We start from the raw sequence: 57,671 nt of genomic DNA, 5'->3' as shown, positions 1-57,671 counted from the left end.
GGCTCAGGTTGGCCACACACGGCCGGTTTATTGGTACGGAAGATGCCCGCTTTCTCGAATCCAATGACTTCAATGTCATCCCCCAGCCAGTCAACATGATCGATGGCTAGGCTGGTAATAACCGAAACATCGTGGTCGACAACATTGGTGGCATCTAAACGCCCACCCAGACCAACTTCAAGGATCACAACATCGACATGGTTATCGAGAAATAGCCAAAGCGCGGAAAGCGTGCCGAACTCGAACAGACTGAGGCTTGTTTCACCGCGAAGTGCTTCAATAGCGGCGAACGCTTCAGAATGACGCTCATCATCAAGCTCTTTTCCGTTAATACGAACACGCTCGTTGTAACGAATCAGGTGCGGTGAACTGTACACGCCTGTTTTGTAGCCTGCTTTCAGCAATATTGATTCAATGATGGCACAGGTCGAGCCTTTACCGTTTGTCCCCGCGACCGTGATCACGGTCGGAGCAGGCTTGGTAAGCTGGCCTTTTTGTGCCACCGCTGACACGCGGTCTAGTCCCAAATCAATCGCACTGGTGTGCAGTGCTTCTAAATACGCCAGCCACTCCGAAAGTGGTGCGTTTGCGTTGGGTGAAATATGTTCTGACATCAGTAATCTACTACAGCTAGTAATACATCAATCATATCAGCTAAAAGACAAAGAGCGCCATAAGGCGCTCTTTTTAGACGTGAAGGTTTGAAGCTGTGCTGCGATAGCGTACTTCTGCCTTAATACCATTTACTGTTCGGTATTTTCATCAACCGGTTCAGCCTCGACAACCTCACCTTCCAATGGCTTGTCAACAGACACGACCAATGGGGATTCATGGCCAGTCATTTTAGCGAGCATACCACCGATGCGTTGACGCATTTCGCGGCGGTCAACAATCATGTCGATAGCACCGTGCTCAAGCAAAAACTCACTACGCTGGAAACCTTCAGGAAGTTTTTCACGCACGGTTTGCTCAATTACACGTTGACCCGCGAAACCGATAAGCGCTTTTGGCTCACCAATGTTCACGTCGCCTAGCATCGCGAAACTTGCCGTCACACCACCGAACGTTGGGTCAGTCAGTACAGAGATAAACGGTAAACCTTCTTTCGAAAGACGCTCAAGGGCTGCACTGGTTTTTGCCATTTGCATAAGAGACATCAATGCTTCTTGCATGCGCGCGCCGCCACTGGCAGAGAAACACACAAGACCACATTTGTCTTCAATTGCCTGCTCAACCGCACGAACAAATCGCGCGCCAACAACAGCGCCCATTGAACCGCCCATGAACGAGAACTCAAACGCACAGCTCACCACTGGCATACCCAGTAGCTCGCCTTTCATCACGATCAATGCGTCTTTCTCACCGCTCGACTTCTGCGCAGCAGAAATACGGTCTTTGTATTTTTTAGAATCGCGGAATTTCAGCAAATCTTTAGGTTCAAGATCGGATGCCAACTCAACGCGGTTACCTTCATCTAGGAAGGTTTCAAGGCGACGACGGCCGCTCATACGCATGTGGTGGTCACACTTAGGACACACCTGAAGGTTGCGCTCTAGTTCAGCGTGGTAAAGCACCTGTTCGCAAGATGAACATTTGGTCCATACCCCTTCAGGAATGGACGCCTTTCTTGAAGAACCGATGTTGCTTTTTGTAAGAATTTTTTCAAGCCAGCTCATGAACGACCTTTTCATTTGGAGCACTTGCCTGCGTTGCGTCCCTATAGCATTTGAAAGTGCTGAATGACGAGGGCAGGTATTAGCGGCAAGTGGCCTAGATTTCTACGAATTCAACCAAGAATTAAAACACAACTTGTTAAGACTTTGGACAAAAAACTGGTACTACCTATTTTTTGTCTAGTCTTTCTCACACAGTGAACGCATCGTATTATTTCTACCACTTTGTGTGATTCAAGCTGATCTGGCGTAACTCTTCACGAATTACGTCAATTTTTCAGTGAATTACGTGACATTAAAAACAAGGTGCGCATCGGCACACCTTATAAAACAATCACTTTGAGTCAGGAAGAAACAGCGGGCCCGCTGGAGAACTAGGCAGAGCATACTCGGCGGGATAGTCCACTTCAACCAAGTACAGCCCTTCTGCTTTTGCCGTTGCGGCAGCAAGGTTGCGATCTTTTGCTTCCAATAGCCATTTAACCCATTCAGGTTTTTGCTCTTTCAAGCCAACAGCAATCAAACTTCCTGTGATATTTCGCACCATATGATGCACGAAAGCATTCGCCTTGATATCTATGATCACGAATGCGCCTTGTCGAGTCACATTTAAGTGATGAATATTTCGCCAAGGTGAATTGGATTGGCACTGGGCAGCGCGGAAAGACGTAAAATCATTCTCGCCCAGCAGGTATTGCCCCGCTTCATGCATCAGTGTTTCATCAAGATCACCATGATAGTGACTCACACCATGTCGCAATATTCCGGGGCGCAATGCGTTATTAAAAATAATGTAACGGTAGCGGCGTGCTGTTGCCGTGAAACGTGCGTGAAATTCGTCAGGCACCTCTTTTGCCCAACGCACCGCAATGCTGTCAGGAAGGTGCGTATTCACGCCCATTGTCCATGCGCGCATGGGTCTGTCGCAATTTACATCAAAGTGCACCACTTGACCTGTACCATGCACACCCGCATCGGTTCGACCTGCGCATTGCACTTCGATCGGCTCATTGGCGATTTTCGACAGGGCTTTTTCCAAATGCTCTTGCACACTGGGCACCTCACGCTGTCGCTGCCAGCCGAAGTACTGCGCACCATCATATTCCACACCCAGGGCAATTCTCATTCTTTCTGTCTCTGCGTTACTGATTTATCAATTTCAAGCTGCGCATTATACCCAAACCCACCCAATATGCAGCGACAATGACCGATTGACGAAGATCAGTGAAAAAACGAACGCCTATTTAAGATGCAAAAACGGCAGGGTTACCTGCCGTTTGTTTATTCAATCGTCGCCAAATGGATAGATTTAATTCAAATTCTCAATCATCTGTTGGGCTTCAGCTTTCAATGCAGCATCATCACCTCTCATCACTTTCTCAAGCAATTGAAGTGCGCCATCCACATCGTTCATCTCCAAGTATGCTTTGGCAAGATCCATGTTTGTGGCAGCCTCTCCGCTACTGTCAACGTCTGAAGGTTCAATATCACCCAACACATCTGGGAAGTCATCTAAGCCGACATTGAGGTCCATAGGGACAGTATCGGGGTCTTCCTGTGGCGAGCCATCGTCTTTCATGAGCTCTTCAATGCTGATGTAAGCATCGTCCGATGAAGATTCTTCAATCAGCTCACTTTCGGCGTCTTCCAGCAACCCTTCAAGGTCGCCATCCAAATCCATGTCTTTGACATCATCGCCAAGGATTTCAGGTTGCTCAGACCAATCTTCCGTTTCAAGTTCAGGCTCCGGCTCCATTTCGGCTTGCCAGATGTCGCTCTCATCATCTGGGAAAGACAGATCGTCAGCATCGAAGCTTGTTTCATCTTCCGTTTCTAACGTGTCTAAATCATTGCCCGTCTCGAAACCAGTAAATGCCGCGGAGTCACCATCGTCCATCGACTCAGAGAGTAAGGCATCCATGTTCAAGCCGGCGACCTGATGCGCATCATCTTCAAGCGAAGAAAGCTCGTCCATCTCCATAGCCAGAGATTGCGGCGCGCTCGGCTGCGAAAATTCACTGCGGCTATTCGGTGGAACAGCTTCGTCCAGCTCTCTTTGCTCTTCTAGCGCGGCACCTAACGCATCGTCTTCATCAAACTCACCCAGATCATCAATGCTGATCGCGTCAACAGGCGGGAAGGCTAAGGTGTGATTTTCTGTCGCACCGAAATCAGATTCACCCAAGTCAGCATCACCTGTGTCAGAAGGTGTCGGTGCGCTGTCTTCCTCGCCAACGTTACTTTCACTCTCTGCCACGGCATCATCACCACGCAGGGCTTGTTCGATAAGTGAAGAGGTTGGTACATCCAAATCGTCATTGGATGAAGGTACGTCGAACTCAGCAGCGGCATCTTCTTCCGTGTACTCGGGCAATGACGATAAATCGAACGCATCATCTGAGGCATCTTGCTCTGCATCAGATGGAGAGGCGTCAGGTGTTATGGATTCACGCTCAGCGCTTGGCGCTTCCGCCTCACTGTCAGCCAGTGCCGCTTCTTCGTCATACTCAGGGAAATCAGAAAGATCTAACGGCGCATCATTATCTGCATCGGTATCTACATCGTCATTTTCGGTATCAGCGACGGGTGCATCCAAAAGCTCGGCATTACCGTCTGATTCAGCAGCAGGGTCAGCGTTTTCAGCTGGTTGCATTTCATCAGCGCCATCGACGTCATCAAGCAAGCTATCCAGTAGCGCTAAATCGTCGTCTGAGGCATCAAGCTCTGCCTCCAGTTCAGCAGACTCATTTGCTGCGGTTAGATCTGCGATATCCTCTTCATCGAAACGAATGGTGTCTTCAGAGTCAGAGGACGTGTCTTCGTCCATGCTCTGTTCAAGCACATCATCAAGCAGATCCATCTCGGTCTCAGACGCTTCTGGAACAACCTCATCAGACTCAATCTCATCAGAAACCAGCGCGTCTAATTCGTCGATATCAATGGCGGATGTATCAGTATCTTCTTCCGTCGCGGCGTCTTCTGAAACTGCATCCAGCAATGCTGACAGCTCATCGTCCGATTCATCGCTTTCCAATTCGCTTGATTCTTCCAACACATCAAGCGCTGACAAGGTGTCAGCATCTAACGCCTCTTCAGACTTTTTTTCGTCGATATCCTCTGGTGTTGTGTCGTCATCAGCAACAGGGTCCATCAACCCATCGATATCTAACGGATCATCAAACGAGGAAAGGTCGTCAGCTGACGCATCATCCGCCTCAGAAGGCGTCGAGAGTAAGTCTTCGTCATCAAGAGACAGGAGGTCATCACCGTCTTCTGGCAGCGCGTCTAGAACGGCACTCTCGTCATCGAGATCATCGTCGTCTAAAAGCTCATCCAGCAAAACATCGGTTTCGCCTAAATCAACGTCTTCATCGTCAGCGGTTTCACTCAGCACGTCATCAAGAAGGTCATCCGCATCTACCGATTCATCAAGCAGTGCGGTTTCATCCAATGGATCTTCGTCATCGTCGCCGTTGAGGAATTCATCAAGCAACGCATCAGACTCTGAAATGTCGACATCATCCCTATCTGAAGGGATTGATAGATCGTCACTGTCATCAATCTCATCGGAGACGATTGCCTCGCCGTTTTCGTCAACGTCATCAACCAACTCATCAAGCAAGGTCTCTGTTTCACCGAGAATATCATCGATATCATCTTGGCCTGATGGTTCAGTCGCATTCAAAATATCGTCGATGTCATCTTGGCCCGCTGCCTCATTGGCGCTGAAAATGTCATCGATATCGTCTTGGCCAGCAGCTTCGTTGGCACTGAAAATATCGTCGATATCGTCTTGGCCAGCTGCTTCATTGGCACTGAAAATATCGTCGATATCATCTTGGCCTGACGCTTCATCCGAACTTGAAGAATCGTCATCCGACAGGTCAATGTCTTGAGACAAATCCACCTCAGGTTCATCTTCAAGCACCTTGTCGAATAAGGCGTCGTTGAGATCGTCATCGCTCACGATGTCGTCTGAGCTACTTGCTGTGTCTTCAGCGTTTTCTTCAGCACCAGCGTCGCCAGATTGCTCGGCGTTCAGCAACGCATCGATATCATCCACATCACCGTCATCACCGCCAGACAGTGATTGTTCCCATGCCGCCGCGAGGGCTTCATCTGGGCTAAGTTCTTTTTCTTCGTTATCGGCCATTTCATCGAGCGCACGCTCCATGTCTTCAAGGCCGATAGCGTCGTCGCTGCTTGCGGCAACGTTAAGTTCAGAGCTCGCATCGAAGTCATCATCGAGAGAGATGTCTGAACCTGCTTCAAATTCATCGTCAATCGATACACCAGATTCTTCAGGCTCTTCGGACAGTTCGAGAGAATCAGACAAATTGATGTCGTCCAATTCAGAATCAAACATACTGTCATCGCCGAAGAGATCATCCGCATCGGTGTCATCCGTGACTTCAAGCTCATCGTCTTCAAGCACTAATTCATCAGTGTCGTCTTCTACTTCGGGTACCATGATGACATTCATGTCGTCCGGTACGTCGCCGTCTAAGCCCTCTGGCTCATCAACGTCATCATTTTTACGTCGACGCATGATGATGAAGGCGGCCGCACCGATCACGAGAAGAGCAGGAATGATGGCAACCGTTGCTAGCATTAACGGGCTATTCATGAGCGTTTCAAGGAATGAAGGCTCTTTGGTCTCCATTTGCGCTTGACGCACACGCTGAACCTCTAAGAACTCTTTGATTTCACCCGTAAGTTCTTGGTCAACGGTCATTTGTTCTTTTAGCGCAGACAATTCGTTTTGCACTTCTGCCAAACGGATTTTGAGGATGTGGTTACTTTCAACCAACTTACCCATCTGCATATCAGATTCATTGATCTGATCTTGCATGCCCGCCATGTCCGGCTTCGGTGGCGTCATTTTCTCGCCAGCATCAGCCATTTTCTCAGGCATAGCACCTTCGGTGTCAGCCATCGCCTCTTTAGGCTTGGCATCCTCCATCATCGGTTTTTTATCTTCTGCCATTGCCGTTTCTGGTGCTGGCGTTGGCGCAACCGTTGGTGTTACTGGGGCTTTTGGTTTTGGCGCAGGCACTTGCTCGCTCAACGGACGGCGATCTACCGTGCGCTGTGCTTCTTTTCTCGCCTGATCAATTTGAAGACGTTGTGCCACGTCGTCAGTGCTCTCACGACGGATCTCGGCCAAAGAAGGCATTACCAAAGTGCTGCCCGGCATTAACCCATGAATATTGGCATCTTCAAAAGCGGAAGGGTTAAGACGGAAAATGGCACCAATGGTTTGGTACACACTGACAGACTGGTTTGGCTGGTAACGAGAAGCAATGGACCACAGTGTGTCGCTATCGCGAGTTGGGCCCACGGCACTGCGACCTCGTGTCGACGGCGTTGCCGCACGAGACAATGGTTCAGACGTTGCTTGAGGTTGAGCCTCTTCTTGAGGACCAATGATGCGAATCGCCGATTGCACAGAAAACGTCGTAATGACGCTCAGCAACAAAGACGTAACGGCAAGCGTTTTGCCGAGACGACGGCTGATAGATGATGAAAAAAGGCTTCGCTTCATAACGTTATTAAAATCTGCGTCAGACACTGCCCGCATTCCTCTATGGCAGAAAAAATAGGCTTGATGGTTATTTCCCTAACTATATCGGAAGCCCAGCTGAAAACTGTAGTGAGAAGAGATAAAACTGTGTTTTGTGATCAAACAACCGGCAGCAGATCACTGGTGCCGGTTGTTTTTGCTTGAGTTTGCCCGTGCAAGGAATCGCACTGGCAGTTCAAATTAGAGGTAATCGCGAACCAAAACTTCGGCGATTTGAACACTGTTTGTTGCGGCGCCTTTACGCACGTTATCAGCAACAATCCATAGGTTCAGACCATTTGGATGGCTGATGTCATTGCGAACGCGGCCCACCATGACATGATCTTTGCCCGTCGCGTCTTTCACTTGCGTTGGGTAGTCTTCATTGGCAAACACTTCAATGCCTTCCGCGCGAGACAAAAGATCCATCGCCTCGGTAGCATCAAGTGGTTGCTGACATTCAATGTGTACCGCTTCTGCGTGACCATAGAAAACGGGTACGCGCACACACGTTGGGTTCACTGCAACGTTTTCGTCACCCAAAATCTTCTGGGTTTCCCACACCATTTTCATTTCTTCTTTGGTGTAGCCGTTGTCCATGAATGCATCAATGTGCGGTAAACAGTTAAACGCGATTTGCTTTTTATACAGGCTTGGCTCTGCATCTTGGCTGTTCAGTAGCTTAACGGTTTGACCCGCTAACTCATCCACGCCTTTCTTGCCTGAACCAGACACTGATTGGTATGTCGCGACGTTAATGCGCTCAATACCCGCAACATCATAAATCGGTTTCAACGCCACCAGCATTTGAATCGTCGAACAGTTAGGGTTCGCGATAATGTTGCGGTTGCGGAAATCAGCAATGGCCTCAGGGTTCACTTCTGGCACAACCAGCGGAACATCGTATTCGTAACGGAAGCGTGACGTATTATCGATAACAACGACGCCTTCGTCTGCCGCCATTGGTGCATAGCGATCTGACAGTTCTGCACCCGCAGAAAACAATGCGATCTGCACCTGACTCCAATCGAAGTCTTCTACATTACGAACCAAGTGGCTTTTGTTATTAAAGCGAATGGTTTCACCGGCGCTGCGCTCACTTGCTAGCAAGTAAAGATTACGCACAGGGAATTTACGCTCTTCCAACACCTCAATAATGGTGCGGCCTACAGCGCCAGTTGCACCCAATATAGCGACGTCGTATGCAACATCAAATTCTTCTGTCATGTTCATTCCTCTACGGTAAAACCTAATTTAGCGAGCGACTCTACCCCAAACGCGGTATAGCCCGCTACTGTAATCGCACTGTACTCACGTCTGTCCCAATAATTCTTCCGCAAGCGGTCAAAGCTTGCGCGCTGCGCAGCAACATCAGCCATCGCACGACGAAAATCACTGTCATCTCGGCGAATATCATAAACCAGTTGGCAAAGCGCCATCAGATCAGCGGCATCCCACTTTTTGCTCAGCTTAACATGTGGAATCGGGGCGATGGGTAACAACGATGCGGCTTCGACGCGTTCTTCTTGATTGCCCAGGAACTCGCAGTAAGCGTTGTAAATCATGGTCGTGCCGCGCGCTTTACCTTCTAACCCATACCCCGCGACATGCGGCGTTGCAAATGCAAGCAGAGGCAACAGTTCCAGGTCAACTTCAGGTTCAAATTCGAACACATCCAGCACTGCGGTCAGCCTGTCGGCTTTCAACGCTGCCTTCAGCGCGTCGTTATCAACAACGGGGCCACGTGCCGCATTGATCAAAATGCTGTTTGGCTTTAACGATGCCAACGCTTTTTCACCAATCAGATGATACGTTGGGTGCTCGCCATTACGTGTGATTGGCGTGTGTGTGGTAATAACATCGCATTCAGCCAATAAGGTTTCCAGCGAGTGGAATTCACGCGTATCGCCTTCCGCTTCTTTCAGCGGATCACAGAGAAGATAGGGAATATTCAGGGCGGCGAGGCAGTTTGATAAGTAACTGCCTACTTGGCCTGCACCGACGATACCAACTTTACGATCGGTAAGTGCAAAACCCTGCTGTTGGCTTAACACGAGAAGCGCACTGATCACGTATTCAGCAACCCCGACCTTGTTACAGCCCGGCGCAGCGGTGAAATAGATCCCGCGATCGGCAAGAAGGTCAGTATTGACATGGTCAGTGCCTGCCGTTGCTGTCCCCACAAAGCGGAGACGATTGGCTTTTTCTAACAGCGCTTCATCAACATTGGTGACCGAGCGGATCATCAAAGCATCAATATCAACCAAATCATCCGCGGTTAAGGTACGTCCCGCCTTGGCCGTCACTGTGCCAAGCTTGCTAAACAGTTCTGCCGCATAAGGCATGTTTTCATCAATCAGAATATTCACGTGGTCTTCTCTTGCTCCGTGCTATTTGCGGGTATTGTGACGGTTTTTGCTGAGACTTAAAACGAAAAAACCCGGCCGTAGCCGGGTAAAATCCAGGATCTGAAAGGTAGAGACCGGCTCTCATCGGTCAAAACCCGCGTCTGTTGTAGGCCGTAAAGCCAACGTCCCGGAAATTCGTCAGGAAAGCGAAATCACTTAACCTTCGTATTTTTTAATCACCAACGTCGCGTTGGTGCCACCGAAGCCAAAGCTGTTAGACATGACTGTCTTCAACTCTTGCTCGCGCATTTCCGTCACGATATCCAAACCTTCAGCAGCTGGATCCAGGTTGTCGATGTTAATGCTTGGCGCAACAAAGCCATTATCAAGCATGATCGTTGAGTAAATCGCTTCGTGAACACCGGCCGCACCCAACGCGTGACCAGTCATCGCTTTGGTTGCTGAAATTGCAGGGCTGTTGTGACCAAAGACTTCTTGGATCGCGCCGAGTTCTTTCACATCACCCACAGGGGTAGATGTACCGTGTGTGTTGATGTAGTCGATTTGGTCAACGTCTTGCATTGCCATCTTCATACAACGGATTGCACCTTCGCCTGACGGAGCGACCATGTCGTAGCCATCAGAGGTTGCACCGTAGCCAACGATTTCACCGTAGATCTTCGCACCGCGCGCTAACGCATGCTCAAGCTCTTCGATGACCATCATGCCGCCACCACCAGAGATAACGAAACCATCACGATCTGCGTCATAGGTACGAGATGCATGCGCTGGGTTGTCATTGTACTTGGTCGACAATGCGCCCATCGCATCAAACATCATGGTCAAAGACCAATCTAGCTCTTCACCACCACCTGCAAAAACAACGTCTTGCTTGCCCAGTTGAATCAATTCAACCGCGTGGCCAATACAGTGCGCAGATGTCGCACAAGCAGAGCTCATGGTGTAGTTCACACCACGGATTTTGAACGGTGTTGCCAAACAAGCAGAAACAGTCGAAGACATGGTACGAGGCACCATGTAAGGACCGACACGTTTCACGCCTTTTTCACGTAACGTGTCTGTTGCTGCTACTTGGTTAATGGAAGATGCGCCACCAGAGCCTGCAACTAGACCTGTGCGATCATTTGAAACTTGGTCTTCAGTAAGACCAGCATCTTCAATAGCTTGTTCCATTGAGAGATAGGCGAAGCCCGCAGCATCACCCATAAAACGAAATTTCTTGCGATCAATATGATCCACTGGATTCAGCTTCAAATCGCCCCAAACATTACTGCGTAGTTTCATGTCTGCGAACTGCTGGGAAAAACTAATCCCTGATTTACCTGCCTTCAATGACTCCAGCACTTCTTTAACGTTGTTACCGATGCTGGAAACAATTCCCATACCTGTAATTACGGCTCGTTTCATCATTTGTTCCTACACTTCAAGTTCGCACCGATGATAGCGGTTTTAAAGTTACAAAGTGGTCAGCTTTCATCATACCTGTGCTGCACCACGTTTGACGTTCATGTTAAACGTGCATGCTACAGCATAAATGTCTGGCAACTAACATGTATTCATTTCCGTTCGAAACCGAACCATGCTCGCATCTTCCGTTGTCCACTGACGATTTTCTCCACTGCACACAGTGCCTGACGCCTCCAATTTTCCTAAATCTGTATCTTCACCACGCTTGGGGGTAGAATTCGCGCCCAGACACTGATGACAAACATGAAGGTTAACCTGTGACCCACCCTCGTATTGAACACGCCCAAATTCATTGGAATGACGCGGGCACGCCCGTATCAGACAACTTTGATGATGTTTACTTCTCCAATGCCAATGGTTTGGAAGAAACACGGTATGTTTTCCTTCAACGAAACCAGTTGCCAGCCCGTTGGGAAGGAACGGATAAAGACCGTTTCGTCATCGCTGAAACCGGGTTCGGCACAGGGTTAAATTTCCTCGCGGTGTGGCAATGGTTTGAGCAGTTCATCGCAGAAAACCCAGATGCCCAGACCAATCAGCTGCATTTCATCAGTTTCGAAAAATTCCCCGTGTCCAAACACGATTTGGAAAAAGCCCATGCTGCTTGGCCTGAATTAGCCAGCTATGCAAAAGCACTGCGTCAGTATTACCCTGCTGCTGTGCCTGGCTGCCATCGCATCATTCTTGCGGAAGGCATGATCACGCTCGATTTATGGTTCGGCGACATCAAAGACTGTATGCCACAAGTGTGGACATCTGATGACGGCATTGTGGATTGCTGGTTCCTTGATGGGTTTGCCCCAAGCAAGAACCCAGAGATGTGGAGCCAAGACCTGTTTAATGGCATGGCGCGGCTGGCTAAACAAGATTGTACGGTTGCTACCTTCACGGCGGCAGGCTTTGTGCGTCGCGGCCTAATTGATGCTGGCTTTGCCATGAAAAAAGCAAAAGGGTTTGGCACCAAGCGTGACATGCTCGTAGGTTCTGTTCAGGAGCGTAACCAAACGGGTCTTCAAGCACCTTGGTTTAAACGCCTCACTCCGCCACAAGATACGCCATCAGACATCGCCATCATTGGCGGTGGCGTGGCGAGTGCAACACTGGCATTGTCGTTGGTTCGTCGCGGCAAGCAGGTCACGCTCTATTGCGAGCATGATAAGCCAGGGCTTGCAGCTTCCGGCAACCGTCAGGGCGCGGTCTATCCTTTGCTGAACGGCAATGATGATGCCCTCCCTCGTTTCTTTGCCCCTGCTTTTTTGTTCTCCCGTCAATTCGTTGAACAAGCAGCAGAGACAGTGGCCTTTGATCATGATTGGTGTGGCGTCACCCAACTCGGTTGGGATGAGAAAAGCGCGGACAAACTGGCAAAAATGTTCAAAGGCGGATTCCCAGAGACCTTGATCACCGCTCTAAGCAAAGAAGAAACCGCGGCGCTCACCAATGTTGAAACCGATCATGCTGGGGTGAGTTACCCCCTTGGTGGCTGGTTATGTCCACAGCAGCTTACTCAAGGGCTTATTGCTAAGGCAGAAGCCACAGGTTTACTGACCTGCCATTTCAACAGTGAAATCACAGCACTGTCGCACGATGGCGCAACGTGGCAATTAACCGCAGAAGAAGGGTCGTTCGCCCACCAAACCGTGGTGATCGCCAACGGGCACAAATTCACGCAATTTGAACAAACTGCGGCTATCCCGGCGTACTCAGTCCGTGGACAAGTTAGCCACATCAATACCACGCCAACCCTTAAAGGGCTGAAAACCGTATTGTGTTACGACGGCTACCTAACCCCCGTTAACCCGAAAAACGACACGCACTGCATTGGCGCGAGTTACGGGCGAAATGATGCCTCTCAAGACTTCAAAATGGATGACCAAGCCGACAACAAACAGCGTTTGGTAAATTGCATTTCTGCTGACTGGCCGAATGAGATTGATACGAACCACGGTGCAGGCCGCGTCGGTGTGCGTTGTGCGAGTCGCGATCATTTACCGTTTGTTGGCGACGTGTGTGATTATGAACGCCTTGCAGCGCAATACAGCAACCTGCGTGATAACAAAGACACCGCTGCAGATGTGCCCGTGTATCCAAACCTTTATAGTATGTTGGCGTTGGGTTCTCGTGGATTAACATCCGCGCCTATCGTGGGCGAATTGATGGCGTCTCAGCTTTGCGGGCATCCGCTTCCTTTGCCTCAGGACGTGCTGAATGCGCTTCATCCCGGCCGCATGTGGGTACGAAAACTGCTAAAAGGGAAAGCGCTATAACGCGCACTTAGCGCTATCGTTGCTAACAACACGTCGTTAATGCCTATATCGCAGACACAAAAAAGGCGCGTAAAGCGCCTTTTTTATTGAGTATTGTGCGGATTCGGCTTTGGCCGATAACGCGTTTAGCTCGCTTTCTTTTGCAATGATGACCACAAGTTAGCCACCAGCACTTGGTCGCTTGGCGTCAATTCATTGGCATTGTCTTTCAAGCTGCCATCAACGCGAACCTTCAAGGTATCCAAGTCTTCAATCCCTTCTTGCTCACAGTCAGCAGCTGCAAGAGAAATATGACCACGCAGATAACCACTGGCGAACAGCTCATCGTCTGTCGCGGTTTCTACCATGGCATCAATCAGGTCGAGGATTTTTTCTTCGTATTCTTGGATCATAAGGTCTCTCAGGCGTCAAAATCGGATGCGGTCAAAGGAGGCTGATTATAAAACGTTCTCAGTGCGTCTGAATAGGTCTTTGCACGCGATGGCATGCCATCACGCAAATACACCAGCACTTGCTCGCGCACTTTTTCGGTAAACCCAGCGCGGTCTGATTCAGCACCACTGAGGTTATCGCAGCTAACTTGAAAACGAAAACCACAACTTGCGGAAAGGATCCATTCAACCGCTTGCGGCTTCACTTCCACTTTCTCGAACTCTGCTTGTGTTGCTTCATCGCGGCCATCAGGGTGATACCAATAACCATAATCTTCCAACAAACGTCGCTCATCACCCGCAATGCACCAATGCGCCACTTCATGCATCGCCGAGGCGTAGAAACCACGTGCAAAAATGATGCGATGTCTTGGGTGTTCGGCATCTGCTGGGTAATAAATAGGCTCATCACCACCGAGTAATAATTCAGTGTTGAAGGTATCAATAAACGTTTGATTAAAAACGTGGATTAGGTCGTTATAGTCGTGTTGCATCGTGATAAATGTGAACAATCAGTTACAGCAAATTAAGTCGGGCGGCATTGTACCTGCCAAAACAGGTCTTGTCGTTGCAATAATGGCGTGAAGTGCCCAATTAACGCACGATAAGCATGAATCTAATTCATGTGTGAGTTCACAGCTTTTCATTGGATTGTGAAAAACGTCACATCTACAATCGCGCCATATTCTCCTTTAAACGCATCTTATTGAATAAGCATCATGTTGTTATCTACGTTGTACATTGTCGGGATCACCGCTGAAGCCATGACAGGCGCACTGTCTGCAGGCCGCAGAAATATGGATTGGTTTGGCGTGATGTTGGTTGCAAGCGCGACCGCGATCGGCGGCGGCACCATACGCGACATCTTATTGGGACACTATCCATTAGGTTGGGTCGCTAACCCGCATTACCTCGTCATCGTTTGTGTCGCAGGTATCGTCACCACGTGGCTTGCCTCATGGGTTGCACGCAACCACAAACTGTTCGTTTGGCTTGATTCTCTCGGCTTAATTGCGTTTAGCATTATTGGTTGTCGCGTCGGCATGGACATGGGCTTGTCCCCGTTGATCTGTGTCGTTTCCGCAGTGGTTACCGGTGTATTTGGTGGTTTGCTCCGAGACCTTATTTGTCGCCAGCAACCTATGGTGTTGCACAAAGAGCTTTATGCGTCGGTCGCATTTCTCGCTGGCTGGGTATACTGGGCGCTTATCACGCACGGCGGACAATTTGGCATCAGCGAAAACATCGCAACCTTGTCGACCCTGATCTTGGGTTTCGCCTTCCGCATGGCAGCGGTGAAATTCAGTTGGCGCTTGCCGGTCTTTAGCTTTGCGGAAGAAGAGCCAAAGGTTCTAGGAAAAGAAGGGCCTAGGTCCTAGAAAAAGCGAACAATACGAAAAGGGCTAGCAGTTTTACACTGCCAGCCCTTTTCGTTTTAGACAGCCCCCAAGAGTCTCGCACCTGGGGCCTTTCTGTTAGATTTTAGGGGTTGTGGTTGTCACACCCGAGTTTTGAGCACGGTGGCGAAGCAAGTGATCCATCAACACGATGGCAACCATGGCTTCTGCAATCGGCACAGCACGAATGCCCACACAAGGGTCGTGACGTCCACGGGTAATCACATCCACGGTTTCACCATCCACATTGATGGTTTCACCCGGAATGGTAATGCTCGACGTTGGTTTTAACGCGAGGTGCGCAACGATGTCTTGGCCAGAAGAAATCCCGCCCAATACGCCACCCGAGTGATTCGTTTTAAAGCCTTCAGGCGTCAACGCATCACGGTGCTCGCTGCCACGTTGGTTAACAACATCAAAGCCATCACCCACTTCAACGCCTTTCACCGCATTAATCCCCATTAACGCATAAGCAATATCTGCGTCGAGGCGGTCGAACACTGGCTCACCTAAACCAACAGGCACGTTATTCGCAACAACCGTCAGTTTCGCACCAATGGAATCGCCTTCTTTTTTAAGCTGGCGAATCAGCTCGTCTAGCGCATCTAATTTATTCACATCAGGGCAAAAGAACGGGTTTTGTTCCACTTGATCCCAATCAACCTGTTCAACTTTTACATCACCCATTTGGGACAGGTAGCAACGCACTTCAATGCCGTATTCTTGCTTGAGGTATTTCTTTGCAATTGCACCCGCAGCAACGCGCATCGCGGTTTCGCGTGCAGACGAACGACCACCACCACGGTAATCACGAACACCGTATTTTTGGTGATATGTGTAATCAGCGTGGCCTGGACGGAAACGGTCTTTGATTTTTGAGTAATCTTGCGAGCGCTGATCGGTATTTTCGATGATCATGCCAATCGACGTACCCGTCGTTTGGCCTTCAAAAACACCAGAAAGGAATTTCACTTCGTCGGCTTCGCGACGCTGTGTTGTGTACTTCGACGTGCCTGGGCGGCGACGGTCTAGGTCAACTTGAAGATCGGCTTCTGTAATTTCAAGCCCTGGCGGACAACCATCCACAATACAGCCCAACGCCAATCCATGACTTTCACCAAAGGTGGTTACCCTAAAAACTTGACCAATTGTATTGCCTGCCATTACTTCCTCTGTCTTCTTACTGACTGCATGTGTTTCGTCATTCCTGCATAGCAGTTAATGAAACATAACCGCGCACCAGAAGCAAAAGCTTTTTATCGCCATCGCGGCCAACTCGCCGTCTAAAAGGCATCGTTTGATGAAATGTCGATAAAGTGGCACATAAAAACAAAAAAGGCTGAAACCTGTTGTTTTCAGCCTTTTTGTCTACATGCGGTCAACGCCGTTTGCATCAATCTTTATAGATAGCAAACTCGTCTGCAACGCTCACCAAATCTTGGTAAGTCATCATGAACACACCATGACCGCCGTTCTCAAATTCTAGCCAAGTCAACGGCAATTCTGGATATTGCGCATCAACGTGGATCATCGAGTTACCTACTTCACAGATCAGCACACCCTGCTCGGTTAGGTAATCTGGTGCATTCGCGATAATGCGGCGCATCAGTTTCAAACCATCGCTACCTGCCGCCAAACCCAGTTCAGGCTCGTGGCGGAACTCTTCTGGCAACGTACTCATGTCTTCTTCGTCCACATACGGAGGATTAGACACGATAAGATCGTATTTATCTTTTGGTAAATCGCGGAACAAATCAGAGCGCAGTGGGAAGACTTGCTGCTCCATACCATGATCTTGAATGTTGATTTCAGCCACCGCCAGCGCATCTGTTGAGATATCGACCAAATCCACTTCGGCTTCCGGGAAGGCGTATGCACACGCAATACCGATACAGCCGCTACCGGTGCACAAATCCATGATGCGTGTTGGTTCAACAGACAACATTGGCTCAAAACGGTTTTCAATCAGCTCACCGATTGGCGAACGAGGCACAAGAACGCGCTCATCCACAAAGAACTCGAGGCCGAAGAAATAGGCTTTGTTGGTTAAGTAAGCCACTGGCGTACGCTCGTTAATACGGCGAACGACACGCTCAACAATGCGATGACGCTCACTGGTCGTGAGGCGTGAATGGCGTGTTTCTGCAGGTACATCAATAGGCAGGTAAAGGGTTGGCAACACCAGTTGCACTGCTTCATCCCATGCGTTGTCCGTTCCGTGACCGTAAAACAATCCTGCCGCGTTAAAGCGACTTACCGTCCAACGTAGCATGTCTTGCAGCGTACGTAGTTCGTTGACAACTTCATCAACAATAATCTTGTCCAAAATGGCCTCCACTAGCCTATATCGCCTTCACCCACCACAAGCCCGCGTTGTGTGTTGAGGCAATTCCAAATCCGACAGCGAGACATTGCGCACTTTTCGGGTACAATGCGCCTATCGATATTTGGAATTGATTTATGAGTAAGAAAACCCCGATCTCAGACGACGATTTTTCGGCGTTCCGCGATGCGGTGAAAGGCGTTAAAAAACTGCAGCAGGATACCATAAACCCGCCAAGACGCCAGACAGCCGCGCAATCTAAAGCGAAGCTTTCCGAATCTTCCGCACGTGACCATTCGTTTTATTTTTCTGACGAATTTGAACCGTTGCTGAAAGAGGAAGGCCCAACGCAATACGCGCGTTTCGGGGTCTCCAAATATGAAGTGAAGCGCCTTCGTCGCGGCGTCTATGTGCCCGACATGTTCTTAGACCTTCACGGAATGACCCAACTGGAAGCCAAACGCGAACTCGGTGCGCTGATTGCAGCCTGTATAAAAGATGGTGTGAGCTGTGCGTGTGTCATGCACGGCATTGGCAAACACATTCTCAAGCAGAAAACACCGCTTTGGCTGGCACAACACCCTGATGTATTAGCATTTCATCAAGCCCCTTTAGAATTTGGTGGTGCTGGCGCATTGTTAGTGTTGATTGAAATTCCTGAGCGCTAACGCTAACTGACGTAGCGTCCAAGCGACATCCCACAGTAAAAAACAGAGATAAAAAAAACGCCCAATCGGGCGTTTTTTTGTCAATGCGTTTATTGCCTATTCTGACGACAGACTAAGCCTTCATCACTTGTGATGGCGTTTTTAGCCACAACACATCACTTTTGTCGGTCTCAGCATCATATTCCACGCAAGAGATCGACGAGGTAGGAAACATCGGTGGCTGCATGCCAGGTGACCACTCCGCAGTTAAATAGCCCACCAGCGGTAAGTGAGACACCACCAACACGGATTCCGGTTTATCCACCGCAATCAACGCGCGTAAGTATGCTGCAACGTCTTCACTGTCACCGTATGGCGTGATGCCTTCATCAGTCAACACCTTGGTTGCCGCAGGCAAAAGCGTTTCACACGCTTGCCATGTTTGCTGTGCGCGAATGTACGGGCTAACGAGCACGACATCTAACGTGCCTGATGACAACTGGCCTGCAAGCCATTTCGCCATGGCTGCGGACTGGTGCTCCCCCAACTCGGTGAGCTGACGTTCTTCATCACTGGCAGCGAAGGCATGAGCCTCGCCATGGCGCATAATGTAAATGTGCATATTCATACTGCTGGTTTCTGCAATTTCGTTAATGCTATCAGTCTCTACGGCATTCGGGAACGATAAAGCGCACAGATGTTTGCCTCAATGTACTTCGCTGGTCATAATTAAGACCTTGCCCCTACCAGTGAAGGTGCCTTGTGCAAATAAGTCCCAACGATCATCGTGCTTACCGACACATCACCCTCGACAATAAATTACGGATATTATTGATCGAAGATGTGCAGGCACCACGCAGCGCTGCTGCCCTAACCGTGAATGTTGGACACTTCTGCGATCCCGTTGATCGCGAAGGCCTGGCACACTTTCTTGAACACATGCTGTTTCTGGGAACAGAGCGTTATCCCGTTGTTGGTGAGTTTCAATCCTTCATTAGCCGCCACGGTGGCAGCAACAACGCATGGACAGGCACCGAGAACACCTCGTTCTTCTTCGATATTCAGCACGATCACTTCGATGAAGCGTTAGACAGATTCGGGCAGTTTTTCTCCGCCCCACTCTTTAATGCCGATGCTGTCGACAAAGAACGCAACGCCGTTGATTCCGAGTACAAGCTCAAGCTGCAAGATGACGTACGTCGTATTTATCAGGTGCAGAAAGAGACCATCAACCCCGAACACCCGTTTTCAAAGTTCTCTGTCGGCAGCGCAGACACCCTTGCCGATCGCGAAGGCAACACGGTGCGTGATGAACTGATCGCCTTTTACAAAAAGCATTACAGCGCCAATTTGATGACAGCCTCCATCACCGGCCCTTTTACGCTGGACTCGCTGGAAGTATTAGCGCGCGATGTGTTTGCAGACATCCCCAATTTAGATCTCGCGCCTTTCGTGCCCGATGTGCCTTTTGTTACCAAGGCACAAACTAAGCAATTCATCACCATTGAACCCTTGAAGGATGTGCGCAAGCTGACCATGGCGTTTTCCTTGCCTGAGACAGACAAGCACTATCGCATCAAACCCCTGTCTTACATTGCTCACTTACTCGGGTATGAAGGGGCAGGCAGCGTGATGTCGATGCTCAAAAGCAAAGGCTACATCAACAACCTATCCGCGGGCGGCGGGATCAGTGGCTCCAATTTCCGCGAATTCACCGTCAGTGTCAGTTTGACTGAAGTCGGCTTGAGCAAAATCGACGCCATTGTGATGTATATATTCCAAGCAATTAACCTCATCAAAGAACAGGGGTTGAACGATTGGCGCTATGCAGAAAAACGCGCCGTGCAGGAAATGGCGTTTCGCTATCAAGAGCCTTCACGCCCGTTAGACACAGTGAGCCACATGGTGTTGAACCTTCAACACTACGCGAAAGAAGACACGCTCTACGGCGACTACATGATGCAAGGGTTTGATGAAGCCTTGATCCGCGAGATGCTCAACTACCTGTCCCCTGAACACATGCGCCTGACCTTGATTGCGAAAGGCGGAAAACATGATCGACAAGCGAATTGGTATGACACGCCATACAGTGTTAAGCCCTTCACCGACACTCAGCTTGAGAAATGGCATTCAACACTGATATCCAGCACGTTAACCCTGCCGGACTCCAACCCTTATATCAGTTATGACCTAGACCCTGCTGAACTCGAAGCCCCTGACAACCATCTGCCTGAGAAGATTCAGGAGTTACCGGGCTTTTGTTTGTGGCACTTGCAGGACACAGAATACCGCGTGCCTAAAGGGGTGGTGTACGTGGCTATCGACAGCCCACATGCTGTTGAATCCGTTGAGAACATCGTGAAAACCCGCGTCAGTGTTGAGATGCTCTTAGAAGCCATCAACGAAATTGCCTACCCCGCAGAAGTGGCCGGGCTCAATTACAACCTGTACGCGCACCAAGGCGGCGTCACGCTTAAGCTCAGTGGGTTTAACGAGAAGTTGCCGTTGTTGATGAACCTCGTTTTGGAGAAGTTCGCCCACCGCGATTTCAAACCAGAGCGCTTTGACATCATCAAAACGCAATTACTGAGAAGCTGGAAGAACGCCACGCAGAATAAACCTATTAGCCGTTTATACAATGCGATGACGGGCATTTTGCAGCCGAACAACCCGACGTATGAGCAAATGATTGACGCGCTCATTCCGTTGCAGGTTTCTGAACTTCCAGACTTTGTCCAATCTGTCATGTCTGAATTGCATGTCGAAATGTTCGTGTATGGCAACTGGCAGAAACAACAAACCTTGGCGCTTGGCGAAACCATCAAAGATGCGCTGCGCGTTCACAATCAGCGCTATCAAGAATCCACGCGCCCGCTCGTTTTGTTGAACAACGTCGGCAGTGCGTCTTATCACCTCGATTGTGAAAGCCAAGACTCTGCCGTGTTGGTGTATTACCAAAGCCACGGCACAGAAGCAGAAGACGTTGCTATGCACACCTTCGCGCAGCATTTGATGTCAGCAATATTCTTCAATGAACTGCGCACCAAGCAACAACTCGGGTACATGGTTGGGTCAGGCAACATGCCGCTCAATCGCCACCCGGGATTGATCTTTTACGTGCAGTCGCCACAAGCTGGGCCAACCAAGCTGATGGAAGCGATTGATGATTTCCTCAATGCGTTCTTCCTCGTGTTGATGGAACTTAGCGAAGCGCAATGGCAAGCCAGCAAACAAGGCTTGATTGCACAAATTGAAGAGCCAGATGCCAACTTGCGTGCGCGTGCTCAGCGGCTTTGGATCAGTATTGGCAACAAGGACAGTACGTTTTCTCAGCGTCGTCGTGTCGCCGAAGAAATTCGTCAAATGAGTCGTGCTGAAATGATTAAATTCGTTGTCGACAAACTCAAACCACGCACAGCAGACCGCTTAGTCATGCACAGTTGTGGTGGAGCGCACCAAGGGCAATGTCTACCTGCAGAAACACAGGAAATTGATTCAATTACCGCTTTCCGCCGCAATCGACTGGAACGTCCGTAAACGACCGAATACGTGATACGAAAAAGCCCCGAACATCGGGGCTTTTTATTGTTTCGCTAACTTACGTGTTGCGCATTACTCGAAGAAACGTTTTTCTTCTGCTGCCATCGCTTTCAGCAACGGACATGGTGCAAAACGCTCACCGAATTTGGCTTCATGTTGTTCCAACAGTTCCACCAAACGCTTCGCGCCAATCTGATCCATGTAACGGAACGGGCCACCCAAGAACGGCGGGAAGCCGATACCGAATACCGCACCAATGTCGCCATCACGTGCAGATTTCACCACGCCTTCATCCAAACATTGCGCCGCTTCATTCAGCATCATCAACACACAACGCTGCGCCAGTTCATGACCATTTAGCTGATTCTTTGGTTCAACACCTAGCAAGCCATAAACACGCTTATCGACTTCTTTTTTCTTACCATTGTACTGGTAGAAGCCTTTGCCGCTCTTGCGCCCTTTACGACCGTCATTCAGCATCACATCGAACACGTCTGGTGCACGGAATCGCTCACCCAACTCGTTCAGCAATATTGGACTGATCTTCGCACCGATATCGATGCCGACTTCATCCAGCAAGGTCACAGGCCCCACAGGGAAGCCGAAATCAAGCAATGCATTGTCGATATGCTCAATGGTTTCACCAGACAGCAAGGTCATCGCCGCTTCATTCATGTATGGCGCGAGAATACGGTTTACATAGAAGCCCGCTTTATCCGCCACAACAATCGGTGTTTTGCCCTGCTTCTTCGCCAGTTTCACGACCGTTGCAACGGCCTTTTCAGAGGTGCCAGCATGAGGAATGACTTCCACCAGCGGCATTTTATCGACAGGGCTAAAGTAATGCAGACCAACAATGTTCTCTGGTCGTGCAGCACCTTCAGCAATCTGATGGATAGGCAGTGACGAGGTGTTGGTAGCAAAAATCGTGTTCTCACCCAACGCACCTTCAACTTCGGCAACCATCTTGTGTTTCAGCTCAAGATCTTCAAACACCGCTTCAATGACAACGTTTGTGCGGCTCATGCCGCTGTAATCCGTTGAACCACTGATGCGTGCCATTTGCTCTTGAAGCTGCGCTTTTGAAATTATGCGGCGCTTACGCTTTTTCTCTAGCAGCTTGTAGCTGTAGTTCATGGCGTTAAGCAGGCCATCATTGCTGACATCTTTCACACGCACTGGCACGTTTGCCTTCGTCGCAGAAACATTCGCAATGCCCGCGCCCATCAAACCACCACCTAGCACAGTGACGCCCGTGACTTTCTCAGGCTCTGCATCTGCACCGGTTTCTTTTTTCATTGCCGTGGTTGCAAAGAACAGGCTACGAAGTGCCGCCGATTCCGTGCTCATGACCAACTGGCCGAAATGCTTCGCTTCGCGAGCCAGGCCTTTTTCAATGCCTTTATCGAGACCGTATTTAATGGTGTCGAGAATCGCTTCCGTCGCAGGGTAATTTCCGCGGGTTTTCTCACGCGTTTTCTTCGCAGCTTGATCAAAAACCACGGTGCGACCCAACGCATTGCCACCCATTGCCCAGCTCTGCCAGCTGTTCGTGCGCTTTGGCTTGCTCTTGAGGGCCAACTCTTCCGCCACTTGCAGCAACACAGAATGTGGCACGCAGTCATCAACCACGCCCATTTTCTTCGCTTTCTTACCACGAAGCTGTTTGCCAGTTAGGATCATGTCTAGTGAACCCGCTACACCAATTAAACGCGGCAGGCGTTGCGTGCCGCCCGAACCTGGTAATAGACCTAGCTGTACTTCTGGTAAACCAATACGTGTTTTGTCGTCATCAGTCGCGACACGGCTATGACACCCCAGAGCCAGCTCCAAACCACCGCCCAAACAAGGACCATGAATGGCGGCAACAACGTGAAACGGCAGTGCTTCAAGGCGAGAGAACAGCTTCTGCCCTTGCTCTGCAATGGCTTGTGCATCTTCAGCGGTTTTACAGGCATCCAGCATACGAACATCCGCACCTGCCACAAAGTTGTCAGGTTTCGCTGAGTGCAGCACAAGGCCTTTCACATCAGACTTCCCTTCCAGCTCCGTTAAAATCTCACTGATTTCATCGGCAAAGGTCGCCTGAAGCGTGTTCATGCTTTCACCCGGCACGTCTATCGCCAGCCAAGCAATCCCATTGTCCGCATATCGCAGTGAAAATGCTGACGGTGTAGATGGGGTTTCCGTCGATTCTGGTGCGGACGTATTTGTCGTTTGTTCGCTCATTATTCTGCCTCCAAAATCATCGCTGCGCCGAGTCCACCCGCCGCACAGGCTGTATTCAATGCCAAACCACCGCCACGACGACGAAGCTCGTTCAAGGTTTGAGTGATCATGCGTGCGCCTGTGGCTGCAAATGGGTGACCATAAGCAATAGAACCACCAAGCACGTTAAATTTGTCCATGTCGATCTCACCAATCGCTTGGCTGCGTCCGAGCTTCTGCTCTGCAAACGTTTTAGAGCCAAACATTTTCACGTTCGCCAACGCTTGCGCTGCAAATGCTTCGTGCATGTCGATAAGGGTTAAGTCAGACAAGGTAATGCCAGCGCGATCAAGTGCCATCGGTGTGGCGTAAGACGGCCCCATCAGCATGTCGTGTTCAACTTGAATCGCAGCAAAGGCGTAAGAGCGAATGTAGCCCAATGGTTCCAGACCCAATTCTTTTGCTCGACCTTCGCGCATCAACATGACAGCTGCAGCGCCGTCAGTCAGCGGGGTGGCATTGGCTGCTGTCACTGAGCCATGTTTACGGTCAAACGCAGGACGCAACTTGGCGTAACCTTCTAGAGTAGAATCTTCACGTACGTTGTTATCTTTATCAATCCACGCACGGTACGGTTCAGGGAAGGCCGTCATCACTTCATCACGCACCAAACCATCCGCCCAAGCTTTCGCTGCCAAGGTGTGCGAACGGTGCGCCAATGCATCTTGTTCTTCACGGCTGATTTGATGGCTCTTCGCCATTTGCTCTGCCGTTTGTCCCATGCTCAAGCCCGTAGAGTATTCCGCAACCGCGGGCGGTACAGGCGCAAGATCTTTCAAAGAGAGCTTGCTCAGAAGTTTAAGGCGCTTACTCATGGTTCTTGCTTTGCTTAGCGCCAGCAAGGTCGCCGCAAGGTGCTTCGACACACCAATCGGCAAGACAGAAGAAGAATCCGCACCACCTGCAATGCCAATATCAACAGTGCCAGACATGATGCTCTCAGTGACATTCACAACAGATTGGAAGCTGGTCGCACAGGCGCGCGACACACTGTAAGCGTCAGTGTGGATGTTCATTCCCGTACCCAACACGATCTCACGGGCAATGTTTGGGGCTTCTGGCATTTGCACAACCTGCCCGAAAACAAGTTGGTCAATGAGCTTAGGATCGATGGCGGTACGATTCAGCATTTCGCTAACGACCATTTTGCCGAGGTCGACGGCCGGGACATCGGCATAGGCCGTAGACTGTCGCGCGAAAGGTGTTCGTAGTCCTGCGACAACCGCGATACGTTCACCTTGACGCGTTGTCAGGTTCTGGGGAGAGTTCATTGCTGCTCCTTGCATGAATTAGAGGTCAGACCAGAAAAGTGTAACCAATTTGTTATTAAATTAAAACGTCCGTTTTAAATTGTTCTCCAGTCTGAGATCACAGGCAAAAAAAACCACACCGAATGGGTGTGGTAACGTATGTGGAAAGCAATCACGTAGAAATTCAATTAACGTAAAGCCAATTGCAAATCAGGTATAAAACCTGAGGAGAAAGTAAAGTCAGCCTTCAAAAAGGAAGTGTCATCTTGCTCAACACGGTGTCGCACATTCACGGGCCGGTAAACCAACGGGTCCATCAATGCGCTACCAGATGACAGTGCCTACTATACCCATCGAGCATCGCGTCTTTTTGAAGCAGATCAATGTTTGGTTCAATTCTTCATCAGTAGAAAAAACAAAAGAATCATCCTCTCGTTTGTCACCTTTCTTTCCAAATCGAACCACACCTTTTCCAACGCAGACGTTTCTTTACGCCGAAAGAATAAGTGTGTTGTCGCACAGCTCCACCAAAGAGAATCCTGTCTTGCTTATCGTGTATCTCAATCAATTGCTCTCAAAATGCACAATCTCATTGTTAGAATATTTAACACTGATAAGAACAAGGATAAATTGGAAGAAAAAACTACACTTAAATCGTCAATGAATCATGCTCGCAAGCTACAGTGTCATCCTCATCGTCACCCAATGACTATCTTTAATTGCGAAAGAAACGAAGAGCGAAGGATAGTCTGAATGGTTTTGAAAAAAATTCGAAATAAAACCGAAGATACGCAGGTCTCTACTGATATGGAAAAACAAAGACGATACGAAGCGCTCGTGAGAGCCTGGCACAGGGACCTCTACCGCTACGCATATTGGCTTACAAAAGACCAACATGTCGCGGAAGATTTGGTACAAGAAACTTGTCTACGTGCTTGGCGATCGCTCGATAGCCTTCAAGATGATAATGCGGCGAAAGCATGGCTAATCACCATTCTTCGTCGAGAAAACGCACGCCGATTCGAGCGCAAGCAGCTAGAATTGGTTGATATTGATGATCATCAAGTCGCAGACAATGCCCAGCCGAGCGAAGAAGCGTCGGTCGAGCAGCAATGGCTGCACAAACAAATTATGCGTCTTGCCCCCGAATACCGAGAGCCACTCGTACTTCAAGTCATGGCAGGATTCAGCGGTGAAGAAATTGCAGATATATTAGATTTGAATAAAAACACTGTGATGACTCGCCTTTTTAGAGCGCGTAATCAATTGAAAGAGTTCATGGACAATCAAAACACACCACAAAGAGGAGCGCAAAATGGACGATCTTGAATTTCGTCGCCGTCTTCTCGCCGACCCCCAAGACCAAGATCCTGAGTTGCTCGATGCCAAACGTAACTCAGCAGCAAACCAAAGCCTTGCTTCAGAGCTAGAGCAATTAGATGCGATGATCGATCAGGCATTGAGAGTTGACGTGCCAGACGACCTTGTCGATAAAGTATTGTTTAAGCAAACCAGCGATGTTGTTCGAGAAAAGCGCCAACCCAAGTTTCACTTGGCCATTGCCGCGTCCATCGCATTTGTCTTTGGCATCATGCTGGGTCAATTTAATTGGTCGAACTTACCTGTTTTGCCCGGTGACCAAAGCCTAGGGCAAATTGCGCTGCAGCATTACTACCATGAAGAAGGGTTTACGCTTAACGCCAACGAAGGCGCAAGCCTTCAACAAGTGAATGCAAAACTCGCACCTTTAGGGAACACGTTTAGTGGAAGTTTGCCGGGTCAAATTGCTTATTTAAACCACTGCAGCTTTGACGATCAGCATGCTGTTCATATGGTGCTAAAGGCAGAGAATGGTGAAGATTTCACTGTATTTGTGGTGCCACAAAAATCGCCAACGATGGAAACATTTAGCGATGGCAACATGGAAGCGATTTCCCTGCCAGCCGAAAACAGCAGCGTGATTGTTGTGGGTGAAGAAGGGTCAAACATCCTTCCTCTTGCAGAGTCACTGAAAAAGCATCTGAATCAAAAAGCATAAGCCAAGCGACTTTGCGATAAAACATTCATTTACACAATAAGGGAGAAGCAAGCGCTTCTCCATTTTTTTATATATAAAACAATTAACTAAGACAAATCAACTCATAAACAAGACAGCATCTCATAACTGGTCAGATTTCAAAATTTTATCCTACACAATAGAATCCGCGCGGCTTCATAAAGCCCATATAAAGAAAATTACAATAAATTCATTTGGATAAATTCACATTATGAATAAGAAGCGTCTGTTTATTCGTTCAGCTATTGCAGTGGCTGTGGCGGCAAGTTCTACGTCAGCGTTCGCCGCTGGCTTCCAGTTAAATGGCCAATCAGCAACAGGCCTTGGTCGTGCATTTGCAGGTGATGCCGTTATCGCTGATAACGCATCAGTAATGGCGCGTAACCCAGCGGCTATGTCTCTTTTCAAATCACCAGAGCTTTCTCTGGGTTTGATTGCCATTGACACTGACGTTCAAGTTAAAGATACAAAATATGGTATCTCACGTTTACCAGAAAGTACTTACACCAGCCTGCCAGATGAGCAGATTGGTGATATCTCATACGTACCAAACCTTTTTTATGTACACCCAATTAACGAGAAGTTCGCTGTCGGAGCTGGAATCTACTCAAACTTTGGTACAAAAACTGAATTCAGCAATGATTTTGCCGCGAATGAATTTGGTGGCTTGACCGATCTAAAAACCGTCAATTTTGGCCTAAGCGGCTCATACCGAATCAACGAACAGTTTAGTGTTGGTGCAGGTCTAGATGTCATTACAGGTTCAGGCAAACTTAAGCGCTCAGGTTTGATGATGGGCGACAAACTTCTTGATGTTGATGCTGAAGGAACTGGTTTCGGTTGGAACGCAGGTGCTGTGTATGAGCTCAGCGAAAAACATCGCTTTGGTTTGAGCTACCGTCACAGCCCAGACATCAAAGCAGATGGAGACATGACGTATCAGGCAGGCTTGAAAGATATGAGTGGTGAACTCATTATGCGTCTACCAGATATCGCAGAATTTTCCGGTTTCCACATGCTCACCAAGAAATTCGCGATGCATTACTCGGTCCAATGGATTGAATGGAGCACTTTCGACAAACTTGCAACAACCAATGGAACTGAGCTAAACGAATACAATTGGCAAGATGGATGGCACTACTCCATTGGTGGTACTTACTACCTGAACAATGATTGGACACTACGTGGTGGTTACATGTACGACACCAGCGCGCAAGATATTGATGTGAAAACATCAATAGCTGTTCCTGATTCAGATCGCCAGTGGCTATCTGGCGGTGTAACTTACCGAGCAACTAAAAATTCCACCGTTGATCTTGGCGTGACTTACCTAATGGGCGAGGACGTGAAGGTTGAAGAAACAAATGGTATCACTAGCGTTGCAGCAACCACTCGCGCAAACGCGTGGCTATACGGCATTCAATACAGCTACAAGTTCTAAACTATGAAGCAATAAGAAAGGGAGCCGCCGCTCCCTTTTTTTGTGCGCAATTTTTGAAATTAAATCCCACTAACTCTAATAATTTCAGCGTTTTTACAGCGTACATACCCCATATCTAGCCCCAACAACAGTTACACGTGTTCGCTCAGTTTCAGCGCACATGTGTAACCCGATGCGTATTTAATAGTTATTATCACCATTACAGAGCGATATACCGAAATATAATTCCAAATAATAAGTCACTAGCGAATCTAAATTGCAACCTATCGTTCCCTCAGTACCCTGTAGCGACCTAAAAAAGCAATCTGTGACTTATGAACAAGAATAAAATTCTACCGTTGGCTATTGCAGCCGCTCTTGGCTCTCTTTCTTCAACATCTGCATATGCTGCAGGTTTCCAGCTTGCAGAGTATTCAGCAACTGGCCTAGGCCGCGCATACGCGGGTGAAGCAGCGATGGCAGATAATGCTGCTGCACAATTTCGTAACCCTGCGATGCTGACGTACCTTGAAGGTACACAAGTATCGACGGGCATGATCTACGTTGACCCAAATGTCGATGTTGACGGTACAACAACCTTCTTCGGTAACGAGACGCAAACATCATCTAAAGATTTTGCGGATGCTGCTGTCGTTCCAAACTTCTATGTCTCTCACCAAGTCAATGACCAAGTGTTTCTTGGCCTTTCACTGGCTTCTAACTTCGGCATGAACACCAAGTTAGATGATAATTTTAAAGGGACGCAATTCGGTAATGAGGCATCGATTACTACCGTTGAAATCAACCCAAATGTGGCTTACCGCATTAACGACCAGTTCTCAATTGGTGGTGGCGTACGCTTTGTGATGGGTGAAGGCAGCATTGGTGCAAAAAGTTCTTCAGCAACCCTAATGCCAAATGGCCAAGGTGGCCTATCTGTTGTACCGAATGGTACGACACTTAAATACATGGAAGGTGACGATACGTCTTGGGGTTGGCAAGCGGGTGCTGCTTGGCAAATTAACGAAGCAAACCGTATCGGTTTCAACTACCGTTCAGCGGTTGATCTAAAGCTTGAAGGTCATGCATCGGGATTGTCTTTCGGTACCACGACAGGTCAATTGCCTGGCAGCATGGAGTTAGGGTTACCTGCTACAGCAGAAATTGCTAGCTTCCACCAACTCACAGAGAAAGTAGCAATTCACGCAAGCGTGAATTGGACCGATTGGAGTGAGTTCGAAAAACTAGAGGCGAACATTCCGTCTTTGTCTGAGCCTACTCAGATGGTGAAAGAAGAGAATTGGCGCGATAACTATCGTTTTGCAGTAGGTACAACCTACCAGCTAAACGACAAAACAGAACTTCGTTCAGGTGTGGCTTACGACACATCAGCGGTAGATGATGCGAACCGCACGATCACCATTCCAGAAACTGACCGCCTATGGCTAAGCCTAGGTGCGGGTTACGAGTGGTCTAAAAACCTAACGCTAGATGCGGGTTTCACCTATATCTTTGCGAAAGAAGCGCCAGTCAAAGAGCCTCGTGATCACGTTGCATCTGATCAACTTGGTCAGCTATTTGGCGGGTCATTTGAAGGTAAAACCTCTGGCAGCGTTTGGCTAGCAGGTGTTCAAGCGAGCTACCGCTTCTAAACGTCAACTGACAGGCTGAGTGTAAGCTCAACGTTAGCAGACAAAAAAAGCCACTCAGTCGAGTGGCTTTTTGTTCGATACAGAGATGGCGGCAGCCTTAGTAGGCGTCAATCTCGTCCATCAAGTCTTCTAAGTATTCATCATCTTCTTCATCAGCATCGATTTCGATCTCGCCACCACGCGCTTTAAAGGCTTTGTTTTGCAGATACGCATCACGCGTGAATGCATACGGATCCGGTGAATTTTCAAGAATGCCTTCTTGCTTCACCAGTGCAGCGCGCGTTTCCATGCCATCCAATGCCCACTTGATTACGGATTGCGGGAACGTCAGCAGTGACAAAGGCGGGTATAACCCATCTACCGCATCACCCACCCCTTCTCGTACTGTGATTGGGCCGTAGACTGGTACCATGATATACGGGCCTTGCCCTATATCGTAATAGCCCATCGCATCGCCAAACTGTCGGTCACTGAGTTTAGGAACATTTGCCGCCGAGGCAAGATCGATAAGGCCGCCCAAACCAAAGACAGTGTTCAACCAGAACCGGTTAAAGTGAACAAGCGCGTCTTCACCTTCCAACATGATGAGGCTGTTGATCATGCTCGCAGGCTCTTCAAGGTTATTGATAAAGTTTGAGATACCTGTTCGCGTCCAGTTCGGCACATAGTCTACGTAAGCCACAGACACAGGGCGCGCGACATACGGGTCGAGATAATCATAGTTAAATGCCCACATCGCGCGGTTGAACCCTTCAAACGGATCATTCGGGTGCGCGACATGGGTTTCTGTATTCGTTTCTGCGTCAGCAGTGTTCTCTTCAGGTGTTTGAGCACATCCGCTCAACCCAACCACAAGGCCTACTGCCAGTAAAAAGCCTTTCCACATTGTATTATTATTTCCAAAAAAGAGGCTGGTTTACACCAGCCCGTTTCAATTGTTACCAGAAAGTATAAATCAGTTAATACTTTTGGTTAATCACTATCTGCGATTGTCCGCCTAACGCAAACGGCAAGGTTTCTCCAAACCAATCACCGTCTTTCGTCATGACGTTTCCATCATGGTCAATGCGCGCTTTCACCAAGACTTCAGGCAATGACGACATGAGGCGCTCAGGGATCATACTGTCAGCATCCGTTAACTCGACAATCAATGGGAACTGATTGATCGGTAGTCGTTTCGCAGCAATGGGCATTGGTGCTCCGTCTGCTGAATGCACAGAGACAATCAATACACCTTGCTCGGGAAGAACCACATCTTCATCCAGCGTGACAGTCACAGACACTTTCTGACCAGAACCCACGTTCATTTGTGCATTTGCGCGATCAATGCTGCGCTCAAGCATTGCAATGCGTGGGTCATTCTCAGGCAGCAACTTCTTCATGGTCGACCAAGCTGCAATCGCCTCATCATAAGCACCTCGCTCGAATGCTTCAAATGCTAACAATGAGAATGCCTGCATGTTCGCGTGATCTTCTCGAATCACTTCACGAAGTAAACCGCGTGCTTTGGTTACGTTGGTTTCATCGCCCGAAAAGATCAGCGATTGTGCGTAGCCTAATTTGATGTCGCTATTCAGAGGAGAAAGGTCATACGCTTTCGCCATTGCGCCTTCCGCTGTCTGAATATCACGATTCGCCATCCCAATACGGCCTAGCAGCAACCAGCCCATTGCATCATCAGGTGTCTGTTGCAGTTTGGTGCGAAGCGCCAGCGTAAGATCCGCCATTTCTTGGTCGGAAAGCGGCTCTTGTGAATCTGACATCAAGCGCTGAGAAAGTTCAGGCAACTTGTTCGTGGTTTCTTGCCATGACACCACAGCACCGTAGCTACCAAAAGTGTTGTAGAGGAAGTAGCTCAGTATCACCAAAATTAACACGCCCGGTGCAAGCATCATCGCTGACACTGTATTCTTGCTTTCAGTGACGGCTTGTTGCGTTGGAATGTCATCAAGCAAGGATTGTTTTAGTTCAACAGCAAGTTCACCCTGGTTTTCAATCAAACCTTCTTGCGCTTCTTCCTCAATTTCTTCCATACGATCACGGAAGAATGCCTTGTTCAGCTCATCACGGCTGGCTTCTTCATCTTGGTCTTTCCCGCGATAAATCGGCAACACAAAGATTGCAATGGATACCAGCATCATCAAGGCAGTGATCAGCCAAAACATCGTTTCTGTCATGCTTGGTCATCCTTTTTCTTTTCTGAGTTGTGCTCATCCAGCAACGCATCAAGCCTTGCTTGTTCTTCACTGTCTAATGCCGTGTTTTTCGCCACTTTCGGGCTCTTGCGGCTGCGCATTACCAACACGGTGAAACCACCAATCACAAACAATAGCGGACCAGCCCACAGAATCATGGTTGATGCGGTTAGCGGCGGATTGTAGGTCACAAAGTTGCCATAACGGGCAACCATGTACTCGACAATCTCATCTTCGTTTTTGCCTTGTTTGAGCATTTCATACACTTTGGCACGAAGGTCTTGCGCTAAACCTGCATTGGAATCCGCAATGTTGTTGTTTTGACACTTAGGACAACGAAGCTCTTTCCCCAACTGGTGAAACGCCGCCTCTTGCTCTGGCGTATCAAACTCATAAACCTCAATCGCTGCAGACACAGAGAATGCTGCACTCGCTGCCAGAATTAACGGCAACAGGATACGTTTCATCATCCTTTCGCCTCCGCCAACATTTGGTCATAAATCGGCTTCAAGGTGTCTTCCCAATTGCGTGTGTTTACATCACCCGCGTGGCGATAACGAATAATGCCATTCGCATCAATAAGGAAGGTTTCAGGCGCGCCGTACACACCGAGATCCAGCCCCAACATGCCGTTACCATCAAACAAGCTGATCAAATAAGGGTTACCCAATTGATTCAACCAACCGATCGCTTTAACACGATCATCTTTGTAGTTCAGCCCGATGATTTTCACACCATCGCCCGCCAACTCATTCAAGAATGAGTGTTCGGCATAACAGGTTGGACACCATGTTGCCCATACGTTGAGCAACAAAGGTTGTCCACGGAAAATACCTTGGTCATAGAGCTTCCCAGCTTCTGCCAAATCTTCCAAACGGAATTCAGGCACCGGTTTACCCACCAACACAGATTCAAGTTTGGTTGGATCATCACCGTCCGCATTCTTACCAAGCTGAACGAAAAACACCGCCACAAGCACCATGAAAAGAGCCAATGGGATAAACAATAAAGGACGTTTCACCCTTAAATCTCCTTCGCTGGCTCGGCGCTGATCGCCGATGTCGATTTCTGTCTAAAACGGTAACGTTTATCCGACATCGCAAAGATACCGCCAACGGCCATCAATACCGCACCGAACCAAATCCAACGAACAAACGGTTTGTAGTAAATACGCACAGCCCAAGCGCCATCAGGCAAGCGTTCACCCATGGCAATGTAAAGGTCACGCGTGATGCCGCGATCAATGGCGGCTTCAGTCATCATCGAGCGCTGTACGTTGTAGAAACGCTTCTCTGCATGCAATGTATTGATGCGACGATCACCACGGTAAACATCAAAGTCAGCGATGTAGCCGTCATAGTTCGGGCCGTCTTTGTCACGAAGACCTGCAAAGTTGAAGTGATAACCTTGAATTTCGACGGTGTCGCCCGGCGCCATCTTCACGTCACGTTCGATGTCATAGTTCTGCACCATGGCGATACCAAGAATCGACACGGCAAGACCAATATGACCGAATACCATGGCCCAGTGACTGCGACCCAGCTTACGCACACCCGTCATGAATGCATCACGGTGCGTTGCGCGTTGGTAGACTTCGAACGATTGGGTAAGGATGATCCACAAGCCCATCACTGCACCTAGCGCGGCAAGCGGCATAAAGGTATCAGCAAAGATGGCGACCAGCGCAATACCACCAAGGATCGACAAGATGCCGCTAATGATAAGTTCTTTCTTCACGGTTTTCAGGTTGTCGCGCTTCCAGCGAACCAGAGGGCCAATACCTAAAAGGAACACAAACGGCACGGCCAGCCAGGTGAAGAGCAAGTTAAAGAACGGTTCGCCGATAGAGACTGAACCCAAACCAATTTGCTTGTGAACCAATGGCAGCAGTGTACCCAACAGTACAACCACAAGGGCTGCAATCAATAGGATGTTGTTTGCCAGTAGCGCATTTTCACGGGACACCAATTCAAAGTTACCGCGCACACGCACTTCTGATGCACGCAATGCATAAAGCAGCAAAGAGCCACCAATAACGGCCACCAAGAACGCCAGAATAAAGAGACCACGGGTTGGATCAGATGCAAAGGCGTGCACCGAAACCAGTACGCCAGAACGCACAAGGAAGGTGCCCAATAGGCTTAACGAGAACGCAGAGATCGCAAGCAATACCGTCCACGCTTTAAAGGTACCGCGCTTTTCAGTCACCGCGAGTGAGTGCATTAACGCCGTACCCGCCAACCAAGGCATGAACGATGCATTTTCTACTGGATCCCAGAACCACCAGCCACCCCAGCCAAGTTCGTAGTACGCCCACCAAGAGCCCAGCGCGATACCGATCGTCAAGAACACCCATGCAGCGGTTGTCCAAGGACGAGACCAACGCGCCCATGCGGTATCCAAACGTCCCGCCATCAAGGATGCAATGGCAAACGCAAACGCAACGGAGAAGCCTACGTACCCCATGTATAGCATTGGCGGGTGAACAATCAGACCCGGATCTTGCAACAACGGGTTAAGGTCACGGCCATCAACAGGGAAGTAAGGCAAGGTGCGGTCAAAGGGGTTTGACGTCAGAATAATGAAAAGTAAGAAGCCAACGCCGATCATGCCCATCACAGCCAACACGCGCGCGACAGATTCTTGTGGCATACCACGGCTAAACAGAGCAACGGCAAGTGTCCAACCCGCTTGGATCAACACCCAAAGCAACAAAGACCCTTCGTGAGCCCCCCACACCGCGGTGAGGCGATAATACCAAGGCAACGCACTGTTCGAGTTACTCGCCACGTAGCTGACGGTGAAGTCATTGACGTAAAACGCCCAGCTCAGCGCGAAGAATGACATCAGCAACATGAGGAACATGCCAATCGCCAATGGACGGGCTGAGCGCATCATGGCTTGATTTCCAACCTGCGCGCCCCAAAGCGGATAGATGCTCAAGAGCACCGAAAAGCCGAGGGAGATGATCAGGGCGAAATGCCCCAGTTCAGCAATCATTAGTAGCTACCTTTTTGTTGCTCTGTGTATTCAAGAGGCTGATGACTTTTATTCATGGCCTCTGCAATTTCAGGTGGCATGTATTCTTCATCGTGCTTCGCGAGCACTTCGTGCGCTTTCACGGTGTTAGCGTTCACCAACTCACCTTGCGCCACAATGCCCTGCCCTTCACGAAACAGGTCTGGAAGAATACCTTCAAAAATCACGGTAACTTGTGGGCCTACATCGGCCACTTTGAAACTCACTTTGAGCGAGTCAGGGTCACGTTCAACGGAATCCGCGACAACCATGCCACCGATTCTTAAACGCTGGCCTACCTGAGGTTTCGTGCCGTCAGGCTTACCGTTCACCAATTCCGTTGGCGTGTAGAACAAATCCATATTCTGATTCAACGCATACAGCATCAGCCCAATCGTCGCACCTACGCCCAACACTAAGGCCAGTGCCAGCCCTAATCGTTTTTTACGTCTTGGGTTCATAATGTGTTCTCCATATTTTGGGCATTTTTAATGCGCTGCTCTCTGGCGGCTCTATTTTTAATGTCATTGAAGAGTTTACGGCGTGTCAGGTGGGCAGAAACAACCAGCCACAACAAGGCACCAAACGTAATACCGAAAGAACTCCACACATAAACGGCATAGCCGCCCATGTCTAAGAATGCTGAGAAGGAAGTAAAATGCATGATTATCCTCGCTCTACCAATTGATGCACCCAAGGGCGATGCGCTTCACGCTGAAGGATTTTGTTTTTGAGTCCCATCAAGGTCAATGCACCAAAGAAGAATGCAAAACCAAAGATGTTCAGCAGCAAGGGCCAAAGCATGTCTGACGCAATGGAAGGCTTCGCAAATTTGGTGATGGTTGCGCCTTGGTGAAGGGTGTTCCACCATTCCACAGAAAAGTGAATGATCGGCAAGTTAATCACCCCCACCATGGCAAGAATGCCAGCGGCACGACCTGCGGTACGCTCATCATCAAATGCGTTGTACAGGGCAATCACACCCAAGTAAAGAAACAGCAGAATAAGCTCTGATGTTAGGCGCGCATCCCATACCCACCAAGCACCCCACATTGGTTTACCCCATACTGCACCTGTCACAAGGGCGATAAAGGTAAATACAGCACCAATCGGTGCCATTGCAGCAGCTGCCCAGTCGGAGGTTTTGATTTGCCATACAAGGCCGATAAAGGCGGCAATTGCCATCGACATATACGCACCCATTGACCAAATCGCTGCTGGCACATGGATGTAGATGATCCTGAAGCTGTCACCTTGTTGGTAGTCAGAAGGCGCAAACGCAAGCCCCCATATCGTACCTGTAATCAAGGACAACAATGCCAGTACAGAGAACCAAGGCAGCAGTGTATTACACAGCTGGTAGGTTGCCTCTGGTTTGGCATAGGGATGAAGCCATTTCCACATTGCTATTACCGCTCTCAGTAAATTATAAGAATTATTGAACACTCACGCGCAGTGCCGCTGACACTGCAAAAGGTGATAAGGTTGCCGACCCTGCCAACATCGCACCAAGGATGGCGAGTTGCCCGTTAATCGGAAATCCATTGGCTGCCATATCAATGGCAGATGTAGCGAAAATTAATACTGGGATGAACAAAGGCAACACCAGTAAGCTCAGAAGCACGCCGCCTTTTCTCAGGCCGACGGTCAATGCAACACCAATCGCGCCTAAGAAGCTCAATGTTGGTGTTCCTAACAGTAACGTCAACACGACCGCTTTGTATGTCGGCCAATCTAATGAAAGTAATACTGCTAGAAGTGGGCTTATGATCAATAGCGGCAAACCCGTGAGCAACCAATGCGCCACCACTTTTGCAAATGCTAAGACCGGAAGTGGTTCTGGCATCAACAATATTTGTTCTAATGAGCCGTCGACAAAGTCATCACGAAAGAGCCGTTCAAGCGAGACAACGGCCGCCAACAATGCCGCGACCCAGATAATACCCGGCGCAATCTCTGCAAGCAGGTTTGGCCCAGGCCCGACGCCTAACGGGAACAAGGTGATGACAATGATGAAAAACCACAACGGGTTCAACATGTCAGATTGACGACGAAACGCCACCAAGAGTTCACGATGAATAAGTTGAAATAGCGCCTTACCCATTACGCCCCCAAAGTGATGCGACGAAGCTTAGGGTTATCGTGGAACATGTCTTGGTGAGTGGTAAACAGCACAATGCCCCCGTTATCAACGTGTTTCTGGAATAGCTGTTCCAATACTTTAACACCTTGTTTATCAATGGCCGTTAAGGGTTCATCAAGGATCCAAAGTAAAGATTCACTGACCCAAAGTCGAGCCAATGCAACACGTCGATTCTGTCCCGCCGATAATTGAGCGGCAGGAACGTCTTCTCGCCCAGCCAGCCCCACACGAGCAAGGGCATCCCAAAGGCGATCCTCATCGGGAGTACCGTGCATTTTTTGGTAGAACGCCAGATTCTCATACGCCGTTAGCTCACGCTTAACGCCAGTGCTATGACCCAAGAACAAGAGATCACTGTAGAACTCTTCTCTGGATTTTGTCACCGAGCTGCCGTTCCAAAGTACGTCACCAGACTCTGACAACCCCAGCCCCGCAATAATGCGTAGCAAGGTTGTTTTACCCGCGCCATTCGGCCCTTCTATCTGAACAAGATCACCGGGCGACACGGTAAAATTGAGGTCTTCAAACAACACGCGCTCATCACGAATGCTGCTTAGTTGACGCACTTCCAACATAACGATTGTCAATTCCCGATAAAGTAATGAAAAATCTGCCCGATAATAACATAGAGGTTTTTAAAATCGTTAGCGGCACGATCCCAACGCTCTCGCTCAAATGTGACTAATTGTGAGTAAGTATGAAAATCGATAATAACAGTAACATCAGTGCATTAATGCTTGAAGTGCTGAAGAATAAGCCCGTAGAGAGTGTGTTGTTAATCGGCCAAGAAAATTCGAAATCTCTTGTTAAAACTGGAACGAATAGTTCACAGCTTTCTCAATTATTATCACTGATGAATCTTTTCCCGTTGTTAACACGAACGACGGGCGCCCAAAATGCACCCTCAGCACCTCTCGCGATGCTTCTTAACACCTTATTTATGCCCAACAAACCCGACGTCGCCGCCAACTGGTTAGCAGAACGTCAAACAGACAAAAGTACGCTTGATGCTCTGCGTCTTTTGTCGACCGCTGACAATGAAAGTTCAAGCCGATTAAAAGCCATGCTCATGCTTTTTGCAGAGCAACGCTTTCAAGACAGCAACAAGCCCGGCGAGTTCACTTGGTTGTTCCCTTTCCACCCTGAACAACAAACACCCGTGCACGTCACCGTGAAGAAGACCCGCGCCAAAACGAAAAAATCTCGTTGGTCTGTCACAGTCAATTTAACGCTTTCCAAAAATCGTACGGTGTTAGCAACGGCAGAGCTTGAAGACCAAGCACTCTCACTGACCTTTTCCACCAATTCCAAAGGCCTTAAAAAACGTGTTGAAGCGGCGCTGCCGGTGTTAGAAAAACAATTGAGCAAACATCAGCTTCGTTTGTCGGACATCAACGTAGAAGTCACGGAGCCTTCCGCACCAGCGACGGTTTCAAGCGGGGTTAATATACAAGTATGAAGAAAGAAAAAAGCGCTGTAGCACTTCGATATGATGGCGTAAACACGCCAACGGTAAGCGCGAAAGGCTACGAGGCCTTGGCGGAAAAACTTATAGAAGAGATGGAAAAGAATGGCGGGCTCATACACAGCGATGAGACGTTAATGAATTGGCTTTCCGCGCTGGAAGTGGGCGACGACATTCCTGAACAGCTCTATTTGGTGATCGCAGAATTGATCGCATTCGCCTGGTACTTAGACGGAAAAGCCCCTCCCGGATGGGAAGGGGCTTTTGTGAATCAGTCGGTATAAGCAAGCGCAACGCTTGCTTCACCTGTCAGTTATCGCACAAGTCTTTGCTTTCGAATACTCAGAAGCAATTCCGCTTCTGCCTTCGGCAAATCACACTCTTCCATTAACTCGTGGATATCTGCGCCTAGCTCTACCATCTTGCTCGCTCGACTATACAGTCGACCGTCTGGGTCGTGCATTTCTAGCTCGTTTTGCTTATCAACAACGTCATCGAAACGTTGTGAAAGCTCTGCAAGCTTCTGGCTCATACCTATCGAACCTGCGCGCAGTTCATTGAACTGCTTTGTCAGGCTCTCTTGCTGCTGGCGTGCATTTTTATAAACCAATTCCATGGCTTGAAATTTGGTTTCTAACGCCTGTCGCGCCTTTTTTTCCCGACGAAGCAGGATAAGTAGAACAACCCCGATGACAACTGAAACACCGAGTGGTAACCAGTACAACACGACATCGAGCATTACAGCATAGCCATGTCAGACCACTCTTCGTCAGAGAGCAGTTTATTGAGATCAACCAAGATCAACAGATTGCCATTACGGTTGCTCACGCCTTGAATAAACTTCGCGCTTTCATCCGTACCAACGCTTGGTGTGGTATCAATTTCAGAGGTACGCAGATAAACCACTTCCGCCACACTATCAACCATGATGCCGATCACTTGCGATTCAGCTTCAATCACGATTACACGTGTGTTGTCTGTCACATCAGCTTGCATCAAACCAAAGCGTGAACGTGTGTCGATAACCGTCACAACGTTACCGCGCAGGTTGATAATGCCCAGTACATAGTCTGGCGCACCAGGTACAGGCGCGATTTCGGTGTAACGTAAAACCTCGCGAACCTGCATAACATTAATGCCGTAGGTTTCGTCTTCCAATTGGAAGGTCACCCACTGCAGGACCTCATCGTTCACGTTGTCTTTTTGGACTTCAGCTACCTGAGACATTTGTTTTCCTCTTTACGTGCTGTGCTACGTCAGTTACGCCAATGCATTGGCATCAATACCTTGATTAAGCATGGCAATTAGCGCTTCGACATGAATAAGTGCACACATCTTTTGTTTGACCAATCCAGCCAACCAAGGCCGTTTGCCCGCTTGTTCGCGCCACCGCACTTGCTCTCCATTCAGTGACTCTGTGCCTAACAGGGTGTCACATGCTAAACCCCATTTGCTATCACCTAAGATCACAATATAACTATAGTCATCGCGATGGCTGTTATCTGTTATTTTTTCTGGCATTACCCATTTCGCGGTATCAACAATATCGAGTTGCTGATCGCGTTCTGTCTGCAATCCCAAATACCAATCTGGGCGACCAATCAAATGATTGCATTCACCAAGTTGGTGGATGCCGCCAAGCTCTGCCAGCGGCACGGCGTATGTTACGCCCATCGATTCAAAAAAGAGCACTTGGAACGCGTGTTCTGGCACGATGTTCTGCCAAGGCGGAATGAGATCTTCACCTGCCTGCGTGTCCAGTTCACTATCAACATCAGTATCAAAAGCAATGTCGGTTTCAACATCAGACTCAACGTAAGCCTCTTCAGTAACATTGGTCTCTACGACAACATCTGTATCGACATGAAGCGGCGTGACTGTGGCAGATTCAATGTCTTGTTGAACCTCAACCTCTTCAAGCAGCGTCGTGTCTTCTTGAAGTTCAGTCTCTTCTTGAAGCTCTGTCTCTTCTTGAAACGTTATTTCTTCGGCTACCGAAGTATCGACACTGAGTGCCACATCAAGCTCAACGTCAGTATCAACCTCGACCTCAGTATCTAACTCGGTTTCGATCTCTGCCGCGACATCAGTTTCCGTGTCAGTCACTAAGTGCAATGACACCGAAGGCGTCACTTCAGCGACCTCATCCACGGTTTCGGTTAAGGCTTCTGTGTACGCCTCTACCGCAGCAATTGCATCAGTGACCGTCTCAACGTCGGTTTCAACCTCAGATGCCAAATCAACATCCGTGAGTTCTTCAACTTCTACCTCCATGTCGTCATCAAGCTTTAATTGGCTTAACAGTTTTTCGACATGAGAGAGATCGCGCTCCTCCTGCGTCAGTGTTCTGCCCGTAAAACGTTCAGGGCTGGTCACTTCTTGCAGTTTTAACGCTGGTGCAGGTGCCTCTGAGAAATCGGCATCCAGAAACGCGTTGTCTGGTTGCACAGCCTCTTCCTGTTGGATGACATCATCCTCTCCCAACAAAGCATCAAAGTAAGCGTCCAGTGCTTCAACACTGGATAAAGCACCGCTATCTTTCATCCTGCTCTAATCGCTCCAGGTAAGAGAGCAGCGTTTTATAAGCAAAAACGCCACGACAATTTTTTGCGTAATACGATGGCGGCATGTGTTTCAAGCTCGCATCGCGGAATTTGGTGTCAATAGGCACAGCCGATGTCCATACCTGATCGGGGTATCGCACTTTGAGTTCTTGAAGGGTTTCAAGAGAGGCGCGTGTCCGTTTGTCATACATGGTAGGCACAATGCATACCTTGAACGCAGAGCTGCGCGACTTCTGCATAATTTGCAGCGTGCGGATCATGCGTTCGAGCCCCTTCATTGCGAGGAACTCGGTTTGTACAGGAATTAAAATGCGGTTACTGGCCGCTAACGCGTTCACCATCATTACCCCCAAGATTGGCGGGCAATCGATCAACGCATAATCGTATTCTTCTTCGAGGCACGCGAGCGTCTTTTTCAGCACCAACCCCATGCCACCGCGGTTCCCCATGGCACGATCAAGCGTGGCGAGCGACATATGAGAAGGCAACAAATCAAGGTTCTTATACTCAGTGTTGAGGATAAGCGGCTTTACCGTATCGCGATTAATCGTCTGAAGCTGAAAGAGGTCAAAAAGAGAACGTGGCAATGTATCTGAATCGTAATTCAGATAGGTGGTGAGCGAGGCATGCGGATCGGTATCGATCAGCAATACACGCTTGTTTCTTTCACTGAGAAGACCAGCAAGGGTAATCGTGGATGTTGTTTTTCCAACGCCGCCTTTCTGGTTTGCAATACTCCAGACTATCACGACTGCTCCTTATACCAAGTTGAGCTCGACGAGAATGCGCTCAGAAATTCGCTCAAGGGGAAGATCTTCTGTCGAAATCCCTGCCTTTGCGACCGCCTGTGGCATGCCATAAACAACGCAACTTTCTTCGTCTTGAGCCCAGACTGTTGACCCTTCTTCTTTCAACATTCTTGCTCCGTCACGACCGTCTGCGCCCATGCCCGTCAAAACCATGGATAATACTTTATCACCATATATCTTGGCGGCAGACCCAAACGTCACATCAACGCAGGGTTTGTAGTTCATGCGATCGCCACCGTCGATGATTTTGAGGCGAGCCGCACCGGGACGACCATCAATCATCATCTGCATACCGCCAGGCGCAAGGTATGCGGTGCCCGCTTGCAAGGTGTCACCGTCTTGCGCTTCTTTCACCGAGATTTTGCACAAACCATTAAGGCGTTGAGCAAAGGCTGCGGTAAACGTTGAAGGCATATGCTGGATCAACAAAATCGGAAGAGGGAAATTCGCTGGAAGTGAACTCAGCACTTTCTGCAATGCAACCGGTCCACCCGTAGACGTGCCAATCGCGACAAGTTGATAACGCTTACCACTGGCTTTGAATCGACTCATCGAGACAGGCGCGGCCGAGCGGGTTGATAGCGCAGAACCTGCCGGACTAGAAAATGGTCGCACTGGCGTACGTGTCGGCGTTGCTGTCGCCGTCGCGGCAGTAGTAGCAACAGGCGCTGCGACTGCTGGACGCGCAGTGGGCATTGGACGACGCATGAATGCGCGCTTACGTGCGATTTCATTCACGCGTTGTTGTAGCAGAGAAACCGCTTCATCGCGGTTTCTTGCTATGTCTTCAAACTTTTTAGGCAGGAAGTCTAGTGCACCCGCGTCTAACGCATCCAGTGTCGCTTTCGCGCCATCGTGCGTCAGCGATGAAAACATCAAAATGGGCGTTGGATTGGCCTGCATGATCTCTCGAACCGCAGTGATCCCATCCATGATCGGCATTTCAATGTCCATGGTGATGACATCTGGCTTCAATTGCGCCGTCTTTTCAACCGCCTCTTTACCATTGACTGCACAGTCGATGACTTGGAGGCGCGGGTCGCCATTGATAATCTCACTCACTCGGCGGCGGAAAAAGCTCGAATCATCCACCACCAACACTTTCACTGCCATATCAGTCCTTATTACTCTTATCGTCCCGCGTAACGTTTAAGCAGATTCGGTGCATCGAGAATCAAAGCAATATGACCATCACTGGTGATTGTCGCACCCGCCATACCCGGCGTACCTTGCAGCAATTCATCAAGAGGTTTAATGACCACCTCTTCCTGACCAATGAGTGAATCAACAACAAAGGCAACAGGCTGATGACCCATCTGAATGATGACGACATGCCCAGAGTCTTTCTTCGACGCACGCTTCTTACACAGCCAATCTTGCAAGTAGAACAATGGAATGGCTTTATCGCGAACAATTAAGGTCAATTGACCATCAACCGTATTGGTTCTCGCCAAATCTAGGCTAATGATTTCATTAACGTTAGAAAGTGGGAAAGCAAATGGGTTGCCGCCAATACCGACCATTAAGGTTGGCAGAATGGCGAGCGTCAGTGGCACTTTGATCGAAATGATCGTACCGCGACCCAATACTGAATCGATGGAGATCGTGCCGTTGAGCTGGGTGATCGCAGTTTTCACCACATCCATCCCCACACCACGACCAGAGATATCCGAAATTTCTGTTTTGGTTGAGAAACCAGGCGCAAAAATCAGGTTGAATGACTCGGTATCTGTCAAACGCGCTGCAGCATCTGCATCCATCACACCACGTTCTACCGCGATGCCACGAAGCTTCTCAGCATCCATACCGCCGCCATCATCTTCGATGGTCAACAGGATATGGTCACCTTCTTGCGATGCAGCAAGGGTAACGGTACCCACACGAGGTTTACCGTTTTGCTCACGCTTGTCTGGCATTTCAATGCCGTGGTCGACCGAGTTACGCACCAAGTGGACCATGGGATCGGCCAATGCCTCCACCAAGTTCTTGTCCAAATCGGTTTCTTCACCACGCATTTCCAACACAATGTCTTTTTTAAGGCTTCGCGCCAAATCTCGAACAACGCGAGGGAAACGACCAAATACTTTCTTGATAGGCTGCATGCGTGTTTGCATGACCGCACCTTGCAAGTCAGCAGTCACCACATCGAGGTTGGTCACGGCTTTCGCCATGTTCTCATCCTCACTGTTGGCACCCAAACTCACCAAACGGTTACGCACCAACACCAACTCACCCACCATGTTCATGATGGTATCGAGCGTTGAGGTGTTTACACGCACTGTCTGCTCAGCTTGAGGAACAGGTGGTTTCTTGTCGTCTGCTTTTGCAGGTGGCTTAGCGGCAACCGCTGGCGGTTTTGCTGCTGGCGCTTCGGCTTTCGGCACAGGCTTAGGTTCTGGCTTCGGCGCAGGCGCTGGCTCCGCTTTTGGTGCTTCGGCTTTCGGTGCATTGTCGATAGGGCTTTTGCCTTTACCGTGCAAGTCATCCAAAAGCTTTTCAAATTCGTCGTCAGTGATGTCATCACCACTCGGACTTTCTACCGCAGCGTTTTGAGGAGGTGGCGCAGCCGCGTCTCCATCAAGTGGCCCTTTGCCTGAACCGTGCAGCTCATCAAGCAGTTTTTCGAACTCGTCGTCCGTAATGTCACCGCTGTCCGATCCCGCCGCAGGCGCTTCCGCTGCAGGTTTTTCTGTTACTTGTGGCCCTTTGCCTGATCCATGAAGTTGGTCAAGCAAACGATCAAATTCGTCATCGGTAATTTCATCGACGGAATCACCGGCGATCGCATCACCTTCCTCAGCAGGCGCTTCCGCGACTATCTCAGGTTCTGGTTCTGGCTCGGGTTCCGGCTCTGGTTCTGGCTCTGCCGACGCTTCGTCTTCAGACGCGGGGCGGCTGTATTTGTGCAGCGCGTCCAGCAATGCTGGATCGGCCGCTGGGGCAGGTTCGCTTTGCTGAACACACGCAAACTGTTCGTTAACGGTGTCGAGCGCTTGAAGGATGATATCCATCACCTCAGGTGTCAGTTCGCGACCGCCATTGCGGAGATTATCGAAAATATTTTCCGCACCGTGGCAGGTATCTACCAACTCTTTGAGCGATAAGAAGCCAGCACCACCTTTAACCGTGTGGAATCCCCGGAATATTGCGTTCAGCAAATCGCGGTCTTCTGGCGATTTTTCCAGATCCACTAACTGCTCAGACAATAACTCCAGAATTTCACCTGCTTCGATCAAAAAGTCCTGCAGGATTTCTTCATCCATTTCAAAGCTCATAACGCACCCCTAAAAGCCCAGGCTAGAAAGCAAGTCGTCCACATCGTCCTGACTCTGCATCACGTTTTTCTCTTGACGCTGTTCCTCAGTGACGACCGGACCTTCAGCCACGATGCCAGATATTTGTTCTGTTTCTTCTTGCTGATCGTCTTCCAACCCAAACGCGGTTAAGATTTCGACCAGTTGTTTTTCTACTTCCTGCACCAACTCAATAACGCGTCGAATGACCTGACCTGTTAAGTCTTGGAAATCTTGCGCCATAAGTATTTCAGTCAATTGACCGTGCAGTTTGGTCGTGTCGCCTTCCACCTGCGTCAAAAGTCCGTCGATCTGGTGACACAGGTCTTTAAAACTCACGAGGTCAATCCGCCCTCCCATCAAGTTGTTCCATTGAGGACGAACTTGAGCGAGGCATTCCTGAAGATTATCAGCAATGGGCAACGTCGCTTCGACTGCGTCCATGGTTCGGTTGGCGGCAAGTTCCGTTTTTTCCATAACAAAGTTAAGGCGATCTTTTGCATCAGGGATCTCGCTGTTAGCGAGATCATTGACGCGCGGATCCAAGCGGAAATTAGACAACGAATCATGCAGTTGTCGGGTCAGTTTCCCCACCTCATTGAAGAGCGGATTGCGACTCTCACTGCTGATTTTTAGCAGCAATTCATTCGCACTTTCCTGATTCCCTTCTTCGAGAAAACTGACCAGCTCTTTAGCTTGGTCGAGTGTTATCATCGTTTAAATATTCCTTCACTGCGCGAAGAAGCAGATCACATGCGCTCGAAAATCTTATCCAGCTTCTCTTTTAACGTTGCAGCGGTAAACGGCTTAACGATATAGCCATTTACACCCGCTTGAGCAGCTTCAACGATTTGCTCACGCTTGGCTTCCGCAGTGATCATCAATACAGGAAGATGTTTTAATTCATCATCTGCACGGATGTTCTTGAGCAAATCAATGCCCTGCATGCCAGGCATGTTCCAGTCAGTGACGACAAACTCGATTCCGCCTTTCTTGAGAATTGGCAGAGCTGTTAGGCCATCATCAGCTTCAACAGTGTTGTTGAAACCCAGATCACGAAGGAGGTTCTTAACGATACGGCGCATTGTTGAGAAGTCATCAACAATGAGGATTTTCATGTTTGTGTTCAAAGTTGCCTCCGGTGAGGTCCCTTATAATTGTTAAAACTTACTTTGACCAAGCGGATAGCTTAGTCCGTAACCGCTGCATTGCCTGATTTTGTATCTGGCAAACTCGGGATTCACTGACCCCGATAATGGCACCAATCTCTTTGAGGTTAAGTTCCTCATCGTAATAGAGAGAGAGCACCAAAGCCTCTCTTTCAGGAAGCTCGGTGATAGCTTTTGCCAAGTGAACCTTGAAGCTATCCTCCTCCACTTCCTGGAAGGGAAGATTTTCTTCTCGATGGCTTTCAATCACGAAAGCATCTTCTGAAACGCCTAGGTCATCCATCCCGATTAAACGCCCTGAATTGATGTCGTTTAATGCGTTGTGGTATTGCTCAAGGCTCATGCCTAGACGTTTTGCAATTTCTTTGTCGTTTGGATCGCGACCCAACTCACCTTCTAGGTGTGCAATGGCGTCACTGATCTGACGGTTGTTCTTGTGAACAGAACGCGGTACCCAGTCACCCTTTCGAATGTCATCAAGCATCGCGCCACGAATTCGGATACCTGCGTAGGTTTCGAAACTCGCCCCTTTGGAAGGGTCATAGTTTTGTTGCGCTTCTAACAAACCGATCATGCCGGCTTGAATTAGATCCTCGACCTGAACATTCGGGGGCAACCGTGAGATCAAGTGGTGAGCAATACGCTTAACAAGCGTAGAGTACTGCTCAATCACCGTCTCAGTGGATGCGCCTGTCCTGCTGTAGGTGAGCGCTCTATTCACTGAGGTAATCCCCCGCTGCCTCGTCTCTCACGAGCAGTCTTTCAACAAAAAATTCTAAATGACCACCTGGATTTCGTGGTACTGGCCAAGTCAGCGCCTTATTCGCTAGCGCATTCAATGCCAACGCCGCAGGTGAACTTGGGAACGCATCAACAACCACTTTTTGCTTCTTCACAGACTGTCGCACACGTTCATCTAATGGGACACATGCTACTAATTCTAGATTAGCATTTAAAAATCTTTCAGTTACTCGCGTTAATTTTGTAAATAAGTCTCTACCTTCACGATAACTGCGCACCATGTTGGCGACGACTTTAAAGCGTGTTACACCGTGTTCACGGCTCAATAATTTAATGAGCGCGTAAGCATCTGTGATGGATGTGGGTTCGTCACACACCACGATAACCACATCTTGCGCTGCACGGGAGAAGCTCAACACCATGTCAGAAATGCCGGCTGCGGTATCCACCAGCAACACATCCACTTCTTCATCCAAGGTACCAAATGCGCGGATAAGTCCTGCATGTTGAGCCGTGCTAAGTTCTGTCATGCCTCGCATTCCTGACGACGCAGGAATAATGCGCATACCGTGAGGACCTTCAACAATAATGTCTTTTAGGTCACACAGCCCCTGCATTACGTGGCTCAAATTCTTGCCCACTCGAAGGCCAAGCAATACGTCAACATTGGCAAGACCCAAATCGGCATCCAAGACCATGACTTTCTTGCCTTGTTTCGCCATGGAAGCAGCGATGCCCAACGTAATGTTTGTTTTACCAACGCCCCCCTTACCTCCGGTGACGGTAATCACTTTGGTGCGAGTCGGGTTGGTCAGGCGGCGGAGGCCGCTTGCTTGATCATGCATGGTTGTCTCAATCATAAAAGTCCGCCGCATTCGACTCTGGTACATCATGACTCCAGAAATGGTTTTGCTGCTCTGAATCCTGTGCCATTAATTCACTGGCTTTGTTGACCAAATACCTTCCGCTCGCCTGTCGGATGTCCTCTGGAACTCGCTGGCCGTCAGCCAAGTAAGTCACAGGCAGTGCGTTTTCAATGGTCACACTGAGTAATTCCCCAAGACTGAGGGATTCATCCAACTTAGTCAGTACGCATCCGGAGAGTGGAATGCGTCGGAAATGGTCAATCGTCTCTTGCAACACGCGACGTTGAGATGTCGCTGGTAACACGAGTAGGCTTCGGATATGTGAACCGCTGCTTTGAATGAGCGTGTCCAGCTGTTCGGATAACCTAAGATCCCGCTGCCCCATTCCTGCAGTGTCTAACAGAATCAGTCGTCGATGACGTAACTGATACAGTATATCGGCCAGTGCCTCGGCATCTTTAGCAACTTTTACTGGACAGCCCAAAATTCGGCCGTAGGTTGCTAATTGCTCGTGCGCACCGATACGAAATGTATCTGTTGTAACGAGGGCTATGTCTTCCGGACCAAAGTCCATTGCTGCTCTCGCTGCCAATTTTGCAATGGTGGTGGTTTTGCCTACGCCCGTTGGGCCTAACAACGCAATCACACCGCCTGTTTCTAGCAGGTTTTCGTCGGTCGTAATCACTTGATCTGCAACCAAATCAAGCAACTCCGTCCAGGCTTCGTTCGGGGGTGTATCCTCAGGGATATAGCCTGCTAATTGATCAGCAAGAACAGGGGACAGACCCATCTTCTCTAACCGTTTAATCAGCATCGCGCGAAGCGGTTCTTTACGTTCAACTTCTTGCCACATCAAACCTGATAATTGGTGTTCTAAAAGGCCGCGAATGGTGGCCATTTCTTTGCGCATGGCCTCCATTTCGTCAGTTTGACGTGGTGCATTTTTACGAGATTCAACGCGGGTTGCGTCGAGTCTATTTTCTTGGCGACCATTGCTACGCATGTCGCGGCGATCTGCCTCGTCACGTTTTTGACGATACAGACGGTCAAGTTCTTGCCCTTTGGCTTGTTGGTTACGCGCATGTTGGCTGGTGTTTTGGGACGAGCCATAGCCTTGCGAGGCGCCATAACCACTGCGACTTTGGCTACTTTGTGAAGATTGTTGTGGCGCGTTGCCGTAACCTTGTGAAGCATTTGCTTCGCGGCGGTTTGAAGAAGGTTGCCCTGCATACGCCGTTTCAGTTTGGCGTAGTCGCGCATCTTTTTGACGAGCCAATAATGCAGTGAGCGAATCCATTTCTTGGCCTGGTTCGTCATCAACTTGACTCTCAGGTAACTGAGACTGATAACGGTCGAGCAAGCTAGAGAACTTACTCCCAAGCGCACCACCCAAAGGTCTTCTCGCCGTTTCTTTGTTGATGTCACGGCGCACGTGCACTTTGTCTTCCACCAAGCGGCGTTGCTGGTGAACGCGATCCATGCTTTGCGCCATTTGTGTACGCGCCGCGTCTTGGCGCGTGTCGCGAGTTGGCGTTTCAGTGTCGACAGCCGCCACGATTTCGACGCCGCCAGTCACTTTCTTGTTTGACATGATGACTGCATCCGCACCCAAAGCTTCTTTCACTTCGGCTAGTGCAGTTCGCATGTCTTTGGCAAAAAATCGTTTAATCTTCAAAATCGTTGTCCTGATTTACTGATGCTTGGCATCAGTTGCCAACCGCTCTCACAATTCTTATCTGTTTTTCATCCGGCACTTCTTGGTAAGAGAGTACGCGAAGCGTCGGAATCGTGTTCTTCACAAATCGGGCTAGGGTTGAGCGTAATACACCTGACGTTAACAACACGGCAGGCTCACCCTGCAATTCTTGCTGTTGCGTCGCCTCTGACAGGCTTTGTTGCAAACGCTCTGCCAGTCCTGGCTCAATGCCAGTGGACTCTCCCCCTGATGCCTGCATAGTTTTATGCAATATCTGTTCCAACTCAGGAACCAAAGTGATAACGGGTAGTTCTGGCGCTATACCATTGATTTCTTGAACGATTAAACGCTTCAATGAAATTCGCACAGCGGCAGTTAAAATGTCGGGATCTTGACTCTTCGGCGCGTACTCAGAAAGTGTCTGTATGATAGTTCGTACATCGCGAATAGGAATGGCTTCATTCAGCAAGTTCTGCATCACTTTCACCACCACGCCCAGCGAAATAAGATCGGGGATCAAACCCTCAACCAAGCGAGGAGCTTGTTTCGACAGAAGCTCAACCAAGTTCTGCGCTTCTTCATGTCCCAGCAGACGCTCAGCGTTGTTGGTTAACATTTGACTAAGGTGCGTCGCCAATACAGTGGCGGAGTCCACCACGGTATACCCCAATGCTTGTGCATGTTCACGCTGCGACTTTTCAATCCACACCGCTTCCAAACCAAACGCAGGGTCAATCGTTGGCTCACCATCAATGGGGCCAAACACTTGCCCGGGGTTAATCGCCAATTCATTGTCAGGACGAATATCAGCTTCACCGACAGCGACGCCCATCAAGGTGATGCGGTAGCTGTTTGGCGGCAATTCAAGGTTGTCACGAATATGTACCGGCGGAATAAGGAAACCAAAGTCTTGCGAAAGCTTCTTACGCACCCCTTTCACGCGATCAAGCAGCTCGCCACCTTGGTCTCTGTCAACCATAGGGATTAAGCGATACCCCACTTCCAACCCAATCACATCAACAGGTTGAACATCATCCCAAGACAAATCTTTTGGTTTTGGTGCCACGATTTCTTGCTTCGGTTTCGCCAGTTCTGCCGCTTTGATTTTTTCTTGTGTCTTCACTTTCCAATAGGCAAAGCCGCCACAAATTAAGGCGAGTGCCAGAAACGGCACATGCGGCATGCCCGGCACAATACCCATCACGAACAAAATGCCCGTGGCAATAATTAACGCTTTAGGGTTATCGACCAGTTGGAACACCAACTGCTGACCCATGTCTTCGTCGGTGTTCTGGCGCGTTACCATGATTGCCGCACCAATCGACAACAGTAGCGATGGGATTTGAGCAACGAGGCCGTCACCAATGGTCAGCAAGGTGTAGATTTCAATCGCTTCAGAGAAGCTCACGTTGTGTTGAATCATACCGATGGAGAGACCACCGATGATATTGATGGCAAGAATCAAAATACCCGCGATGGCATCGCCCTTAACGAATTTTGACGCACCATCCATCGAACCGTAGAAATCCGCTTCTTTCGTCACTTCTTGACGACGCGTTCTTGCTTGGTCTTGGTTTATCAGGCCAGCATTCAAATCCGCATCGATGGCCATTTGTTTACCCGGTAAGGCATCCAAGGTGAAGCGCGCGCTTACTTCGGAAATTCGTCCCGCACCTTTGGTCACAACCATGAAGTTAATGATCATCAAGATCAGGAACACCACCAGACCTACCGCGTAGTTACCGCCGATAACCACAGAACCAAACGCGTCAATCACCTCACCTGCAGCGCCTGGGCCTTCATGACCATGCAATAGAACAACACGGGTAGATGCAACGTTCAGCGCCAAGCGTAAAAGTGTGGCTATAAGAAGAACGGTGGGAAACGCTGCAAAATCGAGGGGCCTACGGGTGTAGATGGTCACCAAAAGGACAACAAGCGACAAGGCGATGTTGAACGAGAAGAACATATCGAGCAAAAAAGCGGGAACAGGAAGAACAACCATGGCGAGCGCTGACAACACCAACACAGGTGCGCCAATCGCAGGCATAACGCCAACCTTGAAAGGGAGTTTATTTTGGACCTTGTCGTAGAACGGCAAAGAGAGCTTCATGGTTTGTCTGTCGTCTCGGGCTAAATCACTACACCCTATCTAGCAAAAAACGAACCATGTTTTTTTGTCTTTTTAATCAGTTTATTACGCAAACTGTACAGTTGTTGAACGATTAGCGACGTAATTCTGTCGGTATGGGCATTTGCTGCTCGACAAGAGGCTTAGGCTTACGCCCACGCCCTTTCTTGTATTGCTTCAACTGGAAAACATACGCAAGCAATTGTGCGATGGCAGCAAACAGGCCGTCGGGAATTTGTTGCTCAAGTTCAGTGCTATAGTAAACCGCACGTGCAAGAGGCGGCGCAGGGACAATCATGATGTCGTGCTCTGCGGCTATTTCTCGGATTTTTAACGCGAGGAAATCAGAGCCTTTGGCGACCACTACGGGGGCTTTGTCTATCTTGCTGTCATAGCGCAGCGCGACAGAATAGTGTTCCGGGTTGGTGATCACCACGTCGGCGGAAGGCACTTCAGACATCATACGTCGCTGCGCCATTTCACGCTGGAGCATACGAATACGGCCTTTTACTTCAGGCTTACCTTCGGTGTCTTTGTATTCGTCTTTGATTTCTTGCTTGGTCATTTTTAACTGATCATTGTGCTGCCAGATTTGGAATGGCACGTCGATCGCGACCACAACCAGCAGCGAACAACTGATCAAAAGCACGAAGTTCAAGAGAATATCGAGCGCGTGAAAAAGGTTTGCGGGGAAGGTTTCAATGTTGAGCTGGAAGAAGTCTTCTAAGCTCGCCCACATCAAGTAGAAAGCGACGCCAGACACCAGGGCGACTTTCAGAATCGACTTGATAAGCTCTACCATGCTCTGCTTACCGAACATGCGCTTAATACCCTGCAATGGGCTCATCTTCGATAACTTAGGGCGTGCAGCTTCCCACGAAAAGGATACGCCGCCTAAGGCCGCAGCCCCCACTAGCCCCGCGACAAATAGTGTCAGTAGGATCAGCATGAGTGGCAACACGAGATGGAAGATCGCGCCATAAATAATGTTGCCCAACGACGTGACGTCAAATATCTCTCCTCGCGTTAGCGTGAAGAACTTTCGCATCACCTCCAGCAAGGCTTCGCCAAGCCCACCCCCGAACCACATCAGCGCAACAGCACCAAGAACCAGTACTGCAACCGATGCCAATTCTCTTGAGCGCGGAACCTGACCTTTCTCCCGCGCCTGCTCCCGCCTTCGGGGTGTGGCGTCTTCTGTGCGTTCTTGACCGTCGTTCTCTGCCATTAGGCACCTCCGCCGTTAGCGCAGTCGAGACGAATCAAGTCACAGATGGTATTCAGACCCGTATCCCAGTGATTCAAGTAATGCGGCAAGATGCCACTGAGGATGTACCAGCAGATCAATAAACCCACCAGCAATGCAAAGGAGAAACCAAGCGAGAAAATGTTTAACTGAGGCGCGGCACGCGTCATGATACCGAAAGAAAGGTTAACCGTGAGCAGCGCAATAATCCCTGCCAACGACATACCAAGTCCCACGCTGAACATGATGCCGAACCAAGAAGCCATGGCCCGAAAATCCGCGGATTGCAGCGATTCGCCAATGGGGAGGCTTTTGAAACTCATCACCACCAGGTTCAGCATTTGTAAGTGCCCATCAGTCGCGAGAAAAATCATGGTAGCCACAAACATAAAGAGCTGACCAAGCAAAGGCGTGTTCTGACCATTGGCGGGGTCCACCATGGAGGCAAAACCCAAGCTCGATTGCATACCCAGAATCTGACCTAACAACACGAAGGTTTGAATGATGAACTGGGTGACGGTACCCATCGCCACGCCAATCAAAATCTGTTGTGCCAGCATGATGACGCCGCCAAGCGACACCAACTCCACCGTGTCGGGTACACGAGGAATGGACGGCATGACGGCAAACGTAATCGCAAGTGACAGGTATAAACGTACACGAACCGGCACGAAACGTGCGCCGAAAAACGTCATTGTCATCATCATTGACGAGATGCGGGTCAGCGGCCAGAAGAACTGGGCTAACCACTCGAGGATGATGCTGGCTGGGTATTCCATACGGTGAGGCTCGTCAGTACAGCAAATGCGGTATCTCTTCCATCAGGCGGAAGAAATACTCCATGAGCATACGGGTCATCCAATGCCCAAAGAGCATCAGCGCGAGCAAGGTGGCAATCAAACGGGGTAAGAAACTCAAGGTTTGTTCGTTGATAGAGGTCGCCGCTTGGAAAATAGCGACAATCAGACCCACCAGCAAACCGGGAATAATGATGGCGCATACCATGATAATGATCAGGTAGAGCGCATCTTGAAACAGTTCGACAAACGCTTCTGGTGCCATGACCGACTCCTACCCAAAACTGCCAGCAAGCGTCGACAAGATGAGGTTCCACCCATCCACCAACACGAACAACATGAGCTTAAACGGCAAGGATACAATCATGGGCGAGAGCATCATCATACCCATTGCCATCAGGACTGATGCCACCACCAAATCGATAATCAAAAACGGCAAAAACAACATGAAGCCGATTTGGAACGCGGTTTTGAGCTCTGACGTGATGAACGCGGGAATAAGCACTGACATCGGCACGGTTTCTGGATCAGTCGCATCCGAGCCCGACATGTTCACGAAGGTTTCGAGATCTTTCACACGCGTTTGTTTGAGCATGAACTCTCGCAGTGGCACCTGCACACGCTCAAAGGCTTCCTTCGAGGAAATCTCTTCGTTCATGTACGGCTGCACCGCAGACACATTCATGCGATCAATCACAGGCGACATGATGAAAAAGGTCAGGAACATCGAAATGCCGATGATGACTTGGTTTGACGGCGTTTGTTGCAAACCCATAGCCTGACGAAGAATCGACATGACCACGACGATACGGGTGAACGAAGTCATCAAGATAACAATGGCGGGCAAGAAACCCAGCGCTGTCATCAACGCGAGAATTTGCAGCGTGACCGAGTAATCTTCCGTGCCGTCAGGATTCACTGTCATGGTCAGCGCTGGAATGCCGCCTCCCCCATTTCTCGCTTGCATCATTGACGCTTCGCCCGCGTCGTTGATCAAGGTTTCGGTGATCGTTTCAGATGACGGCGTTGGCGCAGGCTCTGCCTCCGCGTAAGCAAACGGAGTGACAATAAAACAGCAAAGCGCCAGAAAAATGGCAGTGACGGATTTAAGACGCATCATTGTTCTTCAAAATGTTGTTGAGTTGAGATGAAAACGCGCTGTTGGCGTCAGACGTTTTAGGGCTGGCATTCGTGGATTTCGCATCGCTTTGAGCATCTCCCATCGGCGTATCAAGCGATTTCAGCAGTGTGATTTGCTGCGATGTCACCCCAATCAAGACTTGCTCGCCATTCACATCCAGCACCATGACACGCTCTCTTTGCCCTAGCGGAAGTTGGCTTATCACCTTCAAACCTGGCTTTGCGCCCATGAGCGCGGGCACTTTCATGCGCTTTAGCAACCACGCCAACGCAAAGATCAAACCAATGACTGCGAGCAACGCCGCCAGGGTCGTTGCCAGGCTCTCACTTGAAGTGGGCGCGGCGAATGCAGTTGGCGCGAACAATGCGCTTCCTATTGCCAGTCGTTTATTTGCCATTGTGACGTCCATTGAAAGTTGGATAAGAGTAAAATGCATGACGTAAAGAGGGGTTAAGCAAGATTCAGGCCTAAAAAAAGCGCCTCTAAATAGAGGCGCTTTTTGAGCCTTAGCGCATGGCTAAAAATGCACAAACAAACGTGTGTGGCAATGCGCTAATTATCAGGGAAACATCGAATTAACGCAGTTTCTTAATACGTTCAGTTTGGCTGATAACGTCCGTTAAGCGGATACCAAACTTGTCATTCACGACAACCACTTCGCCGTGCGCAATCAATGTGCCGTTAACCAACACATCCAGCGACTCACCCGCAAGGCGATCGAGCTCTACCACTGAACCTTGGTTCAATTGCAGCAAGTTACGAATGTTAATGTTAGTGCGACCGACTTCCATTGAAATGGTGACAGGAATATCGAGGATCGCATCGAGTTTACGCTGCTCATCAGCATTCATCGGCGGCGCTTCGTCCACCAACTCGTCTAAAGGCGCAGTTTGAACGTCATCACCACCTTCAACTTCTGCTTGTTCAGCAAGCGCTGCAGCCCAATCGTCTTCTACATCACTCATGATTATCTACCACACATCGTTATTTACTATCGCCACTGTTGCTATTGTCTTCCAATAGCTCCAATGCAGGAATGTCGTCATCCATCTGTACCACATCACTTTTTTGTACTTCTGGACGCTTTAGTTTTTCCGTTATTTTTATCGCAAGGTTGTCATTCGATTGCCCCATTTTACCGCGGAATGTTGGCAAATCTTCAACATACACAGTGCATGCATCAGGCATTTTCACTGGAATGACATCACCCACTTCCAATTCCATCATGTCGCGCAGAGACAGCGTGGTTTCAAGCAGCTTTGCGGTTAGCGCCACTTCCACGTCCATCACTTCGTCTTGCAAGGCTTTTGACCAACGAAGGTCAGTATCCATCTTGTCGCTTTGGATACCCGCATCAAGCAATTCACGAATTGGCTCAACCATCGAATACGGCATCACGATGTGGAAATCACCACCACCGCCATCGAGTTCGATGTGGAATGAACTCACGACGATCACTTCCGTCGGGCTCACAATGTTTGCCATGGCAGGGTTAACTTCAGAGTCTAAATACTCGAATTCCACCTTCATGACGGGTGCCCAAGCATCTTTGTAATCTTCAAAGATCAGCTTAAGCAGCATTTGAATAACGCGACGCTCAGTTGGCGTAAACTCACGACCTTCGATACGGGCGTGGAAACGGCCATCACCACCGAAGAAGTTCTCTACCAAAATAAAGACCAGTCGCGCTTCCATGGTAACCAGCCCCGTGCCTTTTAGCGGACGGAAGCGAACCATGTTCAAACTGGTGGGTACAAACAAGGTGTTTTGGTATTCACCAAATTTCACCATTTGTACGCCGTTGATAGACACTTCTGCGGTTTTACGCAGCATGTTAAACAAGCTGATACGCATATGACGTGCGAATCGCTCGTTAATCAGCTCCAGCGTGGGCATTCGCCCACGAACGATACGGTCTTGTGAAGAAAAATCGAAATTGGATGCGGAGGCGAGATCCCCACCACCCGATTCGGGCTCTTCCTCTTCTGTATCGTCGACACCATGGAGAAGCGCATCAATTTCGTCTTGACTGAGAAGATCGGTCACATTGCACCTATTGCATTACAAAGCCAGT

General features: G+C 49.2%; 54 protein-coding genes (2 of these 54 running past the window's edge). 10 read left to right on the top strand and 44 right to left on the bottom strand.

Annotated elements, in window-relative coordinates; genetic code table 11:
* From folC to fabB, 7 genes are all read right to left on the bottom strand, one after another.
* A protein-coding gene (folC, locus tag EQP46_RS07675; RefSeq protein ID WP_129493087.1) for a bifunctional tetrahydrofolate synthase/dihydrofolate synthase crosses the window boundary here: on the bottom strand, positions 1–614 show its 5' end (the start). Its footprint begins 655 nt before the window's first position; 614 of the gene's 1,269 nt are visible here — the first part of the coding sequence; the start codon lies at positions 612–614; its stop codon lies beyond the left edge, outside the window.
* A 129-nt stretch (positions 615–743) separates the two neighbouring features.
* On the bottom strand, positions 744–1,676 hold the full coding sequence (accD, locus tag EQP46_RS07670; protein WP_129493086.1) for an acetyl-CoA carboxylase, carboxyltransferase subunit beta: 933 nt from the start codon (positions 1,674–1,676) through the stop codon (positions 744–746).
* 331 nt (positions 1,677–2,007) lie between these two features.
* Entirely contained in the window at positions 2,008–2,799 is a 792-nt protein-coding gene (gene truA / locus EQP46_RS07665) for a tRNA pseudouridine(38-40) synthase TruA (RefSeq protein ID WP_129493085.1), read from the bottom strand.
* Between the two features lie 183 nt (positions 2,800–2,982).
* Entirely contained in the window at positions 2,983–7,254 is a 4,272-nt protein-coding gene (locus EQP46_RS07660; protein WP_129493084.1) for a FimV/HubP family polar landmark protein, read from the bottom strand.
* Positions 7,255–7,437: 183 nt separating this feature from the next.
* A complete protein-coding gene (locus EQP46_RS07655; protein ID WP_129493083.1) occupies positions 7,438–8,463 on the bottom strand; it encodes an aspartate-semialdehyde dehydrogenase in 1,026 nt (341 codons plus the stop codon).
* Between the two features lie 2 nt (positions 8,464–8,465).
* On the bottom strand, positions 8,466–9,605 hold the full coding sequence (locus tag EQP46_RS07650) for a 4-phosphoerythronate dehydrogenase (RefSeq protein ID WP_129493082.1): 1,140 nt from the start codon (positions 9,603–9,605) through the stop codon (positions 8,466–8,468).
* Between the two features lie 195 nt (positions 9,606–9,800).
* Positions 9,801–11,012 (bottom strand): beta-ketoacyl-ACP synthase I, encoded by a 1,212-nt coding sequence (gene fabB, locus EQP46_RS07645; RefSeq protein WP_129493081.1) that lies wholly within the window; start codon positions 11,010–11,012, stop codon positions 9,801–9,803.
* A gap of 317 nt (positions 11,013–11,329) precedes the next feature.
* Between fabB and mnmC the strand changes: the two genes are divergently transcribed.
* Entirely contained in the window at positions 11,330–13,339 is a 2,010-nt protein-coding gene (gene mnmC, locus EQP46_RS07640) for a bifunctional tRNA (5-methylaminomethyl-2-thiouridine)(34)-methyltransferase MnmC2/FAD-dependent 5-carboxymethylaminomethyl-2-thiouridine(34) oxidoreductase MnmC1 (RefSeq protein WP_129493080.1), read from the top strand.
* Positions 13,340–13,464: 125 nt separating this feature from the next.
* Here mnmC and EQP46_RS07635 read toward each other — a convergent pair whose 3' ends face one another.
* Both EQP46_RS07635 and EQP46_RS07630 read right to left on the bottom strand, forming a co-directional pair.
* A complete protein-coding gene (locus EQP46_RS07635) occupies positions 13,465–13,731 on the bottom strand; it encodes a YfcL family protein (RefSeq protein ID WP_129493079.1) in 267 nt (88 codons plus the stop codon).
* A gap of 8 nt (positions 13,732–13,739) precedes the next feature.
* Positions 13,740–14,264: an elongation factor P hydroxylase gene (locus EQP46_RS07630; protein WP_129493078.1), complete on the bottom strand. Its 525-nt coding sequence runs from the start codon at positions 14,262–14,264 to the stop codon at positions 13,740–13,742.
* A gap of 225 nt (positions 14,265–14,489) precedes the next feature.
* Between EQP46_RS07630 and EQP46_RS07625 the strand changes: the two genes are divergently transcribed.
* Entirely contained in the window at positions 14,490–15,149 is a 660-nt protein-coding gene (locus tag EQP46_RS07625; protein WP_129493077.1) for a trimeric intracellular cation channel family protein, read from the top strand.
* 96 nt (positions 15,150–15,245) lie between these two features.
* Here EQP46_RS07625 and aroC read toward each other — a convergent pair whose 3' ends face one another.
* Both aroC and prmB read right to left on the bottom strand, forming a co-directional pair.
* A complete protein-coding gene (gene aroC / locus EQP46_RS07620) occupies positions 15,246–16,331 on the bottom strand; it encodes a chorismate synthase (RefSeq protein ID WP_017009412.1) in 1,086 nt (361 codons plus the stop codon).
* A 229-nt stretch (positions 16,332–16,560) separates the two neighbouring features.
* Positions 16,561–17,493, bottom strand: coding sequence for a 50S ribosomal protein L3 N(5)-glutamine methyltransferase (gene prmB, locus EQP46_RS07615; RefSeq protein ID WP_129493076.1), 933 nt, complete (start codon positions 17,491–17,493; stop codon positions 16,561–16,563).
* Positions 17,494–17,627: 134 nt separating this feature from the next.
* Here prmB and smrB point away from each other — a divergent pair, with 134 nt between their 5' ends.
* Positions 17,628–18,158, top strand: a complete 531-nt coding sequence (smrB, locus tag EQP46_RS07610; RefSeq protein WP_129493075.1) for an endonuclease SmrB — start codon at positions 17,628–17,630, stop codon at positions 18,156–18,158.
* A gap of 112 nt (positions 18,159–18,270) precedes the next feature.
* Here smrB and sixA read toward each other — a convergent pair whose 3' ends face one another.
* On the bottom strand, positions 18,271–18,759 hold the full coding sequence (gene sixA, locus EQP46_RS07605; protein WP_129493404.1) for a phosphohistidine phosphatase SixA: 489 nt from the start codon (positions 18,757–18,759) through the stop codon (positions 18,271–18,273).
* Positions 18,760–18,899: 140 nt separating this feature from the next.
* Between sixA and EQP46_RS07600 the strand changes: the two genes are divergently transcribed.
* On the top strand, positions 18,900–21,674 hold the full coding sequence (locus EQP46_RS07600) for an insulinase family protein (RefSeq protein ID WP_240671683.1): 2,775 nt from the start codon (positions 18,900–18,902) through the stop codon (positions 21,672–21,674).
* Positions 21,675–21,749: 75 nt separating this feature from the next.
* Here EQP46_RS07600 and fadJ read toward each other — a convergent pair whose 3' ends face one another.
* A complete protein-coding gene (fadJ, locus tag EQP46_RS07595; RefSeq protein WP_129493074.1) occupies positions 21,750–23,906 on the bottom strand; it encodes a fatty acid oxidation complex subunit alpha FadJ in 2,157 nt (718 codons plus the stop codon).
* Entirely contained in the window at positions 23,906–25,216 is a 1,311-nt protein-coding gene (gene fadI, locus EQP46_RS07590; protein WP_129493073.1) for an acetyl-CoA C-acyltransferase FadI, read from the bottom strand. Before fadI ends, fadJ begins: the two co-directional genes overlap by 1 nt.
* A 732-nt stretch (positions 25,217–25,948) precedes the next feature.
* Here fadI and EQP46_RS07585 point away from each other — a divergent pair.
* The 4 genes from EQP46_RS07585 (at position 25,949) to EQP46_RS07570 (ending at position 30,323) form a co-directional block, all read left to right on the top strand.
* Positions 25,949–26,524, top strand: coding sequence for a sigma-70 family RNA polymerase sigma factor (locus EQP46_RS07585; protein WP_129493072.1), 576 nt, complete (start codon positions 25,949–25,951; stop codon positions 26,522–26,524).
* Positions 26,511–27,233: a DUF3379 family protein gene (locus EQP46_RS07580; protein ID WP_129493071.1), complete on the top strand. Its 723-nt coding sequence runs from the start codon at positions 26,511–26,513 to the stop codon at positions 27,231–27,233. The genes EQP46_RS07585 and EQP46_RS07580 overlap by 14 nt, the downstream gene beginning before the upstream one ends.
* Before the next feature lie 229 nt (positions 27,234–27,462).
* The gene (locus EQP46_RS07575; protein WP_129493070.1) at positions 27,463–28,692 is read left to right on the top strand and encodes an outer membrane protein transport protein; all 1,230 of its coding nucleotides are present in this window, start codon (positions 27,463–27,465) and stop codon (positions 28,690–28,692) included.
* Between the two features lie 314 nt (positions 28,693–29,006).
* Positions 29,007–30,323, top strand: coding sequence for an outer membrane protein transport protein (locus tag EQP46_RS07570; RefSeq protein ID WP_129493069.1), 1,317 nt, complete (start codon positions 29,007–29,009; stop codon positions 30,321–30,323).
* A 97-nt stretch (positions 30,324–30,420) separates the two neighbouring features.
* Here the strand turns inward: EQP46_RS07570 and EQP46_RS07565 are convergent, their stop codons facing one another.
* The 10 genes from EQP46_RS07565 to ccmA all read right to left on the bottom strand — a co-directional run bounded on the left by EQP46_RS07565 (position 30,421) and on the right by ccmA (position 38,254).
* Positions 30,421–31,209 carry an MlaA family lipoprotein gene (locus EQP46_RS07565; protein WP_129493068.1) on the bottom strand — a complete coding sequence of 263 codons (789 nt, stop codon included), beginning with the start codon at positions 31,207–31,209 and terminating at the stop codon, positions 30,421–30,423.
* A gap of 73 nt (positions 31,210–31,282) precedes the next feature.
* Positions 31,283–32,500 carry a c-type cytochrome biogenesis protein CcmI gene (gene ccmI / locus EQP46_RS07560; RefSeq protein ID WP_129493067.1) on the bottom strand — a complete coding sequence of 406 codons (1,218 nt, stop codon included), beginning with the start codon at positions 32,498–32,500 and terminating at the stop codon, positions 31,283–31,285.
* On the bottom strand, positions 32,497–32,985 hold the full coding sequence (locus EQP46_RS07555) for a cytochrome c-type biogenesis protein (RefSeq protein WP_129493402.1): 489 nt from the start codon (positions 32,983–32,985) through the stop codon (positions 32,497–32,499). The genes ccmI and EQP46_RS07555 overlap by 4 nt, the downstream gene beginning before the upstream one ends.
* Positions 32,985–33,539 (bottom strand): DsbE family thiol:disulfide interchange protein, encoded by a 555-nt coding sequence (locus tag EQP46_RS07550; RefSeq protein WP_129493066.1) that lies wholly within the window; start codon positions 33,537–33,539, stop codon positions 32,985–32,987. Before EQP46_RS07550 ends, EQP46_RS07555 begins: the two co-directional genes overlap by 1 nt.
* Before the next feature lie 2 nt (positions 33,540–33,541).
* Positions 33,542–35,518, bottom strand: coding sequence for a heme lyase CcmF/NrfE family subunit (locus EQP46_RS07545; protein ID WP_129493065.1), 1,977 nt, complete (start codon positions 35,516–35,518; stop codon positions 33,542–33,544).
* Positions 35,518–35,997, bottom strand: a complete 480-nt coding sequence (gene ccmE / locus EQP46_RS07540) for a cytochrome c maturation protein CcmE (protein WP_129493064.1) — start codon at positions 35,995–35,997, stop codon at positions 35,518–35,520. Before ccmE ends, EQP46_RS07545 begins: the two co-directional genes overlap by 1 nt.
* A complete protein-coding gene (gene ccmD, locus EQP46_RS07535) occupies positions 35,994–36,200 on the bottom strand; it encodes a heme exporter protein CcmD (RefSeq protein ID WP_129493063.1) in 207 nt (68 codons plus the stop codon). Before ccmD ends, ccmE begins: the two co-directional genes overlap by 4 nt.
* A 2-nt stretch (positions 36,201–36,202) precedes the next feature.
* Positions 36,203–36,940, bottom strand: coding sequence for a heme ABC transporter permease CcmC (locus EQP46_RS07530; RefSeq protein ID WP_129493062.1), 738 nt, complete (start codon positions 36,938–36,940; stop codon positions 36,203–36,205).
* A 31-nt stretch (positions 36,941–36,971) separates the two neighbouring features.
* Entirely contained in the window at positions 36,972–37,640 is a 669-nt protein-coding gene (gene ccmB / locus EQP46_RS07525; RefSeq protein WP_129493061.1) for a heme exporter protein CcmB, read from the bottom strand.
* The gene (gene ccmA, locus EQP46_RS07520; protein WP_129493060.1) at positions 37,640–38,254 is read right to left on the bottom strand and encodes a cytochrome c biogenesis heme-transporting ATPase CcmA; all 615 of its coding nucleotides are present in this window, start codon (positions 38,252–38,254) and stop codon (positions 37,640–37,642) included. Before ccmA ends, ccmB begins: the two co-directional genes overlap by 1 nt.
* Before the next feature lie 122 nt (positions 38,255–38,376).
* On the opposite strand from ccmA, the gene EQP46_RS07515 reads away from it, so the two are divergent.
* Together EQP46_RS07515 and EQP46_RS07510 are read left to right on the top strand one after the other, a co-directional pair.
* Positions 38,377–39,138: a flagellar hook-length control protein FliK gene (locus EQP46_RS07515; protein ID WP_129493059.1), complete on the top strand. Its 762-nt coding sequence runs from the start codon at positions 38,377–38,379 to the stop codon at positions 39,136–39,138.
* Positions 39,135–39,428, top strand: a complete 294-nt coding sequence (locus EQP46_RS07510) for an EscU/YscU/HrcU family type III secretion system export apparatus switch protein (protein ID WP_129493058.1) — start codon at positions 39,135–39,137, stop codon at positions 39,426–39,428. Before EQP46_RS07515 ends, EQP46_RS07510 begins: the two co-directional genes overlap by 4 nt.
* Before the next feature lie 29 nt (positions 39,429–39,457).
* On the opposite strand, the gene EQP46_RS07505 is transcribed toward EQP46_RS07510, so the two are convergent.
* The 20 genes from EQP46_RS07505 to fliL all read right to left on the bottom strand — a co-directional run.
* Positions 39,458–39,883, bottom strand: a complete 426-nt coding sequence (locus tag EQP46_RS07505; RefSeq protein ID WP_102318308.1) for a DUF2802 domain-containing protein — start codon at positions 39,881–39,883, stop codon at positions 39,458–39,460.
* Positions 39,883–40,371, bottom strand: a complete 489-nt coding sequence (locus EQP46_RS07500; protein ID WP_129493057.1) for a chemotaxis protein CheW — start codon at positions 40,369–40,371, stop codon at positions 39,883–39,885. The genes EQP46_RS07505 and EQP46_RS07500 overlap by 1 nt, the downstream gene beginning before the upstream one ends.
* Before the next feature lie 33 nt (positions 40,372–40,404).
* A complete protein-coding gene (locus EQP46_RS07495) occupies positions 40,405–41,688 on the bottom strand; it encodes a chemotaxis protein CheW (RefSeq protein WP_129493056.1) in 1,284 nt (427 codons plus the stop codon).
* On the bottom strand, positions 41,678–42,457 hold the full coding sequence (locus EQP46_RS07490; RefSeq protein ID WP_129493055.1) for a ParA family protein: 780 nt from the start codon (positions 42,455–42,457) through the stop codon (positions 41,678–41,680). Before EQP46_RS07490 ends, EQP46_RS07495 begins: the two co-directional genes overlap by 11 nt.
* Before the next feature lie 9 nt (positions 42,458–42,466).
* Positions 42,467–43,630, bottom strand: a complete 1,164-nt coding sequence (locus EQP46_RS07485) for a protein-glutamate methylesterase/protein-glutamine glutaminase (RefSeq protein WP_129493054.1) — start codon at positions 43,628–43,630, stop codon at positions 42,467–42,469.
* Positions 43,631–43,647: 17 nt separating this feature from the next.
* Positions 43,648–45,792, bottom strand: coding sequence for a chemotaxis protein CheA (locus EQP46_RS07480; protein WP_129493053.1), 2,145 nt, complete (start codon positions 45,790–45,792; stop codon positions 43,648–43,650).
* Positions 45,793–45,801: 9 nt separating this feature from the next.
* Positions 45,802–46,524 (bottom strand): protein phosphatase CheZ, encoded by a 723-nt coding sequence (locus EQP46_RS07475; RefSeq protein WP_129493052.1) that lies wholly within the window; start codon positions 46,522–46,524, stop codon positions 45,802–45,804.
* 35 nt (positions 46,525–46,559) lie between these two features.
* Positions 46,560–46,928 (bottom strand): chemotaxis response regulator CheY, encoded by a 369-nt coding sequence (gene cheY, locus EQP46_RS07470; protein ID WP_129493051.1) that lies wholly within the window; start codon positions 46,926–46,928, stop codon positions 46,560–46,562.
* Between the two features lie 49 nt (positions 46,929–46,977).
* Positions 46,978–47,700 carry an RNA polymerase sigma factor FliA gene (locus tag EQP46_RS07465; RefSeq protein WP_129493050.1) on the bottom strand — a complete coding sequence of 241 codons (723 nt, stop codon included), beginning with the start codon at positions 47,698–47,700 and terminating at the stop codon, positions 46,978–46,980.
* The gene (locus tag EQP46_RS07460) at positions 47,693–48,580 is read right to left on the bottom strand and encodes a MinD/ParA family protein (protein WP_017009379.1); all 888 of its coding nucleotides are present in this window, start codon (positions 48,578–48,580) and stop codon (positions 47,693–47,695) included. Before EQP46_RS07460 ends, EQP46_RS07465 begins: the two co-directional genes overlap by 8 nt.
* The gene (flhF, locus tag EQP46_RS07455; protein ID WP_129493049.1) at positions 48,573–50,261 is read right to left on the bottom strand and encodes a flagellar biosynthesis GTPase FlhF; all 1,689 of its coding nucleotides are present in this window, start codon (positions 50,259–50,261) and stop codon (positions 48,573–48,575) included. The genes EQP46_RS07460 and flhF overlap by 8 nt, the downstream gene beginning before the upstream one ends.
* A 31-nt stretch (positions 50,262–50,292) precedes the next feature.
* Complete coding sequence (gene flhA, locus EQP46_RS07450) at positions 50,293–52,395, bottom strand: flagellar biosynthesis protein FlhA (RefSeq protein ID WP_129493048.1); 2,103 nt, start codon at positions 52,393–52,395, stop codon at positions 50,293–50,295.
* Positions 52,396–52,507: 112 nt separating this feature from the next.
* On the bottom strand, positions 52,508–53,641 hold the full coding sequence (gene flhB / locus EQP46_RS07445) for a flagellar biosynthesis protein FlhB (RefSeq protein WP_129493047.1): 1,134 nt from the start codon (positions 53,639–53,641) through the stop codon (positions 52,508–52,510).
* A complete protein-coding gene (gene fliR, locus EQP46_RS07440; protein ID WP_129493046.1) occupies positions 53,641–54,438 on the bottom strand; it encodes a flagellar biosynthetic protein FliR in 798 nt (265 codons plus the stop codon). The genes flhB and fliR overlap by 1 nt, the downstream gene beginning before the upstream one ends.
* A gap of 13 nt (positions 54,439–54,451) precedes the next feature.
* A complete protein-coding gene (gene fliQ, locus EQP46_RS07435) occupies positions 54,452–54,721 on the bottom strand; it encodes a flagellar biosynthesis protein FliQ (protein WP_129493045.1) in 270 nt (89 codons plus the stop codon).
* A gap of 9 nt (positions 54,722–54,730) precedes the next feature.
* Positions 54,731–55,573: a flagellar type III secretion system pore protein FliP gene (gene fliP, locus EQP46_RS07430; RefSeq protein WP_129493401.1), complete on the bottom strand. Its 843-nt coding sequence runs from the start codon at positions 55,571–55,573 to the stop codon at positions 54,731–54,733.
* Entirely contained in the window at positions 55,563–55,994 is a 432-nt protein-coding gene (fliO, locus tag EQP46_RS07425) for a flagellar biosynthetic protein FliO (protein ID WP_129493044.1), read from the bottom strand. The genes fliP and fliO overlap by 11 nt, the downstream gene beginning before the upstream one ends.
* Before the next feature lie 178 nt (positions 55,995–56,172).
* Entirely contained in the window at positions 56,173–56,562 is a 390-nt protein-coding gene (gene fliN / locus EQP46_RS07420; RefSeq protein ID WP_017009371.1) for a flagellar motor switch protein FliN, read from the bottom strand.
* 19 nt (positions 56,563–56,581) lie between these two features.
* A complete protein-coding gene (fliM, locus tag EQP46_RS07415; RefSeq protein ID WP_129493043.1) occupies positions 56,582–57,643 on the bottom strand; it encodes a flagellar motor switch protein FliM in 1,062 nt (353 codons plus the stop codon).
* A 7-nt stretch (positions 57,644–57,650) separates the two neighbouring features.
* Positions 57,651–57,671, bottom strand: partial view of a flagellar basal body-associated protein FliL gene (fliL, locus tag EQP46_RS07410; protein ID WP_129493042.1) — the 3' end only. Its footprint extends 483 nt past the window's final position; only the last 21 of its 504 coding nucleotides appear in the window; its start codon lies beyond the right edge, outside the window; its stop codon occupies positions 57,651–57,653.

Source organism: Enterovibrio baiacu, assembly GCF_004120195.1.
Taxonomy (GTDB): domain Bacteria; phylum Pseudomonadota; class Gammaproteobacteria; order Enterobacterales; family Vibrionaceae; genus Enterovibrio; species Enterovibrio baiacui.
Note: the sequence above shows the minus strand (reverse complement) of the source record. Positions and strands in the feature narration are given on the sequence as shown.

Excerpts from the sequence above, each read along its gene's own strand:
- EQP46_RS07485 (WP_129493054.1), bottom strand. The coding sequence starts at position 43,630 with ATGGCAGTGAAAGTGTTGGTGGTGGATGATTCGAGCTTTTTCCGCCGC.
- EQP46_RS07505 (WP_102318308.1), bottom strand. The coding sequence starts at position 39,883 with ATGCTCGATGTCGTGTTGTACTGGTTACCACTCGGTGTTTCAGTTGTC.
- fadI (WP_129493073.1), bottom strand. The coding sequence starts at position 25,216 with ATGAACTCTCCCCAGAACCTGACAACGCGTCAAGGTGAACGTATCGCG.
- sixA (WP_129493404.1), bottom strand. The coding sequence starts at position 18,759 with ATGCACATTTACATTATGCGCCATGGCGAGGCTCATGCCTTCGCTGCC.
- EQP46_RS07545 (WP_129493065.1), bottom strand. The coding sequence starts at position 35,518 with ATGATTGCTGAACTGGGGCATTTCGCCCTGATCATCTCCCTCGGCTTT.
- accD (WP_129493086.1), bottom strand. The coding sequence starts at position 1,676 with ATGAGCTGGCTTGAAAAAATTCTTACAAAAAGCAACATCGGTTCTTCA.
- EQP46_RS07635 (WP_129493079.1), bottom strand. The coding sequence starts at position 13,731 with ATGATCCAAGAATACGAAGAAAAAATCCTCGACCTGATTGATGCCATG.
- EQP46_RS07495 (WP_129493056.1), bottom strand. The coding sequence starts at position 41,688 with ATGAAAGATAGCGGTGCTTTATCCAGTGTTGAAGCACTGGACGCTTAC.
- fliR (WP_129493046.1), bottom strand. The coding sequence starts at position 54,438 with ATGGAATACCCAGCCAGCATCATCCTCGAGTGGTTAGCCCAGTTCTTC.
- EQP46_RS07480 (WP_129493053.1), bottom strand. The coding sequence starts at position 45,792 with ATGAGCTTTGAAATGGATGAAGAAATCCTGCAGGACTTTTTGATCGAA.
- EQP46_RS07510 (WP_129493058.1), top strand. The coding sequence starts at position 39,135 with ATGAAGAAAGAAAAAAGCGCTGTAGCACTTCGATATGATGGCGTAAAC.
- fadJ (WP_129493074.1), bottom strand. The coding sequence starts at position 23,906 with ATGAGCGAACAAACGACAAATACGTCCGCACCAGAATCGACGGAAACC.
- EQP46_RS07580 (WP_129493071.1), top strand. The coding sequence starts at position 26,511 with ATGGACGATCTTGAATTTCGTCGCCGTCTTCTCGCCGACCCCCAAGAC.
- EQP46_RS07500 (WP_129493057.1), bottom strand. The coding sequence starts at position 40,371 with ATGTCTCAGGTAGCTGAAGTCCAAAAAGACAACGTGAACGATGAGGTC.
- EQP46_RS07565 (WP_129493068.1), bottom strand. The coding sequence starts at position 31,209 with ATGTGGAAAGGCTTTTTACTGGCAGTAGGCCTTGTGGTTGGGTTGAGC.
- EQP46_RS07515 (WP_129493059.1), top strand. The coding sequence starts at position 38,377 with ATGAAAATCGATAATAACAGTAACATCAGTGCATTAATGCTTGAAGTG.
- fliP (WP_129493401.1), bottom strand. The coding sequence starts at position 55,573 with ATGCGTCTTAAATCCGTCACTGCCATTTTTCTGGCGCTTTGCTGTTTT.
- EQP46_RS07630 (WP_129493078.1), bottom strand. The coding sequence starts at position 14,264 with ATGCAACACGACTATAACGACCTAATCCACGTTTTTAATCAAACGTTT.
- EQP46_RS07585 (WP_129493072.1), top strand. The coding sequence starts at position 25,949 with ATGGTTTTGAAAAAAATTCGAAATAAAACCGAAGATACGCAGGTCTCT.
- EQP46_RS07655 (WP_129493083.1), bottom strand. The coding sequence starts at position 8,463 with ATGACAGAAGAATTTGATGTTGCATACGACGTCGCTATATTGGGTGCA.
- EQP46_RS07570 (WP_129493069.1), top strand. The coding sequence starts at position 29,007 with ATGAACAAGAATAAAATTCTACCGTTGGCTATTGCAGCCGCTCTTGGC.
- fabB (WP_129493081.1), bottom strand. The coding sequence starts at position 11,012 with ATGAAACGAGCCGTAATTACAGGTATGGGAATTGTTTCCAGCATCGGT.
- truA (WP_129493085.1), bottom strand. The coding sequence starts at position 2,799 with ATGAGAATTGCCCTGGGTGTGGAATATGATGGTGCGCAGTACTTCGGC.
- smrB (WP_129493075.1), top strand. The coding sequence starts at position 17,628 with ATGAGTAAGAAAACCCCGATCTCAGACGACGATTTTTCGGCGTTCCGC.
- EQP46_RS07625 (WP_129493077.1), top strand. The coding sequence starts at position 14,490 with ATGTTGTTATCTACGTTGTACATTGTCGGGATCACCGCTGAAGCCATG.
- ccmE (WP_129493064.1), bottom strand. The coding sequence starts at position 35,997 with ATGAACCCAAGACGTAAAAAACGATTAGGGCTGGCACTGGCCTTAGTG.
- EQP46_RS07460 (WP_017009379.1), bottom strand. The coding sequence starts at position 48,580 with ATGATTGAGACAACCATGCATGATCAAGCAAGCGGCCTCCGCCGCCTG.
- aroC (WP_017009412.1), bottom strand. The coding sequence starts at position 16,331 with ATGGCAGGCAATACAATTGGTCAAGTTTTTAGGGTAACCACCTTTGGT.
- ccmB (WP_129493061.1), bottom strand. The coding sequence starts at position 37,640 with ATGGGTAAGGCGCTATTTCAACTTATTCATCGTGAACTCTTGGTGGCG.
- fliQ (WP_129493045.1), bottom strand. The coding sequence starts at position 54,721 with ATGGCACCAGAAGCGTTTGTCGAACTGTTTCAAGATGCGCTCTACCTG.
- ccmA (WP_129493060.1), bottom strand. The coding sequence starts at position 38,254 with ATGTTGGAAGTGCGTCAACTAAGCAGCATTCGTGATGAGCGCGTGTTG.
- fliO (WP_129493044.1), bottom strand. The coding sequence starts at position 55,994 with ATGGCAAATAAACGACTGGCAATAGGAAGCGCATTGTTCGCGCCAACT.
- ccmD (WP_129493063.1), bottom strand. The coding sequence starts at position 36,200 with ATGCATTTTACTTCCTTCTCAGCATTCTTAGACATGGGCGGCTATGCC.
- EQP46_RS07575 (WP_129493070.1), top strand. The coding sequence starts at position 27,463 with ATGAATAAGAAGCGTCTGTTTATTCGTTCAGCTATTGCAGTGGCTGTG.
- flhA (WP_129493048.1), bottom strand. The coding sequence starts at position 52,395 with ATGAAGCTCTCTTTGCCGTTCTACGACAAGGTCCAAAATAAACTCCCT.
- EQP46_RS07555 (WP_129493402.1), bottom strand. The coding sequence starts at position 32,985 with ATGAAACGTATCCTGTTGCCGTTAATTCTGGCAGCGAGTGCAGCATTC.
- ccmI (WP_129493067.1), bottom strand. The coding sequence starts at position 32,500 with ATGACAGAAACGATGTTTTGGCTGATCACTGCCTTGATGATGCTGGTA.
- fliN (WP_017009371.1), bottom strand. The coding sequence starts at position 56,562 with ATGAGTGATGTAGAAGACGATTGGGCTGCAGCGCTTGCTGAACAAGCA.
- EQP46_RS07660 (WP_129493084.1), bottom strand. The coding sequence starts at position 7,254 with ATGCGGGCAGTGTCTGACGCAGATTTTAATAACGTTATGAAGCGAAGC.
- cheY (WP_129493051.1), bottom strand. The coding sequence starts at position 46,928 with ATGAAAATCCTCATTGTTGATGACTTCTCAACAATGCGCCGTATCGTT.
- EQP46_RS07530 (WP_129493062.1), bottom strand. The coding sequence starts at position 36,940 with ATGTGGAAATGGCTTCATCCCTATGCCAAACCAGAGGCAACCTACCAG.
- EQP46_RS07475 (WP_129493052.1), bottom strand. The coding sequence starts at position 46,524 with ATGATAACACTCGACCAAGCTAAAGAGCTGGTCAGTTTTCTCGAAGAA.
- flhB (WP_129493047.1), bottom strand. The coding sequence starts at position 53,641 with ATGGCAGAGAACGACGGTCAAGAACGCACAGAAGACGCCACACCCCGA.